The organism is Vibrio caribbeanicus ATCC BAA-2122, from assembly GCF_000165125.1.
Lineage (GTDB): Bacteria > Pseudomonadota > Gammaproteobacteria > Enterobacterales > Vibrionaceae > Vibrio > Vibrio caribbeanicus.
The window spans coordinates 115,343-173,013 of sequence record NZ_AEIU01000075.1 but is presented as its reverse complement, the minus strand read 5'-3'; the positions used below and the strand labels follow the sequence as shown (position 1 = coordinate 173,013).

Annotated in this window: 50 protein-coding genes (1 of these 50 cut by a window edge); 29 read left to right on the top strand and 21 right to left on the bottom strand. The window is 41.4% G+C overall.

All coding sequences use genetic code 11. The features are described 5' to 3' along the window. Positions 1 to 38: 38 nt before the first annotated feature. The 3 genes from rluB to rnm form a co-directional block, all read right to left on the bottom strand. A complete protein-coding gene (gene rluB, locus RH40_RS11745) occupies positions 39 to 974 on the bottom strand; it encodes a 23S rRNA pseudouridine(2605) synthase RluB (RefSeq protein ID WP_009601730.1) in 936 nt (311 codons plus the stop codon). A gap of 107 nt (positions 975 to 1,081) precedes the next feature. Beyond that, on the bottom strand, positions 1,082 to 1,702 hold the full coding sequence (locus tag RH40_RS11740) for an L-threonylcarbamoyladenylate synthase (RefSeq protein ID WP_009601729.1): 621 nt from the start codon (positions 1,700 to 1,702) through the stop codon (positions 1,082 to 1,084). Positions 1,703 to 1,738: 36 nt separating this feature from the next. Further along, entirely contained in the window at positions 1,739 to 2,590 is an 852-nt protein-coding gene (rnm, locus tag RH40_RS11735; RefSeq protein WP_009601728.1) for an RNase RNM, read from the bottom strand. Positions 2,591 to 2,958: 368 nt separating this feature from the next. On the opposite strand from rnm, the gene RH40_RS11730 reads away from it, so the two are divergent. The 6 genes from RH40_RS11730 to trpA are packed head-to-tail and all read left to right on the top strand — an operon-like array spanning position 2,959 to position 9,638. Continuing rightward, positions 2,959 to 4,524, top strand: a complete 1,566-nt coding sequence (locus tag RH40_RS11730; RefSeq protein ID WP_009601727.1) for an anthranilate synthase component 1 — start codon at positions 2,959 to 2,961, stop codon at positions 4,522 to 4,524. Positions 4,525 to 4,531: 7 nt separating this feature from the next. Then, on the top strand, positions 4,532 to 5,119 hold the full coding sequence (locus RH40_RS11725) for an aminodeoxychorismate/anthranilate synthase component II (protein WP_009601726.1): 588 nt from the start codon (positions 4,532 to 4,534) through the stop codon (positions 5,117 to 5,119). 16 nt (positions 5,120 to 5,135) lie between these two features. Further along, positions 5,136 to 6,134 (top strand): anthranilate phosphoribosyltransferase, encoded by a 999-nt coding sequence (gene trpD, locus RH40_RS11720; RefSeq protein WP_009601725.1) that lies wholly within the window; start codon positions 5,136 to 5,138, stop codon positions 6,132 to 6,134. Positions 6,135 to 6,160: 26 nt separating this feature from the next. Then, positions 6,161 to 7,579, top strand: a complete 1,419-nt coding sequence (gene trpCF / locus RH40_RS11715; RefSeq protein WP_009601724.1) for a bifunctional indole-3-glycerol-phosphate synthase TrpC/phosphoribosylanthranilate isomerase TrpF — start codon at positions 6,161 to 6,163, stop codon at positions 7,577 to 7,579. A 50-nt stretch (positions 7,580 to 7,629) separates the two neighbouring features. Continuing rightward, positions 7,630 to 8,820 (top strand): tryptophan synthase subunit beta, encoded by a 1,191-nt coding sequence (gene trpB / locus RH40_RS11710; RefSeq protein ID WP_009601723.1) that lies wholly within the window; start codon positions 7,630 to 7,632, stop codon positions 8,818 to 8,820. Next, positions 8,820 to 9,638, top strand: coding sequence for a tryptophan synthase subunit alpha (trpA, locus tag RH40_RS11705; RefSeq protein WP_009601722.1), 819 nt, complete (start codon positions 8,820 to 8,822; stop codon positions 9,636 to 9,638). The genes trpB and trpA overlap by 1 nt, the downstream gene beginning before the upstream one ends. An 81-nt stretch (positions 9,639 to 9,719) precedes the next feature. Here trpA and RH40_RS11700 read toward each other — a convergent pair whose 3' ends face one another. From RH40_RS11700 to hrpA, 6 genes are all read right to left on the bottom strand, one after another. Beyond that, entirely contained in the window at positions 9,720 to 10,394 is a 675-nt protein-coding gene (locus tag RH40_RS11700) for a hypothetical protein (RefSeq protein ID WP_009601721.1), read from the bottom strand. Further along, the gene (locus tag RH40_RS11695; RefSeq protein WP_039954633.1) at positions 10,394 to 11,242 is read right to left on the bottom strand and encodes a hypothetical protein; all 849 of its coding nucleotides are present in this window, start codon (positions 11,240 to 11,242) and stop codon (positions 10,394 to 10,396) included. Before RH40_RS11695 ends, RH40_RS11700 begins: the two co-directional genes overlap by 1 nt. A gap of 20 nt (positions 11,243 to 11,262) precedes the next feature. After that, the gene (locus RH40_RS11690) at positions 11,263 to 12,000 is read right to left on the bottom strand and encodes a hypothetical protein (RefSeq protein WP_009601719.1); all 738 of its coding nucleotides are present in this window, start codon (positions 11,998 to 12,000) and stop codon (positions 11,263 to 11,265) included. Positions 12,001 to 12,201: 201 nt separating this feature from the next. Beyond that, complete coding sequence (locus RH40_RS11685; protein WP_009601718.1) at positions 12,202 to 13,995, bottom strand: ABC transporter transmembrane domain-containing protein; 1,794 nt, start codon at positions 13,993 to 13,995, stop codon at positions 12,202 to 12,204. 192 nt (positions 13,996 to 14,187) lie between these two features. Then, positions 14,188 to 14,685 (bottom strand): outer membrane beta-barrel protein, encoded by a 498-nt coding sequence (locus tag RH40_RS11680; protein ID WP_009601717.1) that lies wholly within the window; start codon positions 14,683 to 14,685, stop codon positions 14,188 to 14,190. A 107-nt stretch (positions 14,686 to 14,792) separates the two neighbouring features. Then, entirely contained in the window at positions 14,793 to 18,746 is a 3,954-nt protein-coding gene (gene hrpA, locus RH40_RS11675) for an ATP-dependent RNA helicase HrpA (RefSeq protein ID WP_039954632.1), read from the bottom strand. Between the two features lie 341 nt (positions 18,747 to 19,087). On the opposite strand from hrpA, the gene RH40_RS11670 reads away from it, so the two are divergent. From RH40_RS11670 to RH40_RS11660, 3 genes are all read left to right on the top strand, one after another. Further along, a complete protein-coding gene (locus tag RH40_RS11670; protein ID WP_009601715.1) occupies positions 19,088 to 19,435 on the top strand; it encodes a VC1380 family protein in 348 nt (115 codons plus the stop codon). Between the two features lie 20 nt (positions 19,436 to 19,455). Continuing rightward, the gene (locus RH40_RS11665) at positions 19,456 to 21,336 is read left to right on the top strand and encodes a metallophosphoesterase family protein (RefSeq protein WP_009601714.1); all 1,881 of its coding nucleotides are present in this window, start codon (positions 19,456 to 19,458) and stop codon (positions 21,334 to 21,336) included. A 329-nt stretch (positions 21,337 to 21,665) separates the two neighbouring features. Beyond that, on the top strand, positions 21,666 to 22,112 hold the full coding sequence (locus RH40_RS11660) for a tellurite resistance TerB family protein (protein ID WP_009601713.1): 447 nt from the start codon (positions 21,666 to 21,668) through the stop codon (positions 22,110 to 22,112). Positions 22,113 to 22,128: 16 nt separating this feature from the next. On the opposite strand, the gene RH40_RS11655 is transcribed toward RH40_RS11660, so the two are convergent. Then, complete coding sequence (locus tag RH40_RS11655) at positions 22,129 to 22,659, bottom strand: 3'-5' exonuclease (RefSeq protein WP_009601712.1); 531 nt, start codon at positions 22,657 to 22,659, stop codon at positions 22,129 to 22,131. An 88-nt stretch (positions 22,660 to 22,747) separates the two neighbouring features. Further along, positions 22,748 to 24,277: a sensor domain-containing diguanylate cyclase gene (locus RH40_RS11650; protein WP_009601711.1), complete on the bottom strand. Its 1,530-nt coding sequence runs from the start codon at positions 24,275 to 24,277 to the stop codon at positions 22,748 to 22,750. 309 nt (positions 24,278 to 24,586) lie between these two features. On the opposite strand from RH40_RS11650, the gene RH40_RS11645 reads away from it, so the two are divergent. The 8 genes from RH40_RS11645 (at position 24,587) to RH40_RS11605 (ending at position 34,282) form a co-directional block, all read left to right on the top strand. Continuing rightward, the gene (locus RH40_RS11645; protein ID WP_009601710.1) at positions 24,587 to 25,207 is read left to right on the top strand and encodes a DUF2760 domain-containing protein; all 621 of its coding nucleotides are present in this window, start codon (positions 24,587 to 24,589) and stop codon (positions 25,205 to 25,207) included. Continuing rightward, entirely contained in the window at positions 25,207 to 27,108 is a 1,902-nt protein-coding gene (locus RH40_RS11640; protein WP_009601709.1) for an Hsp70 family protein, read from the top strand. Before RH40_RS11645 ends, RH40_RS11640 begins: the two co-directional genes overlap by 1 nt. Positions 27,109 to 27,294: 186 nt before the next feature. Beyond that, positions 27,295 to 30,099, top strand: a complete 2,805-nt coding sequence (locus RH40_RS11635) for an Hsp70 family protein (RefSeq protein ID WP_009601708.1) — start codon at positions 27,295 to 27,297, stop codon at positions 30,097 to 30,099. A 274-nt stretch (positions 30,100 to 30,373) separates the two neighbouring features. Next, positions 30,374 to 30,688: a hypothetical protein gene (locus RH40_RS20080; protein WP_009601707.1), complete on the top strand. Its 315-nt coding sequence runs from the start codon at positions 30,374 to 30,376 to the stop codon at positions 30,686 to 30,688. Between the two features lie 229 nt (positions 30,689 to 30,917). Further along, the gene (trhO, locus tag RH40_RS11625; protein WP_009601706.1) at positions 30,918 to 31,898 is read left to right on the top strand and encodes an oxygen-dependent tRNA uridine(34) hydroxylase TrhO; all 981 of its coding nucleotides are present in this window, start codon (positions 30,918 to 30,920) and stop codon (positions 31,896 to 31,898) included. Between the two features lie 351 nt (positions 31,899 to 32,249). Next, positions 32,250 to 32,777 (top strand): lipocalin family protein, encoded by a 528-nt coding sequence (locus RH40_RS11620; protein ID WP_009601705.1) that lies wholly within the window; start codon positions 32,250 to 32,252, stop codon positions 32,775 to 32,777. Between the two features lies 1 nt (position 32,778). Next, the gene (locus tag RH40_RS11615; protein ID WP_039954660.1) at positions 32,779 to 33,153 is read left to right on the top strand and encodes a nuclear transport factor 2 family protein; all 375 of its coding nucleotides are present in this window, start codon (positions 32,779 to 32,781) and stop codon (positions 33,151 to 33,153) included. A 529-nt stretch (positions 33,154 to 33,682) separates the two neighbouring features. Next, positions 33,683 to 34,282, top strand: a complete 600-nt coding sequence (locus RH40_RS11605; protein WP_009601703.1) for a thiol:disulfide interchange protein DsbA/DsbL — start codon at positions 33,683 to 33,685, stop codon at positions 34,280 to 34,282. Between the two features lie 66 nt (positions 34,283 to 34,348). On the opposite strand, the gene RH40_RS11600 is transcribed toward RH40_RS11605, so the two are convergent. Next, entirely contained in the window at positions 34,349 to 35,092 is a 744-nt protein-coding gene (locus RH40_RS11600; RefSeq protein ID WP_009601702.1) for a GlcG/HbpS family heme-binding protein, read from the bottom strand. Between the two features lie 279 nt (positions 35,093 to 35,371). Between RH40_RS11600 and RH40_RS11595 the strand changes: the two genes are divergently transcribed. Continuing rightward, a complete protein-coding gene (locus RH40_RS11595; RefSeq protein ID WP_009601701.1) occupies positions 35,372 to 36,283 on the top strand; it encodes a LysR substrate-binding domain-containing protein in 912 nt (303 codons plus the stop codon). Between the two features lie 5 nt (positions 36,284 to 36,288). On the opposite strand, the gene RH40_RS11590 is transcribed toward RH40_RS11595, so the two are convergent. After that, positions 36,289 to 36,483 (bottom strand): DUF4250 domain-containing protein, encoded by a 195-nt coding sequence (locus RH40_RS11590; protein ID WP_009601700.1) that lies wholly within the window; start codon positions 36,481 to 36,483, stop codon positions 36,289 to 36,291. Positions 36,484 to 36,561: 78 nt separating this feature from the next. After that, entirely contained in the window at positions 36,562 to 37,245 is a 684-nt protein-coding gene (locus RH40_RS11585) for an HI_1241 family integral membrane domain (protein ID WP_039954629.1), read from the bottom strand. A gap of 320 nt (positions 37,246 to 37,565) precedes the next feature. On the opposite strand from RH40_RS11585, the gene RH40_RS11580 reads away from it, so the two are divergent. Continuing rightward, the gene (locus RH40_RS11580; protein ID WP_009601698.1) at positions 37,566 to 39,791 is read left to right on the top strand and encodes a YgiQ family radical SAM protein; all 2,226 of its coding nucleotides are present in this window, start codon (positions 37,566 to 37,568) and stop codon (positions 39,789 to 39,791) included. Positions 39,792 to 39,865: 74 nt separating this feature from the next. Here RH40_RS11580 and serC read toward each other — a convergent pair whose 3' ends face one another. Continuing rightward, the gene (gene serC / locus RH40_RS11575; protein WP_009601697.1) at positions 39,866 to 40,948 is read right to left on the bottom strand and encodes a 3-phosphoserine/phosphohydroxythreonine transaminase; all 1,083 of its coding nucleotides are present in this window, start codon (positions 40,946 to 40,948) and stop codon (positions 39,866 to 39,868) included. A gap of 117 nt (positions 40,949 to 41,065) precedes the next feature. Continuing rightward, positions 41,066 to 42,325 carry a DUF945 family protein gene (locus RH40_RS11570; RefSeq protein ID WP_009601696.1) on the bottom strand — a complete coding sequence of 420 codons (1,260 nt, stop codon included), beginning with the start codon at positions 42,323 to 42,325 and terminating at the stop codon, positions 41,066 to 41,068. A 279-nt stretch (positions 42,326 to 42,604) separates the two neighbouring features. On the opposite strand from RH40_RS11570, the gene RH40_RS11565 reads away from it, so the two are divergent. After that, on the top strand, positions 42,605 to 43,171 hold the full coding sequence (locus RH40_RS11565; RefSeq protein ID WP_009601695.1) for a hypothetical protein: 567 nt from the start codon (positions 42,605 to 42,607) through the stop codon (positions 43,169 to 43,171). 50 nt (positions 43,172 to 43,221) lie between these two features. On the opposite strand, the gene RH40_RS11560 is transcribed toward RH40_RS11565, so the two are convergent. After that, positions 43,222 to 43,809: a TfoX/Sxy family DNA transformation protein gene (locus RH40_RS11560; RefSeq protein WP_009601694.1), complete on the bottom strand. Its 588-nt coding sequence runs from the start codon at positions 43,807 to 43,809 to the stop codon at positions 43,222 to 43,224. A 333-nt stretch (positions 43,810 to 44,142) separates the two neighbouring features. On the opposite strand from RH40_RS11560, the gene RH40_RS11555 reads away from it, so the two are divergent. From RH40_RS11555 to RH40_RS11520, 8 genes are all read left to right on the top strand, one after another. Beyond that, a complete protein-coding gene (locus RH40_RS11555; RefSeq protein ID WP_009601693.1) occupies positions 44,143 to 45,063 on the top strand; it encodes an HDOD domain-containing protein in 921 nt (306 codons plus the stop codon). Positions 45,064 to 45,082: 19 nt separating this feature from the next. Then, positions 45,083 to 45,988, top strand: coding sequence for a LysO family transporter (locus RH40_RS11550; protein WP_039954628.1), 906 nt, complete (start codon positions 45,083 to 45,085; stop codon positions 45,986 to 45,988). A 371-nt stretch (positions 45,989 to 46,359) separates the two neighbouring features. Further along, positions 46,360 to 46,875: a hypothetical protein gene (locus tag RH40_RS11545; RefSeq protein ID WP_009601691.1), complete on the top strand. Its 516-nt coding sequence runs from the start codon at positions 46,360 to 46,362 to the stop codon at positions 46,873 to 46,875. 112 nt (positions 46,876 to 46,987) lie between these two features. After that, a complete protein-coding gene (gene panP, locus RH40_RS11540; protein ID WP_009601690.1) occupies positions 46,988 to 48,634 on the top strand; it encodes a pyridoxal-dependent aspartate 1-decarboxylase PanP in 1,647 nt (548 codons plus the stop codon). A gap of 484 nt (positions 48,635 to 49,118) precedes the next feature. Further along, positions 49,119 to 49,733, top strand: a complete 615-nt coding sequence (locus RH40_RS11535; RefSeq protein WP_009601689.1) for a CIA30 family protein — start codon at positions 49,119 to 49,121, stop codon at positions 49,731 to 49,733. Between the two features lie 303 nt (positions 49,734 to 50,036). Beyond that, complete coding sequence (locus RH40_RS11530) at positions 50,037 to 50,891, top strand: MurR/RpiR family transcriptional regulator (protein WP_009601688.1); 855 nt, start codon at positions 50,037 to 50,039, stop codon at positions 50,889 to 50,891. A gap of 178 nt (positions 50,892 to 51,069) precedes the next feature. Further along, positions 51,070 to 51,333 carry a GrxA family glutaredoxin gene (locus RH40_RS11525; protein WP_009601687.1) on the top strand — a complete coding sequence of 88 codons (264 nt, stop codon included), beginning with the start codon at positions 51,070 to 51,072 and terminating at the stop codon, positions 51,331 to 51,333. Positions 51,334 to 51,523: 190 nt separating this feature from the next. After that, positions 51,524 to 53,206: an aspartate:alanine antiporter gene (locus RH40_RS11520; protein WP_009601686.1), complete on the top strand. Its 1,683-nt coding sequence runs from the start codon at positions 51,524 to 51,526 to the stop codon at positions 53,204 to 53,206. Positions 53,207 to 53,248: 42 nt separating this feature from the next. On the opposite strand, the gene RH40_RS11515 is transcribed toward RH40_RS11520, so the two are convergent. The 4 genes from RH40_RS11515 to RH40_RS11500 all read right to left on the bottom strand — a co-directional run bounded on the left by RH40_RS11515 (position 53,249) and on the right by RH40_RS11500 (position 56,367). Further along, on the bottom strand, positions 53,249 to 53,926 hold the full coding sequence (locus RH40_RS11515; RefSeq protein ID WP_009601685.1) for an ABC transporter permease: 678 nt from the start codon (positions 53,924 to 53,926) through the stop codon (positions 53,249 to 53,251). A 2-nt stretch (positions 53,927 to 53,928) separates the two neighbouring features. Continuing rightward, complete coding sequence (locus RH40_RS11510; protein WP_009601683.1) at positions 53,929 to 54,669, bottom strand: ABC transporter permease; 741 nt, start codon at positions 54,667 to 54,669, stop codon at positions 53,929 to 53,931. Positions 54,670 to 54,761: 92 nt separating this feature from the next. Then, on the bottom strand, positions 54,762 to 55,532 hold the full coding sequence (locus tag RH40_RS11505) for an ABC transporter substrate-binding protein (RefSeq protein WP_009601682.1): 771 nt from the start codon (positions 55,530 to 55,532) through the stop codon (positions 54,762 to 54,764). 61 nt (positions 55,533 to 55,593) lie between these two features. Then, positions 55,594 to 56,367: an ABC transporter ATP-binding protein gene (locus RH40_RS11500; RefSeq protein ID WP_009601681.1), complete on the bottom strand. Its 774-nt coding sequence runs from the start codon at positions 56,365 to 56,367 to the stop codon at positions 55,594 to 55,596. A 470-nt stretch (positions 56,368 to 56,837) separates the two neighbouring features. Between RH40_RS11500 and RH40_RS11495 the strand changes: the two genes are divergently transcribed. Continuing rightward, positions 56,838 to 57,671 carry the 5' portion of a lipid A deacylase LpxR family protein gene (locus RH40_RS11495; protein WP_009601680.1) on the top strand. The gene runs 174 nt beyond the window's last position, so 834 of the gene's 1,008 nt are visible here — the first part of the coding sequence; it begins with the start codon at positions 56,838 to 56,840; its stop codon lies off the right edge, out of view.

The following is a 57,671-nucleotide window of genomic DNA, read 5'->3' as shown; positions in this document are numbered from 1 at the left end:
AGCCTGCGGGCTGCTCTTTTCGTACTATGCTGTTTTTACTAGCGCTGTTTACTGCGAGTGTTAGCCTTACCTGCTCCCTTTTTGGGGTTTCTACGTGCTGGGTTATTGCTTCTCCCACCACTATTTACTCTTTCTTCGTGACGCTTCACTGCTCGTCGTATTTTTTGGCTACGAGAGCGCTCGCGCTTACGAGAACTATTTGCCTTATTTTCATCGAGTAGTGTTTGCTTCTCAGGACGAAGCTCTACTAACTCTCTTAAGTAGTTTACCTCTTTGAGGTCAAGCTCCATCCAACCACCGCGTGGTAGTTTTTTGTCGAGATAGATATCCCCATAACGAACTCGCTTTAGGCGGCTGACCGTCGTGTCTTGTGATTCCCATAGACGACGCACTTCGCGATTCCTACCTTCGTTTATTGCAACATAGAAGGTATGGTTCATACCATCCCCGCCAGCATAAACGACATCTTCAAACCGCGCCAGACCATCTTCAAGTTCAACACCACGTACTAAGTTCTTCACTTTTTGCTCGGTGACTTCACCAAATACTCGTACTAAGTACTCACGTTCAACTTGACGGCTAGGGTGCATTAGGCGATTCGCCAATTCACCATCGGTTGTAAACAATAACAATCCTGAAGTGTTAGCGTCGAGACGACCAACGGAAATCCAACGAGAACCACGGATCTTAGGTAAACGGTCAAAAACGGTGCGACGCCCCTCGGGATCATGCCTAGTACATAGTTCACCTTCAGGTTTATAGTATGCTAAAACGCGACAAATAACTTCCTCTTGCGCTTTAGCAGAAACAATATGACCATCAATACGTACTACTGCATTTTCATCTTCAAGTCGTTCACCAAGTCTAGCTACAACGCCGTTAACGCTGACACGACCTGCTTTTATCAAAGCCTCAAGTTCGCGTCGAGAGCCGTGACCAGCTCGAGCTAGTACTTTTTGTAATTTTTCGTTCATTTATTTACCTGTGTGTCGTCTTCTCAGACGTCGAATAAACTGTTGCGAGTAATACTCGCGGCCTTGTATTATCGCAAAAAGTGTGCTGAAAATCACGTACTTTCGTTTTATTCAAAAGCTGATGGATCACCAGAGCCCATACGCACAATAACGGGTTCATCTTCGCTAAAGTCTACCACTGTGGTAGGTTGCTCTCCTAAATAGCCCCCGTTGAGAATACAATCAACGGCATGCTCAAGCTTGTCACGAATATCCTCAGGATCAGATTCTGTTACATCTTGACCCGGTAAAATGAGAGACGTAGACATCAAAGGTTCGCCCAATGCTTCAAGAAGATCGAGAGCGATTCGGTTATCAGGCACACGAATACCGATCGTTTTACGTTTAGAATTCATCAGTCTGCGTGGTACCTCTTTTGTCCCCTTAAATATAAAGGTGTAAGGTCCAGGGGTATTATTTTTTAGCAAACGGAAAGCCGTATTATCCACCCGTGCATACAACGAAAGCTCCGAAAGATCTCGGCAAAGCAGAGTAAAATTATGTTTATCGTCCAAGCGACGGATTTGACAAATTCTCTCTAGTGCTTGTTTATTCTCAAGCTGGCACCCGAGCGCATAACCAGAATCAGTTGGGTATACCACGACCCCACCGTTACGAATGATAGCTACAGCCTGATTAATCAAGCGAGCCTGCGGGTTTTCTGGATGAACATAAAAAAACTGGCTCATTGTAAATCCTCATTATTGAGTCTCTCGACTCTATAGTTAATCAATATTGGAAGGCTCAATATTCCAATTCTTCCAAACAGGTTCAACACCTGATGGAAGCCACAAATTCCTTCCTAGTTCCATCCATGGTGACGGGTAATGGAAGTCACTACCTTGCGACACAAGTAGATTGTATTGTATCGCATAATCGGCTAGCGTCCGTCGCTCATGTTGCGCTTGCTGCGGTTGTGCAATCTCCATCGCGTCTCCTCCAGCTTCGACAAAAGCTCCAATTAAACGTTTTATCCATTTAGTTGTAAGCTTATACCGCCCTGGATGTGCCAGTACTGCTTGTCCCCCAGCGGCATGTATCGCCTCTATCGCCTCTTTCATTGAACACCAGCTTGGAGGTACATAACCGGGCTTATCACGAGTCAAGTACCTTTTAAACACTTGCTGCATTGTCTTGGCATAGCCATTATCAACTAGCCACTTGGCAAAATGTGCTCGAGTAATTGACGCTTCACCAGCCAACTCCAATACCTGTTCATACACACCTTCTTTAGTCACTTTTTCTAGACGATTAGCAATTAACTGCGCACGAGATAAACGGTGTTCTTTCTGTGCAGCGATGAGGTTGAGTAGTTCGCGACACCCAACATCAATATTTAAGCCAACGATGTGAATATCTTTATTTTGCCAAACCGTTGATACTTCGATGCCATTTACCAATTTGAGGGAAAGCTGGCGCTCATTGATATAACGATGAGCTTGATCTAAACCCTCGATTGTATCGTGGTCAGTGATGGCTAACACATCAAGCTCAAAGTCTATAGCTCTATCAACAAGAGCCTGTGGTGACAGCCTTCCATCAGAAGCAGTTGTATGGCTATGTAAATCAATTCTCATAATTTTATTTTTTTGTTGACTTTTCACTCTCGCACTAGTTAACTAGTACGCAGATACTTCATTAGAAAAAGTTGAGACACTATGTTACAAGAGATTACGCAAAATCATAAAGTAAAAGTTTGTCAAACCACTACTGTATTTAGATTTCTAGCGAATCAGATATGTTGGCGTCTCAACCAAACATTTGCCTCGGGCTGAATAGAACATCTATTCCTACGTGTTTTCTAGCCCGCGATAATAGCGGGCTTATTTTTTGGTCAAGGGTTTATTTATCCCTTGCCAGTATAACAATAAATTGACGCTTGATTGGAGATATACATTGCTCAAGAGAGTACCATCAGGTCAATTAAGTTAAAAAAGGAGGTCTTGTGAATAAGGCCATTACAATAAATAACTTAGCTGGAGTAGAATGTCTTACTTCTGTTGCTCCTTACACCTCAGATCCTACAGAGCTGTTTCATGCTTTATGCAACAAAAAATCGGACAGCTTGCTACTCGAATCTGCTGAAATCGACTCGAAAGAAAACTTGCAAAGTCTATTGGTCATTGATGCAGCGCTTCGTATAGTGTGTAATGGAAACTCGGTTACATTTACTGCATTATCACAAAACGGAGTGAATGTTAAAAACCATATTGTCCAAAATATACCGAGCAACATTAGTTTCTCTAATGGCGAAACCGCGCTTACTATTAACTTTCCCGAAACTAGCGATGATTTAGACGAAGACTCTAGGGTGAAAGAGCCGTCTGTGTTCGATGCACTACGCCTTGTCCAGCACAGTTTTGACACTTCAGATCAACACAAACATGCGCTGTTTCTCGGTGGGCTCTTCGCTTATGACCTCGTCGCCAACTTCGAACCCCTTGGAAACACCTCTCAAATAGATTCCTGTCCAGACTATGTCTTCTATTTGGCCGAGACACTCGTAACAGTCGACCATCAGGCGAATACTTGTGACGTTCAAGCAAGCCTATTTATCAATGATACCAACGAGAGAGAGCGACTAGAGCAACGCGTAGCAGACATAGTAAAACATTGCGAAAAAACCATGCCACTGCCCACTGCGACAAGTGTTACCAATCTGGAACTTAAATACAGTTTATCAGACGTTGAATTCAGTGAACTTGTATCTGAACTAAAACAATATGTCGTCCAAGGTGATGTTTTTCAGGTAGTGCCCTCCAGAAGGTTTTCTTTACCTTGCCCATCTCCCCTCGTTGCGTACAAAGAATTAAAACAGAGTAATCCAAGCCCGTATATGTTCTTCATGCAAGACGAACATTTTACGCTTTTTGGTGCATCGCCTGAAAGCGCTCTTAAATATGATGTGATGAGCAACCAGGTAGAAATTTACCCTATTGCTGGTACTCGCCATCGTGGAAAGCAGGAAGATGGTCAGATTGACTTAGACCTTGATTGTCGCATTGAACTCGAGCTCAGAACTGACAAAAAAGAAAACGCAGAACACATGATGTTGGTTGATCTAGCACGCAATGATATTGCACGCATTTCTCAACCGGGCACCAGACATGTCGCCGATTTACTGAAAGTCGACAGATACAGCCATGTCATGCACCTAGTATCTCGCGTCGTTGGACAATTACGGCATGATCTCGATGCCCTACATGCGTACCAAGCTTGCATGAATATGGGAACATTAACAGGTGCACCAAAGGTCCGAGCTATGCAGCTCATTCGCCAGGTTGAAAAGGCGCGGAGAGGGAGTTATGGCGGTGCGGTAGGATATCTGACCGGAGAAGGAAACTTTGATACTTGTATCGTAATCCGATCAGCCTACATAGAAAATGGGATTGCACATGTTCAGGCTGGTGCAGGCGTTGTATTCGATTCCGACCCGCAAGCTGAAACTGACGAAACTCGCGGTAAAGCACAGGCTGTTATCTCTGCAATTCAAGCAGCACACAAGGAGTAGAACACCTATGGCTAGCATCATTTTTATCGATAACTTCGATTCTTTTTCCTATAATCTCGTCGATCAATTTAGGTCACTGGGTCATAAAGTTACTATCTATCGCAATACGATTTCTATTGAAACTCTCAAACGCACAGCCATAGAACTCGAAAGCGCAGTATTTGTTCTTTCACCTGGGCCAGGAGTCCCCTCAGACGCCGGTGTAATGCCAGAGCTGATCAATACCTTCAAAGGCCAAGTCCCTATCATCGGTATTTGCCTAGGTCATCAGGCTATCGTTGAAGCCTATGGAGGAAAAGTCATCGGTGCAGACAATATTGTCCATGGTAAAGTATCTATGATGCATCATAACAATCACGCTTGTTATCACTCGCTACCCTCTCCTTTTGCCATTGCTCGTTACCATTCATTAGTAGCAACAGATATCCCAGAGCAACTGAATGTTACCGCAGAAGTTGAAGGTTTGGTTATGTCTGTTGCTAACGACAGAGACAAAGTGTGTGGTTTTCAATTTCACCCTGAGTCCATAATGACAACACATGGAGCAAAACTCCTTGCCAATGTCATTGACTGGGCGCAGAGTACTAATCGATAAGGAGGGTCCGGTCCATATGGAAGCGATATTAACCAAGCTCTACAACAAAATGTCACTCACTCAGGCAGAAAGTAAGCAACTCTTCGAAGCCATTATCCGTGGAGATGTCGACCCTATTATCATGGCCTCAGCATTGACCGCATTAAAACTCAAAGGAGAAACACCTGATGAGATTGCTGGAGCAGCTAGTGCATTAGTATCAAATGCGAAAAGATTTCCAAAAATTGAATACGATGTTGCAGACATTGTTGGGACTGGAGGGGATGGCCATGACACTATCAATATATCTACAACGGCCGCCTTTGTTGCCGCTGCCTGTGGGCTAAAAATAGCAAAACATGGAAATCGTAGTGTTTCGAGCAAATCTGGCAGCTCAGATTTACTTGACTCATTTGGAATAAACTTAGCCATGACTCCCGAGGATACAAAACTTGCAATCGATAATATTGGCGTTGCATTTCTATTTGCACCTCAATATCACCAAGGTGTTAAACATGCTATGCCTGTCAGACAGGCTATGAAAACACGCACTATTTTTAATATTCTGGGTCCATTGATTAACCCTGCTCAACCAAACATACAACTAATGGGTGTATATTCTGCAGACTTAGTGAAGCCCATCGCGCAAACCATGCTTAAAATGGGAATGAAGCGCGCAGCTGTCGTTCATGGTAGCGGTCTTGATGAGGTTGCGATTCATGGCTCAACCAAAGTCGCTGAGATCAGCGATGGAGTAATAAAAGAATATACTCTTGAACCCAAAGATTTCGGTGTTGACGTTCACCCAATTGAAGCCATTAAAGGCGGGCTTCCAGAGGAAAACCGTACAATTATCACCAATATTCTTACTGGTAAAGGAACACAAGCACAATTAAGTGCTATCGCTGTAAACGTTGCTCTTCTCATGCGTCTTTTTGGGCACGAAGATCTGAAAATAAATACGCAGCAGGCGATTGACGTGATGAATTCTGGAAAAGCATATGAGCTAGTCAAACAACTAGCATCACATGCATAACCAAATGGATAGACAAGGTAACCAAAATGACTGACAAATTATCTGAGCATATCTCAGTGCGAGAGGCCAACATGGCAGAAGTCCTTCAAAAAATTGTCAATGATAAAGAGTTATGGGTTGCAGAGCGAAAATCCCATCAGCCACTCGAGGGCTTTGAGAAAGATCTTAAACCCTCAGATCGAGACTTCTATGCAGCATTAGAGCAAAACAAGACTGTCTTTATCACCGAATGCAAAAAAGCATCGCCTTCCAAGGGACTAATACGGGAACACTTTGACCTCGAAGAGATCGCATCTGTTTATTCTAGACATGCTGATGCTATCTCAATCTTGACTGACGAGAAGTATTTTCAAGGTAGTTTTGATTTTATCCCTCAAATAAAGAAACAAACAAGTCAGCCGCTACTATGTAAAGATTTTTTTATTGATAGCTATCAAGTTTACCTAGCTAGGCACTATCAAGCAGACGCTATATTACTGATGCTATCTGTTTTAAATGACGACGAATATCGACATTTATCTCAGGTTGCCGATTCACTCGATATGGGCATATTAACTGAGATAAGTAACCAAGATGAATTAGAACGAGCTGTTAAACTTGGTGCCCGCGTAATCGGGATCAACAATAGAAATCTTCGTGACCTAACGACGGATCTCAATCGCACAAAAGAGCTCGCTCCTATAGTTCGCCAGCGTTTATCAGAGGTGACCATCATCTCTGAATCAGGTATTTATACCCACCAGCAAATCAGAGATCTGGTTCCCTATGCCAATGGATTTCTTATCGGCAGTTCTCTAATGGCAGAACCAGACCTTGAGCTGGCGGTAAGAAAAGTTATTTATGGTGAGAACAAAGTGTGTGGATTGACTCGTGCCGAGGATGCAGCGAGTGTCTACCAATCTGGTGCAGTGTTTGGGGGGCTTATATTTGCTGAACGCTCTCCTCGCTATGTTGATATTGAGCAGGCAAAAGAAGTTATCCTCGGAGCCCCGCTTCAATATGTCGGCGTTTTCCAAAATCATACCATTGAAGCAATCTTAGAAGTCGTTGGCGTTCTCGGCCTCAAAGCGGTCCAACTACACGGAAAAGAGGATGAATCGTTTATTGCCGACTTGAGGAAGCAACTTGGTGAAGATGTAGAAATTTGGAAAGCATATGGTGTCAGTGATCAAGTGCCAAACTTTATGGAAAACCACATAGATCGTCACTTATTGGACACACAAGTTGGTGCTAAAGTTGGCGGAACAGGCTTAGTTTTCGACTGGTCTCTCATCCCTGACCCTAGTAGAGTTATGTTGGCGGGCGGCATTACTCCTTTCAACGCGCAAAAAGCAGCAGAACAAGGCTGTTTAGGATTGGACATTAACTCTGGTGTTGAGACATCCGCGGGTAAAAAAGACTCGGATAAACTGGCTCAGACTTTTCAAGCAATCAGAAGTTATTAAAAATATCACGGCATGAGTTTTCGTGCTGCATGACAGTTAAGGAAAAAGATATGGCAAAACTTGATGCCTATTTTGGTGAGTATGGTGGCCAGTACGTGCCACAGATTCTCGTACCAGCACTCGACCAGTTGGAGCAGGCTTTTATTGATGCCCAAGATGATCCCAGCTTTCGTAGTGAGTTTATGTCTCTACTCCAAGAGTACGCCGGCCGGCCAACTGCACTAACGCTCACTCGCAACCTCACGAAAGGTACAAAAACCAAGCTCTATCTAAAACGAGAAGACCTTCTTCATGGTGGCGCTCACAAAACCAATCAAGTCTTGGGACAAGCATTACTCGCAAAAAGAATGGGAAAGAATGAGATCATTGCCGAGACTGGCGCAGGTCAACACGGTGTTGCAACCGCGCTAGCATGTGCACTACTCGGCCTAAAGTGCCGCGTGTATATGGGCGCTAAGGATGTTGAACGTCAAAGCCCAAATGTGTTTCGAATGAAGTTGATGGGCGCAGAGGTTATCCCCGTACATTCAGGTTCAGCAACATTAAAGGATGCTTGCAATGAGGCGTTGAGGGATTGGTCGGCCACATATCAAGAAGCACATTATTTACTTGGTACCGCAGCGGGTCCTCATCCATTCCCCACCATAGTGAGAGATTTTCAGAGAATGATTGGTGAGGAAACCAAGAATCAGATCTTAGCTCGAGAGGGACGATTACCTGATGCGGTCATAGCCTGTGTAGGGGGTGGTTCGAATGCTATCGGTATGTTTGCAGACTTTATCGAAGAAGAGTCCGTCCGACTTATTGGCGTAGAACCAGCCGGCAAAGGCATTGACACAGACCAGCATGGTGCTCCACTCAAGCATGGAAAAACCGGAATATTTTTCGGAATGAAAGCTCCGCTAATGCAGGACACATATGGTCAAGTAGAAGAGTCTTATTCTGTTTCCGCTGGATTAGATTTTCCATCTGTTGGCCCCCAACACGCCCACTTAAATGCGACAGGTCGAGCGGAGTACGATAATGTAACGGATGATGAAGCATTAGAAGCATTCCAAGAGATAGCAAGTCACGAGGGAATTATCCCTGCCCTGGAATCTGCTCATGCAGTCGCACACGCACTAAAAATGGCTCGGAGCAATCCAGATCAAGAACAGTTGTTAGTCGTGAATTTATCTGGTCGAGGGGATAAGGATATTTTTACTGTAAGTGCCATCCTAGAAGAAAAAGGAGTTATCTAATGAGTCGCTATGTAAAAATGTTTGAAAGTCTGACAACAAAAAACCAAGGTGCATTTGTTCCTTTCGTGACCGTAGGTGATCCCAACCTCGAACAGTCCTACCAAATTATGAAGACATTAGCCGAATCAGGAGCAGATGCCTTAGAGCTTGGTATACCATTTTCAGATCCGCTCGCCGATGGTCCAACAATTCAAGGGGCAAATATTCGAGCACTCGACTCTGGAGCAACACCAGACAATTGCTTTACACAAATACAAAGAATACGCGACGAATTTCCTGACCTACCCATTGGTCTCCTCATGTATGCTAATTTGGTCTATTCGCGAGGAATAGATAACTTTTATCAGCGCTGTAAAGAAGCTGGAATAGATTCAGTCTTAATTGCCGATGTTCCAACCAATGAAAGCAGAGAATTTGTTGCTGCTGCAAAAAAATACGATATTCATCCTATCTTTATCGCTCCTCCTACTGCTGATGAATCAACAATAAAACAGGTTGCTGAGTTAGGTGAAGGATACACTTATCTACTCTCTCGCACAGGAGTAACTGGTGCAGAAAATGAAGCGAATATGCCCGTAGACAAAGTTCTTAGTTCGCTGCGTGATTTCAACGCACCTCCCGCGTTGCTTGGCTTTGGTATCTCACAGCCTGAGCAAGTCAAACAGGCTCTCAAAGCAGGTGCATCTGGTGCCATTTCTGGCTCTGCTGTTGTAAAAATTATTGAAAGTTCTCTGGATGAGCCCAACAAAATGTTGGATGATTTGGCACAATTTGTGAAAGGCATGAAAGCGGCAACGCATACTTCCAACTCCCTTTGAACGGTATTTGACGTTCAAAAATAACCAGTTCACTCCAAACTGAATAGTAAGCCACTCGAAACATTCTGAGTGGCTCTTTGATTAAAAGCGCTTACGTGACGACTTTAGTATTCGATAATCAAGCGCTGCGAAGTATTCTTCTTTGAAGCGCTTATCTTTTAGCATACCCTCAGGCACGGTTAGGCGCACGATAGAGCCAGCAAGTGCTACTGTCTTGCTAGTATCCGAAACAACATATGAAATGGTCCCTTTCTTAAGAGAGACCCCGCGATGAAAGATAGGTTCGTGGTTACGCTTTATTCCTTTTACTAACTCGAAGCCAAATAAAGACAAAGATTTATTCGGCATAGAGATAGTTTCTTTAAATGTTACTTCTAATATTTTTCTTGGTGAATGTATAATTTGCCGCAATTGATCCACTTTATCGGATACCGAGGCTGAAAACACCCATTCATTAAGTATCGGTTCCCATTTGCCTCCGAGCTTAAGGCAAGAACGATAGGTAAATTGATTTCTCGGACCAGCATTTAGTGTGCAGATAGCAATTGAATCCTGCTCTTCAAGAGGCAGAGTCAATCTAAAAATACCATCTTTCGAATGGTGAACATACCTGTCTGACACTTCTTCAACATGTAGTCTGTGTTCACCTATAGTCAGAGCAGAGCTAAACTCATCAATGACAATACGGCAATGCATACCATCCACTTGACAAACAAAGTAGTCATTTCCTCTCTCTAAAACCTCAAAGTTGCGCACTATTTCCCCTTAGTTGCTTGACGTATTTTCTGTACAAGCTCTTCTTGCTCACTTGATAGTGCCTCCCAACTACTGCTTTTAGAATCGATCAAATCTTTAATCCTTTCTCCCAGTGGATGGTCGAAAGCTTCACCATTCGTCACCTGCTCTTCTCTACGTCGGTCATGTTCAGTCGACGTAAAAGTATTTATGTTGTCAGAGAGAGTTTTTTGCCTAGCTTCAACTTGTGTGTCAAGGTCATCAAGCATCACTTCTCTAAACCATTGAGTGAAACGACGATTAAATTCAGCTTCAAAGAACCTGTCTGAAAAATTTCTTACTTCGCTCATTTTATATCTGCGAATGTAAAGCTCAACTCGATTTAACTCACAACTCGGGACAGGATTGTGGAATAGCTTTTGTCTGGCTTGATACATCATCTCCTTTGTCGGAGAGTCGGCCAACTGGCTTAACCTTACCAATGATGGTGGCCATTCTTGATTTTCATCCAAACGCTCGTATAAATTGGCCTCCAAGCGTTTGTAACCATCATGTGAGAGTGAAGCGGCGAATGACATAAACCGGCTATCAGGCTCATCACCAAAAAAGTAAGTAAATTTTGAACCGAATGCCTGCATTAACATAGACCATACCTGGAAAATCTGAGCTTTCTGCTGCTTGTCCTGATAACGCTCAAGGTTTTGCTCAACCTGTGGACTTAACTCAGAGCCCGACTCACGCTGTTTTGTTACGCCGTGAGTCGTATTGCTAACCTTCTTGGCAACTTTCGACTTACGAGCAAGAAGTTCCTCGAAAGTTTCACCCATATCCTTAACATTCTTAGGCTTATTAAATTCTTTATTCATCATAGATACTCAGTTCGTGAAACTTAGTCTTCGTAACGTGAGAGGTAATTCGACGCTTTCTCCTCAAACTCACTCAAAGCAGATTGCCTAACAGTGCGCTGCGAGCCGCTTGATTTTGAACTTTTAAATGATAGATCTTTGAAATAATCAATTTTCTGATGAAGGCGATTGGTCAGTTGCTTCAAAGAAAACAGCCTTTCACCGGACTGGTGCACATCAACGACAAGAGAGTCCCAAATTTCTTTACGACCTAGTACTCCCTTCTGAAACATAATCGCCTCCGCCCAGTCTGGAACTTGCTCCATATGTATCTCCAGCACGTTATATTGCTTTTGTTGTGCACTTGGGTCTAAAGGCGCAACCTGTGCCCGTTGAGCACGATTGAGTTTACCTCGATTGTTTCGTTTATTGGACTCAATTCGATTGTGTTGCTCTTGAACCTGCGCAAGCAAATTGATTTGTTCTATGTCGTTAAGAGAGTGACTGGTTTGTTGCTGTAACATTAGCTTTCCACAAAAGAGTTCTTTCGATTTATCCTCTCTAGGTGTTAGGTTGATCAGAGCAACCATTGGACTTAGAAAATGGCGTAGAACAGAACTTATAATACCTGAATCCAGTCCAGTTAGTTGATGGAGCTCTTCAATAGACGTCTCAAAGTTGCCTTTGTTATCGGCAATCTCTGCCAACGCGAGAATCAAAAGTTTGTCTTCTGGTTTAGTGGCTTTAAACGCCCATGCGATCGAGCTCAAGGATGATGACATAGTAACTCACAATGAATGGCTAACACTTAATTATCCAAGAGACCACAAGATTAATCAATGAGATTGGGATAAAGAAACTCAATATCTCTGAGGTAAACTTAAGCCTACATCATAAAGACCAAATCTCATCTCGCTATTTAAAGTTTTTGAGAAAATCCAAGGTGACTAGAACTTTCACCATCATAACGCTAAGTTGCTTGTTTAGGCAGAGTCTTTAAATTGCAGCTTAACTAAGCGTTTGTAAATCGGGCATGTATTCAACAGTTGTTGATGAGTTCCTGTATCAACCAATTCGCCTGCGTCGAATACCGCTATTTTATCTGCATGCTGAATCGTAGAGAGCCTATGGGCAATGATGATCGTTGTACGCCCTTCCATAAGTTCTTCCAGAGCTTTCTGCACATAATGCTCACTCTCACTGTCCAAAGCACTAGTTGCTTCGTCCAATAGAAGTATCTTTGGATTTTTAAGGATTGCGCGTGCAATAGCGATTCTTTGCCTTTGTCCACCAGACAACCGAACACCTTTATCACCTAAGAAGCTCATGTATCCATCGGGAAGCCCTAAAATAAATTCATGAGCGTGCGCTTTTTTGGCTGCGGCTACCACCTCTTCATCCGTTGCAGACGGATTACCGTAGCGAATATTATGATACACGTTGTTACTGAAAAGCGCTGGCTGTTGTGGAACTATTGCCATCTCATCGCGCAAATAAAATGTTGCCATTTGGCGAATGCTCACCCCCCCGATACATATATTTCCAGCTTGAGGATCATAAAACCTTTGTAGTAACTCAAACAAAGTGCTTTTACCTGCTCCAGAAGGACCAACAAGAGCGAGGACTTTTCCGGACTCAGCAGTTAATGACAAGTTATTTAAAGCGGGCGTCTCAGGTCTCGAGGGATATCTGAAGGTGACACCTTCAAAAGTTACATCATTTTTTTCTTCTGGGAGCAAAATTTCAGTAGATTCAGGAACAGCGATCAAACTCCTTACTTGTATAATTTCAATTAAACGTTCAGTCGCACCCGCCGCCCTCTGCAACTCTCCCATTACCTCAGAGAGATTAGCAAATGACGAAGCCACAACGATAGCGTAGAAAACAAATGCGCCAAGGTCTCCAGCAGACATTTGACCTTCAATGACATCATTACCCCCAACCCACAGCATTCCTGATATCGCGCCGAACACAATGACTATGACGCCAGATATGAGTATAGCGCGCTGTTTTACTCGTTCTTTACCAACCTCGAATGCTCGCTCCACTCCGATGGCAAACGATTGTTTTTCTTGCTGTTCTCTGTTGAAGCTTTGTACCGTTTTAATATGTTCTATCGCTTCTCCAGCATAGCTACCAACCTCTGCCATAGAATCCTGACTCCGCCTAGATAGGGCACGTACCTTTCGGCCATAAAAAAGAATAGGTAATAAAGCAAGTGGAACTGATGCCAAAACAATAATTGTCAGCTTAATATTAGTAGCAAACAGCATTATGATTGCCCCGCTACCCAAGAGTGCACTTCGCATCGCCATGGAAAATGACGAACCAATAATACTTTGTAACAAGGTAGTATCAGTAGTGATGCGCGACATAATATCGCCGCTCCCCTTCTCTTCGAAATAGCTAGGATGTAGATCAATAACATGATTAAAAACGGCTAATCGAATATCGGCACTGACCCTTTCTCCAACTGATGAAACAAGATAAAAGCGGAAAAAGGTTCCGATGGCAATGAGTATAGTGATTGTAAGAATAAAACTGATTGCTGTAGTGAGATCACTCTGAGATTGCCGAGAAAACCCATTGTCAATTAACATCCGGACACCCTGTCCGACAGCAAGGGTCAAACCTGCTGTAACTATCAAAGCCAATAGTGCTGCGAAAACTTTGTATTTATGAGGCTGGATAAATTGGTGTAACTCTCTCAAAATCGACAAATTTTTGCGCTTATCTTCCGCGTGGCTTTGTTGATCATGACTTGCTGTTTGTGTCATTAGAAACCGCCTAAGGATATCTTGAAGTATTTATTCATGTCGTATACCGCATAGAAACTGTTACGAAAACTCAGAACAAGAGGACATATTCTACCAAAACTTCTACACCAAAAACAAAAGGCCTGACAAACGTCAGGCCTACATATCTCTGGAAACTCCAGAAGCTTGTCACACTTGAAGCTGTGCTAAAAATTACAAGAAATGGAATGTGGCATTTAGGGCAAAGTTTTCAACATTTTCTTTCTTCATCGAAAATACATTGTAGCTTGCCCCGAGCGAAAATGGTCCCATAACAAAATATTCTGCACCCACACCGTACATCATATCAATTTCGTCTTCTTTAAAGTCGCTATTTTTCCCTTTTAATTCATAGGAGTGTAGCCCTGCCCTAGCATAGACATGTAAAGGTCCAAAATCCATGCTAGGTTTAACGGCAAAATAAACAGCAGAAGCCTGAAGGTCGCGTTTAACATTGTCATATGTGGCATTTTTAAATTCGCCAAAATCTTGGAACCCCGCCTCAAGAGCAATGAATGGTAAAATGCCAGTACCCACATGAACATTGTATGAAGTGGAAGATTCCCCCCCTAAATCAGACTGTCCCGCGCTTGCACCACCGTAAACCAATGCATCTGCAGAAGCCGTTGCAGAAACTCCGATAAGAGCGAGTGCTAGTAGTGTCTTCTTCATAATTTACCTTCTTTCTATTTTGATTTAGACAGGTCTTGTGTATGGCAAACACCTGCCGATATTGACTTAATCATCATCTGTTGAAAAATCTTATGCAATTTATATACCTAGCAAGCATCTATCGCCATTTGGATCCGTTTATCAGAGATGGGATAAGGCGTACCTAGCTGCTGAGCGTAATAACTCACTCTCAACTCTTCAAGCATCCATCTTATTTCCTTCACAGATTCTGGTATAGAGGCACCGTGAGGTATTTTGTGCAACAGCTCTTTGTAAGAAGAAGTCGCTGCCTCAATTTTTAACATATGAAGTCGATCTTTATTAGGATCGATCGGTAATTTTTCCATCCGCCTCTCAATTGCTTGCATATAACGCAAAATATCAGGCAGTTTTTGCCAGCCAGACTCCGTCGCGAAACCTTTGAAAATAAGACCTTCAATCTGAGCTTTTATGTCAGAAAGTGCGAATGCCATCGACAAATCCACTTTGCCCTTTAGCTTCTTATTGATGTTAAAAGCAGTGGTAAGGATCGCCTCAACCTGGGTTGCGATATCAACAACGGTATCACCCAACTCTGCTCTTACCACCTCTTTGAGTGTTTCAAAATTAGTTGGCTCCCAAACCAACCCACCATGTTGCTCCACAAGCTTGTCTACACCACACGCAATACAGTCATCAATAAGATCCATTACTTTTCCGTATGGATTAAAATACAGACCAAGTTTGGACTTGTTGGGTAGATTATTGTGTAGATATTTAATAGGAGAAGGCACATTGAGTAAAATTAAACGTCGCTGCCCTTTGCGCATCGCAAAATTTTGCTCCACTTCAGTCTCATAGAGCTTAATCTCGACGCTGTCTTTTGCGTCAACAATCGCTGGATAAGCTTTGACTTCAAACCCGCCACGTTTCTGTTGGTAAACTCTTGGCAAAGCGCCAAAACTCCATGTTTTCAGGCCGTTTTGCTCAATATCATCATCAGCTACCTTAGAGAGTGTTTTTTGTACCTGATCTTTTAAACCCTCTTTGAGCTCATGTAAGCTCTGGCTCTCTTTTAACTTTCGATTACGATGATCAATCGCTCTAAAAGTGACCTTTAAATGGTCTGGTATCTGCGCGATATTCCAATCATCGCGCAAAACCTCAACCCCAGTCATTTTTTTGAGTTCTTTTTCCAATGCGTCAAGCAAAGGAAGTTCCATTGGCTTGGCTCTCGCAAGAAAAGCATCCGCATAATTAGGAGCCGGAACAAAATTTTTGCGCACAGTTTTCGGTAAAGATTTGATAAGACTAACAACTAGTTCATTACGTAAGCCCGGAATCTGCCAATCAAATCCGTGCGGCTCAACCTGGTTAAGTATTGGTAATGGCAGATGCACCGTTACACCGTCACTATCTTCACCTGGTTCAAACTGATAACTCAATTTTAATTTTAAATTGTTCTGATGCCAGAAGTTAGGGTAGTCAAGCTCAGTAACGTGGCTAGCATCAGCCCTCAACAACATTTCCTTCTCAAAATTGAGTAACTCTGGTTGTCCTTTAACTTTGCTACTCCACCAAGTATCGAAGTGTTTGCCAGATACAACACCCATATCGATACGTTGATCATAGAAGTCGAACAGCTCATCATCATCAACCAAGATATCTCTACGACGAGATTTATGTTCGAGCTCTTCTACCTCTTGCAACAATCTACGGTTTTGTTTAAAGAACCTGTGCTTTGTCTCCCATTCACCTTCAACTAGAGCACTGCGAATAAATATTTCACGACTTAACGTAGCATCGATGTTGCTGTAGTTGACGAGCCTTTTCGCCACAACAGGTAATCCGTACAGCATAACCTTTTCATAGGCCATCACTGCAGATCGCTTTTTGGACCAATGGGGCTCACTGTAGCTACGTTTTATCAAATGCTTTGCGAGGGGCTCTATCCACTCCGGTTGAATTTTTGCAATGATTCTACCCCATAATTTGGAGGTTTCGACCAACTCAGCAGACATAATCCATTTAGGCTGTTTTTTAAATAACCCCGAAGCAGGGAATATATGAAAGCGAGCGTTTCTAGAACCTTGATAGTCGTTTTTCTCAGGATCTTTAACACCAATATGTGATAACAAACCGACTAGGATTGCACTATGTACTCCTTGATAGTTTGCAGGTTCATCATTGATATTAAAACCCATCTCTCTCATTGATTGATGAACTTGAAAATAAACATCTTGCCATTCCCGAACCCGAAGATAATTAAGATAATCTTGCTTACACTGCTTGCGAAACTGATTGCTTGAGAGCTGTTTCTGTTGCTTCTGTAAGTAATCCCATAAATTAACCAAGGTCAAAAAATCAGATTCTTCATGAAAAAATCTACGATGTTTATCATCAGACGATTGCTGTTTATCAGAGGGACGTTCTCTAGGATCTTGAATAGACAGAGCTGAAGCAATAACCATTAGCTCTTTCAACGCAGAAAACTTTGGTGCTTCAAGAACCATTCTTGCCAGCCTAGGGTCGATAGGTAATCTTGCAAGCTGCCGCCCCATCTTGGTTAACCGTTTTTTAGGCTCTTTGGCTTGACTATCGATGGCTCCCAATTCTTCCAAGAGGCGCATACCATCTTGTATATTCCTTTTGTCCGGGGACTCAACGAACGGAAAAGCCTCGATTTCTCCAAGGCCAAGTGCTGTCATCTGAAGAATAACAGAAGCTAGGTTAGTGCGAAGAATCTCTGGGTCTGTAAATTCAGGTCGTTGATTAAAGTCATCCTCAGAAAAAAGTCTAATGCATATTCCTTCCTCCACACGGCCACAACGTCCTTTACGCTGGTTAGCACTCGCCTGAGAGATAGGCTCAATAGGTAATCGCTGAACTTTAGTACGGTAACTATAACGACTAATACGTGCTGTACCAGGGTCAATGACATACTTTATACCGGGAACGGTAAGTGAAGTTTCGGCGACATTAGTTGCAAGTACAATTCTTCGTCCCGCATGAGGTTGGAATATCCTATTCTGCTCACTTGCTGATAATCTAGCATAAAGAGGAACTATCTCGGTAGACTTAAGGTTTCGCTTGGAAAGAGCATCAGCTGTGTCACGAATTTCTCGCTCTCCATTCATGAAGATGAGGATATCACCAAGCCCTTCATCACAGAGTTCATCAACCGCCTCAAAAATTCCGTCTAACTGGTCTTTATCACCTTCAGTCTCATCAGAGAGAGGACGATAACGAGTTTCGACTGGATAAGTACGTCCAGATACTTCAATAATGGGTGCCTGATTAAAATGGTCAGAAAAGCGCTCAGGATCGATAGTAGCTGAGGTGATAATTATCTTTAAGTCCGGTCTTTTCGGCAGCAGTTCCTTTAAATAACCCAAAATAAAATCGATATTAAGGCTTCGCTCATGAGCCTCATCAATAATGATCGTATCATATTGATTCAAATACCTATCGTGCTGTATTTCAGCCAGTAGAATACCATCTGTCATCAATTTGATCTTTGTACTGTCGGATATTTGGTCGTTAAAACGAACCTTATACCCCACTACAGATCCCAGAGGTGTTTCCATTTCTTCCGCAATTCGATTTGCCACTGAGCGAGCAGCCAGTCTACGTGGTTGAGTATGCCCTATTAGGCCAAACTTACCTCTACCTAATTCCGCACATATCTTAGGTAATTGGGTCGTTTTCCCTGAGCCAGTTTCTCCGGCGACAATGACCACTTGATTTTCTTCAATCGCTTTTGCGATATCCGCTTTTTTCTGGCTTACGGGTAAAATATCTGGATAGTCAATTTTAACATTAGCATGACTACGTAACTCAACATCCATCATAGATTGAGCAATATCGCTTGCAATCTCATCAAAGACTTTATTTTTAGCTGAAATATCTTTGATTTTTTCTGCACCAGCTATTCGCTTCCCGAGTCGAAAGCGATCTTTTAACATACAATCTGATAAGGCCTGACGAAGAGACTGCTGACTATTCGCTTGGGAAGCTTGATTAACTTCACTATTTTTTATGGGCTGTGACGGGGCCAAAGCGTTTCCTATTTCACTTAACATCTATACTCTCGCCATAGTATCATAAATAGGTCAACAAGACTCCTTACACGTGGCTGATAAAAATTTTTTATCCTCACACTTGTCACATGTTCGAAGTTAATCGTTGGGCGTGGCCCTCAGCACCACAGGCGACCTTACTATTTAAATCAGATACTTCAATTAATAACGATAAAAAGATACACTGGAAAATGGCTGACATCATTGGAACCTAGTACGAAGATTATTAACAATTTTTTTTAAGTGGCAAGAGACACATAAACGCTTAACAACTACACTGATCTTTAGTCGGCTCTTAAGCTGTTAACTCACTTTGACATTACCATCATTATATAAGAGATACTGTGAAAGCCTCTGAATTAAAACGACTGCTTGATGCAATCCCCAAAGAGTACGATCCAGACATTGTGACAGGTGAAATTTGGTTACCCGAACGCCTGCTAGAAGCAAATATGGTTGAAGATCTCGTCTTCTTGAACTTCGATACCGCCCCAGAGGAAATACAGGGGGAAGAAGAAGGCCGAGGATTTGTGGATCATGAAATAGAATTGATCCGCGATAGATTTGAACAAATTCTTAATGAAAATGGTGATACGACATCAAAAGCTGATGCAATGTTGGCACTTTTTCTGATGGGGCATGAACTTTCCAGTTCAGAAATCATAGAACTTTTAGAAAGTCCCCAAGATTAAACCTTGTTGTAGAGAAAACCATGGATTTAAATGTACCCTTTTTAATAGCGGGGCCAATTCTTCGTAAAGCCACCAGAGACGAACTCGTATTGTGGTTAGTCACAAGTGAAAAAATTGAAGGTTTCTTTGAACTCTCAGGTAATAATGGTTTCGTTTATCGCGATAATTTGCTTCAAAGTCATCAAATACAGGTTGGGGAACGCTGCTTCATTACACTCGGCCATTTTAAAGGCGATTTTCCTACAGATACACCCTTATATTATGATTTAACTACCCAATATGGCACCTTATCCAGCTTGTGCCCCGAACTTCTCTTTCCCAATGAAACTCAGTTCACCATAAAAATATCAACACAAGCGGATTACATTCTTCATGGATCATGTCGAAATCCGCACCACACTAGCGGCGACGCTCTAGTACAAGCAAACAAAAAAGTCGCACTGCAACCAGTCAATGAACGACCAGATATGCTGATTATGGGTGGCGACCAAATATATGCAGATCATGTCTCAGGTCCAATGCTGCATGCCATTTTCCATGTTATCGAGATGCTTGGATTACCCGAAGAGACGTTCCATGGTGCTCCTGTCCATACGAGCCAAGAACTAAGAACTCACCCAAACTGCTACTATGCCCGCCATAAACTACTACCAAGTCACACTCTAAATTCGGGTGCCATTAAAAAACTGTTAGGGCTGCATGAATCGCCGATATTTAGCTCGCGGGAAGCAGAAAATCACCTCGTCAGTTTCTCTGAACATATTGCCATGTATTTGTTAACCTGGTCCCCTTCTCTGTGGCACTGTGTTGAGTCAAAAGAAGACCTTTTGTCTGATAAAGAGTACTCAAGTGCCATCCAACAAAAATGGAAACTGGAAAAAGCGAATATTAACCAATTTGTCTCAGGTCTTATTGACGTACAGAGTCTTCTTGCCCATATTCCAACCTACATGATTTTTGATGACCACGACGTTACAGACGATTGGAATCTGACCGTCGGTTGGGAAAAAGCTGCATACAACAACCCGTTCGCAAAGAGAATTATAGGCAATGCTCTAATTGCTTACTGGCTCTGCCAGGGTTGGGGCAATGAGCCTAACAGTTTCAATACTGATTTTATGCAATTTAGCCGCAAGTTTCTGTCCGATTTTCAGCCCGACGCCCAAGATAAATTCATAAATTATCTACTCAGGTTTGAGAGATGGCACTATGTTGTGCCCACAACACCAAAGGTGGTCGTCCTAGACACTCGGACTAGAAGGTGGCGGTCGGAGTCGAAACTGAATAAGCCCTCTGGATTAATGGATTGGGAGGCTTTAACTGAGTTTCAACAAGAGCTTCTCGAGCAAGATAAGATCATTGTTGTTTCTCCAGCGCCGATGTTTGGCGTTAAGTTTATTGAAACTTTGCAGCGCGTGGCAACCAAATTAGGACAGCCACTACTCATTGATGCTGAAAACTGGATGGCACATCCAGGTAGTGCCAACTCATTAATCAGTATTTTTACCCATACCAAAACACCAAGTAATTTCGTCATCTTATCTGGTGATGTTCATTACTCCTTTGCCTATGATATTAAAGTCCGCTCTGAGAAAAACAGCCCAAACATTTATCAGATAACCTGTAGTGGGATTAAAAATCAGTTCCCAGAACCACTTCTGTCTTTTTGCGATCACTTGGATAGCTTTCTATATTCACCTCGCTCTCCACTTAACTACTTCACCAAACGGAAGCGGCTAAAGGTATATAAACGACAACCTAACTGGAGCGGCAAGAGAAAATTGATCAACATGAGCTGTATCGGTGAAGTCCGGTTAGATAATGAAGGAAAACCGAAAAAGATCTCAATTCTTGCCAGTTCTGGAGATGAATGGGATTTTCCACCCATAGATAAAAAATGAGTATACCGAAATGACTTCAAAATACCGGATTCAAAGCAATGCAACAGTGTTGAGCTCATGAAAGATAACGCAGCAGAATAGTTTGTTGCTACCAAACTACTTGGTGATGAAAACGGCACAGATACACGCTAACAAAGGCTGGTTTGTCTATAAATCAATACCGATGTTGAATTTAGATGACAAGATCTTAAAATCATTGTCCTGTCTGTTTAGTAGACCGTCCTCGCTGAAACTAGCATTTTGAGGTTACTTGGATATATTCCGGAAGAAACCTTGAGTTATACCTAAATTACCACTATCACTAGATAAAAACACTTTTGGAGAAAGCCATGTTTAATTCACTGACCAATTTATTTAAACAAATGCTCGATATCGAAGAGGTTCCAAACAGTGCTAAAGGCGATATAAACTTAGCTATCGCTTGCCTTCTCTATGAAGTTGCCAATGCCGATCATCAACTCGACGACACTGAGTTAGAGGCAAACCGTAAACTCCTTTCACGTTTACTAGGTATTGAAAAAATAGTTGCTGATGAACTTATGAACAAAGCAGCAGAATGTGCGAAAGCCTCGGTATCATTGTATGATTTCACTTCCCAACTACGGAGTCTGAGTGAACATACTCGTTATGAGCTTATCAAAGCAATGTGGGAAGTGGCCAACGCAGATGGTCACATTGATCCATTAGAGGACATGGTAATAAGAAAAACCGCCGACTTACTTTATGTTGATCACAGTGAATTTATTCGAGCAAAACTTAACGCCAAGGGTCAATAAAAGAGTTACATAAACTTTAAAGCATAACGAGGGCAAGTTTAGCTAGGTTGTATGCATCGACATACCCTGAATGTTGCCTTCCTTCCCATGTAATTCCTTTCATTTCTTGTGCGACCTTGTGACCCACTCTTTTGTCTTTGAGACGATTTTGAATACGGAATAAAGTTGCCAAGTTGATAAACTCACGGAAAGGCATTTCTAGACCTTTTTTTGCACATTCATTTTGCAAAATAACATCATCTCTACCCCAAGATGCGTAAATCTTATTTGAGCCACCAAAGTTTTTTTTCATAGAGTTCAAAACTTCGCCCAAACTACGACCCTGCTTCTCTATTTTACGTGGAGAAATACCGGTCAATTCAGTACAAAATTGGGAAACTTCATCCGCTTCAGGCTTTACATAATACTGTGCCCGCTTAACAATTTCACCAGAGGTAAGATCGATCTCAGCAAGACCAATTTCGATTATCTCTCCTGTTCTACCAATACCATTTTCATTCCAACAACACATTTCCAAATCGAAACAAACTACGCGATTATGATTCATGACCACCCATTAGGTAACGTTCTCTATTCGAGTAAAATTCTACCTGAGATTAAAAAAAAACTCGACTATCGTATTGCCAACTGATGGGTTATTGGGCAATTGAAACACAATTTCTCCCCGCCTTCTTACTATGATAAAGCTGTGCATCGGATGACTGAATAAGATCTTCCAAACTCTCGTTATCCCGAATCGTCGCACCAATACTCAGCGTACAACGGATGATATTATTTTTAGATTTGTAATTGGATGACGCCACTTGATGACAAACATGACTAAGATGTTTTTTCAGCAAAGGGTATGAAGAGATGGAGGATATGATACAAAACTCGTCACCACCGGTCCTTACCAAGACATCGTCTTTCAATAAAACTTTTTGTATAACCTGCACTACGTGAATTAAAACTTCGTCTCCAACAATATGCCCATACCTATCATTGATAGATTTGAATTTATCGATATCAAAAACAATCAATGCAAATTTTTTATTCAGCATGATCATATCACTTAAAACGCGGGTGAAAACACGGCGATTATACACTCCTGTAAGCACATCATGATCGACTAAAAATTGAAGTTCTTCTGTTCTCTCCGAGAGTAGGACTTCTAGGTGCTGTTTGTCTCTGATCATAAGCCAAACTATGTAGCTTGACATAACCGAAATAATAATTCCTGCTAGGTAAATACCCCAGAGCGTCATATGATTATTGCTTGAAAGACTCTTCTGCAGCCTAAAGTCAATTCGCCAATTGCGATTAGGCAAATGCACAATTTTTGATATCTCAATACCAATATTATCCTGCCAACCTTTACTTTGGTATAAAATCGGATCGTCCTCCGCATCGAAGCCTTGATCAGTTACTCTCACCAATAATTCATGCTCTGAGGCAGTTCTTGAGACAATAGACTGAAAGTAGCGAGTCGACCTTATTACTCCGATAACGACACCAATTAGCCGCTTAGGTTCTTCGACGTTAAACACTGGGTGATAAACAAGTAGGCCGGTCTTTGCGATACTTTTATCTAAACCATCCTGCAGCAATCTTATCTTATCCGACACACTCGGCATCCCTGTACGGCTAATTTCATCAACTATTAACTGAAAGCGTTCCCTAGAGGAATAATAACCAAGTGCGTTGAAATTGGAGGGAGTTCTGGGGTAAACATCTGAGGCAGGAAAAATGGGACTGCTACTTTCTAAAATATATCCCAATGTTTTAGCACCATCTTTTGGTACGGTGAAAATGTTGTAAAAAGGGAATGTTTTACGCACTTTTGCTATGTGCTGAGGTAAATTACTTTTTTCAATTCGTGGCATCCACTGTAGTGCGATCAAGGTGTCAGATGACGAAACTATTTGCTCAGCAAAGATAGGGAAACGAATCCAATCTTCTGGCTGAGTTGAATGGAAGAAGTTAGCTCCTGCCCCAATAAAATGTAAATCACTCTCTACTACTCGCTGTAAATTCTCTGCTTGCTGTTCAGCAAGTTTACCGACTAATGATATTGAATACTGATATTGTGATTGATAGTAAAAGTAGGCTGTATAAGTGGTGACCAACATTAGAAAGATGAGAGTCGCAAGTGGATAAGCTCGCTGTATTTTGAATATATTTCGCATATTACTGCTAAATTTCAACACCACATCGGGAAAAAACACACTTATGATATCTATATGTAAAGAGACTCACAAAGAAATAATCAATATCACCTATAAATCGATTCATTTTTCGTGGTGATCAGCACCTTTTGGGGCCATTTTTGTTTAAAAAAAAATCAGTTGTTTTTTTTAAGCTCGATAATCTCTGTTTTTTAGCGGTGAAGAGCGTTCAATATGATATTATCTTCGCTCATTTGAAAAATAAAACTTCAACAGTTAATGAGAATGCGCAGGTACTTATCTGCCATTTCACCAAGAAAGAGAATTGTCATGACATTCGATTTACAAATGGTTCCTCAGACATTTGATATGCTCCATGCAGGTCTGGTGGCTTCCAGTATATTACTTCTTCTAGTCACAGTTTTTCGAAAAGCCAAAATCGTCGAAAAAACTGTAGAAAAGTTGGTCGAGGTAGAAAAGCCCGTTGAAACAATTGTCGAAGTAGAAAGAATTGTCGAGGTGGAAAAAGTTGTCGAGAAAGTGGTTGAAGTTGAATCAAAACTGAAAACAGCAGATACAGATTCGGCTTTACAATTACTCTCCATTATTCAGCAAGAATCTCGCTTAATTGATTTTCTCAGTGAGGACATTACTGGATTTTCCGATGAAGAAGTCGGCGCTGCTGCACGAGTCATTCATAATGGTGGAAGAAAAGTACTATCAGACTATCTATCCCTGAAACCCATTCGCGATGAGAATGAAGAAACCCAAATAACAATAGAAAACGGGTTTAACCCACAAGAAATTAGGTTAACTGGAAATATTTCAGGAGAAGCGCCGTTTAGTGGCACTCTAATACACAAAGGTTGGAGAGTAGATTCCATATCTTTACCCAAGCTCAGCGAAAACTTCGATGCAAATATTCTGGCTCCTGCAGAGGTTGAATTATAATGATAGATTCTACTAGCCAAAGCACAGAAACATCTTTCAGTGTCGGGATCGATCTGGGTACAACTCACTGTGTTCTATCTTACACCGATCTAACCCAAGAAGGAGCACAAGCACAGGTAATGTTGGTTCCACAATTAACATCACCTGGCACTGTTGAGAATAGAACTCAGTTGGGCTCGTTTCTATATCAGCCACACGAACACGAAATGAATCCTTCTTCTCGCGTTTTACCATGGACTTCAGAACCAACTGCTCTTGTTGGTGCTATAGCAAGAAATCTAGGAGCGAAGACTCCGCTTAGACTGGTCTCCAGTGCAAAATCTTGGCTGTGTCATGCTGGCGTTAATAGAAGAGAACAATTCTTGCCAGCCGGGAGTCCAGATGATATTGAGAAGATTTCACCTCTTAGAGCAACTGAGCTATATCTAGAACACCTAAAATTTGCGTGGAATCACCTCCATCCCGAAAACCTGTTACAAAATCAGGATGTGACCATAACCGTGCCCGCATCATTTGACCCTGCCGCTAGAGATTTGACGGCTGAAGCTGCGAATAATGTTGGTTTTAAAAACTTAACCCTGCTGGAAGAACCTCAAGCTGCGCTCTACCACTGGATAGACAAGAGTAATGATAGCTGGCGAGATAAGGTTTCCGTCGGTGATATTGTTCTCGTTGTCGATATTGGAGGAGGCACCACGGATTTATCGTTAGTTGAAGTCGAAGAACAAGATGGAAACTTAACACTAAACCGAATTGCTGTTGGTGAACATATTCTCCTTGGTGGCGATAATATGGACCTCGCTTTAGCTTATCGCTTAAAGCTCAAACTTTCCCAACAAGGCACAGAGCTTCAAAACTGGCAAATTCAAGCGATTACTCACGCTTGTCGTGATGCGAAAGAAACCTTATTGAATGACACTAGCATTGGTTCGGTTCCTATTGTGGTACCCAGCCGAGGCTCAAAGCTACTGGGCTCAACGCTCAAAACAGAACTGACACAGGAAGAAGTTCAACAAACCCTCATAGATGGCTTTTTCCCACAGGTTGAAATTTCAGAGCAGCCTACCCAACGTAGTAGAGGAGCCCTTACTCAAATGGGACTACCTTACGCTCAAGACCCCGCAATTACCCGTCATATTGCTGCTTTTTTAACAAAACAAGCTAATGCAACTAGCGATTCTGCCAATAAAGATGAGGGATTCAATCCATTTGCAAACATACCCGGAATGGGAGCAGAGGAAAAAGTCGATTTTATTAAGCCCTCTGTGCTCTTGTTTAACGGTGGGGTTTTAAAATCTGAATTACTTGCCGATAGACTAGAAAAGACCATTAATATCTGGTTATCAGACGCTAAAAGTCCATCAGCGACATGCTTAGATGGTGTTGACCTCGACCTCTCTGTTGCTTGCGGAGCTGCCTACTACGGTTCAGTCAGACGTGGGAAAGGCGTACGTATACGTGGTGGCCTTGCTTCGAGCTATTATGTCGGCATAGAGAGCTCTATGCCCGCAATTCCCGGAATCACGCCCCCTCTAGAAGCGCTATGTGTTGCTCCTTTTGGAATGGAAGAAGGAACACAAGCTGAGGTCACAAATCGAGAGTTTGGTCTTATTATTGGCCAGCCTGTCTCGTTTCAATTTTACGGTTCAAAGACACGTCGTGATGATCTTGCAGGTACGCACCTTGAGCACTGGCAGTCCGACGAGTTGGAAGAGTTGCCGGAGATTGAGGTCACTCTACCTATTTCAGATGGTCGAAAAATAGGGGATGTTGTACCCGTCACATTATCTTCCAAAGTGACTGAACTAGGCACACTCCAGCTTGAGGCTATTGCGCTAGACAGCCAACAAAAATGGCATGTCGAGTTCGACGTAAGAAAACAAAAAGAAACTGAGAGATAAAATGAACACTCGCGGTGTCAAAAGGCGCCGCGTTTCCTATATCAGACTCAACGAAATACCAACTCTAGGATCTGTTAACCTATCAAGATGATTTTCGCAGCAATTTGTGAACCCTTTACACAAATAGGCATTAATTAATTTGGGTACGTTCACTCAATCAATGGAAAATGAAGACACAGTATCGATATGACATCTCCTCATTATTTAGTGGGTATCGACCTCGGCACAACTAATACCGTCGTCGCTTTTTGTCCACTCAGCGGCAATCTTTTAGATTCACCGATATCCATTTTTGAGATCGATCAGTTGGTCGGTCCCGGAGAGGTAGCTCGAAGACCCGTCTTACCCTCTTTTCGCTACCACCCTGCTGAGAAGCAAGTTACCTCTGGTGATCTCACTTTGCCTTGGGGAGACAAGGTACTTTCCGGGGACATTCCACAGGTAATTATTGGAGAATGGGCGAAAACTCTCAGCACTCAAACCGAAGGAAGGCACGTTTCTAGCGCAAAAAGCTGGTTGTCGCATAATAAGGTTGATCGACATGCAGAGATACTTCCATGGAACAGCAACCAAGACGTAGATAAAGTATCACCAGTTGTCGCTAGCGCCAGTTATCTCAATCACATAAGGCAAGCTTGGAACTATTACCATCCAAGCCAAAAGCTTGAAGATCAAGAGTTAGTCGTTACTGTCCCTGCTTCTTTTGATGAATCTGCAAGAAAGCTAACTATCGAAGCGGCAAAGCTTGCTGGCTTAGATAACCTATTGTTATTGGAGGAACCTCAGGCGGTATGCTACGACTGGTATTTTAGGCACCAGCATACGGCAAAAGAACAGCTTCAAAACATACCGCTCGTTTTAGTTTGTGACATTGGTGGGGGCACTACAGATCTTAGTCTTGTAGAAGCGCAGCATATCGAGGACGAACTCTATCTAAACCGAATTGGTGTCGGAGAACATCTGATGCTCGGAGGAGATAACATCGACCTGACCTTGGCCATGTTATCTGAACAAAGACTCAATAAGTCTGAAAAGCTCAACGCTGCAAGTATGAGCAAGTTAATTCAACAGACTCGTGAGGCTAAAGAAAGCTTACTACAAGTGGATGCAAAAGAGTCTGCGCAAGTAACAATGTTAGGCAGCGGATCAAAATTAGTTGGCGGAACTAAAAGCGTCAAGTTCAGCCGAGAGGAAGTACAACAAATTGTTCTTGAGGGCTTTTTCCCTTTATCATCCCCAGAAGAGTTCCCACATAAAAAACGTGGTGCTGTGGTAGAGTTCGGTTTACCTTATGCTAGTGATGCAGCAATCAGTCGGCACTTAGCAGAGTTTCTAGATAACCAAGAGTACTTTACAAAACTTAAACAATTGAATGAAGGGGCAAGAGAACAGATTCGGGCCGGAGTTTTAATCAATGGTGGCGTATTTAACAGTCCTTTGATACAGCAACGTACTTTAGAACTTCTCAATAGCTGGAGCCCCTTCCCTATTACCCTTTTAAATAACCCAGATCCAAACAATGCCGTTGCTCTAGGAGCTGTGGCGTTTGCTAAGTCCCGCCGAGGAGCGAATATCAAAATCGGTGGTGGTGCGGCTCGCTCTTATTTTCTGCACTTGGGTGATAAAAGTGATTTAGGTAAAGCTGTTTGTATTCTGGCCAAAGGTACAAAAGAAAACCAGCAAATTCGCCTTTCCAGCCGGCGCTTTTCACTGACAATAGGCGAACCAGTGAGGTTTAACATTCTCTCGACAACCTCAGATAAAAAATTTGAAGGTCAAAAGATTCAAAATGGAATGCTCATTGATGTCGACCCAGAGAGCCTGACTCCTCTACCTCCCTATATATTGAGCTTGGAAGGTAGCGACGCTGTTCTTAAAGCCAATCAGAAAGAGAGGGTGGAGGTACAACTATCTTGCAAACTCACCGAATTAGGTACACTCAAACTATTGTGTACTGATGTCAACAACAAGCAGAAAAGTTGGCAACTAGAGTTCGAGATCCGTAGCAAAGGCCGAATCAACAACCATGGATTAAAGTTACACCCTAAGCTCGAACAAAGCAAAGAGCTTATCTCCAGAGTGTACAGCGGCAATAAAAAGAGTGCCTCATCTCAAGAAATAAAAACGCTGAGCCGTTCGTTGGAAAAAAGCCTAGGAGAGAGAGAAGGTTGGGATTTTGCTGTACTCCGCTCATTATTTGACAGTCTTTCCTTAGGAAAGAAAAGGCGAAGACGTTCAGAGCAGCATGAAAAATCTTGGCTTCGCTTAGCAGGTTATACGCTAAGGCCTGGGTTTGGGGACGAAACGGATCCATGGCGAATTCAGCAAATGTGGGCGCTCTACCCTCAAGGTATTCAATTTAAAAGTCATCAAAGTTGGACAGATTGGTGGACTTTCTGGCGCAGAGTATCTGGGGGCCTAAATCAAGAACAACAAGAAGTAATCCTCGCAGATATAGCGAAGTATCTCCATCCTGGCGCGACGAAAAATCCTCAGGTTAAAAAGCAATCTCATGATATGGGCTATGAATCAATGGTTAGATTAGCTGCATCTTTGGAACAACTCGAAACAGAAGATAAAACTCTACTGTCCAGTTGGTTTTTAGGTAAGGCGATCAATACCACGTTGTACTCACAAGCACATTGGTGGGCAATCGGACGACTAGCATCAAGGGTCCCTCTCGACGGTAAGCGAAATCGAGTCATCGCCAAAGAGCAAGTGGAGCAATGGCTGCCAAAGCTCCTAGAGCAAGATTGGCTAGATCAACCTATCATAGGTTTTGCATGCGTCATGATGTGCCGTAAAACTGGAGACAGACTACTAGATATAACCGAGGTAACTAGAACTAAAGTCATAGAAAAACTCAAGGCGAGTAAGAGTCCACTGCAATGGATAGAGCTGGTGGCAGAGGTTAGTGAACTGACTGAAAATGAAACTCGGAGAGCTTATGGAGACACTCTACCGAGTGGCCTAATTATTATTAATGACTAGGGTTTACGAACCCTATGCAATAAAGAATTGCCGCCATAAATACAAGATATGGAAATCGGAAAAATTAACCCACCGGTCGTCGACTTGACTCCAAGATTCGATGAGCAAATAAAGTGCCCTCATTCTTGGTGAGGGCACTTTATTTCTATCACCAAAACCAATAACAATTGATTGATTTATAAAATATACAGGTTTATATTATCGACAATTGTCAACTTTGAAACATAAAAAGTTACACTTAAAAATCAATAATTACAATAAATAAGACTGCTATATGATTATTATCAATTCTGACTCCCTACATATTGGGCTCGACCTATTAAAGTCTACCGACTTCAATACCAATATCGTTTTCTATAATGACGGAATGCACAACCATCAAATTCAATCTTTTAAGGAGCTAAAAGAAGACTTCGAAGTCAATGGCGTACTAAAATCTTCTATAACGTCATATTGCCTCACTTTTATGAATTCAGACAAAGTCGAATTCTATTTTGAATCAAAGATAGCTAAGTTTTGCTCTCACAAACTTTCTTTACCCAAGAACGATATTGGTACACCAAAATCTATTTCAAAATTTACCTTTTGAGCTAAGGTGATGGCAAGACCGAATCGCCTTACTGCTCCACTTTAACTGACTCAGCCGTAATTAAATCATCCAACAATCTTGACGACAAAACCTCACCATCGTCAGCTAGGTAAAATTATTGATAACCCCTTCAAAATTTGTGTTTAAATTAGCCCAGTTTATGTATAATCCCGCCGTCAATACGTACAGCTCTGAATTTACGATTCAGCCCGCTAACTTAGGATAAAAAATGAAAGATTATGTTGTATGCGCACTGTACAAGTTTGTGCGCTTGGACGATTACACCGACCTTCGTTCTCCACTCACTCGTTTGATGGATGAGCATCAAATTCGCGGTACATTATTACTTGCAAATGAAGGTGTAAATGGCACTGTTGCTGCAAAAAGAGCAGGTATCGATGCATTACTCGCTTGGTTTAAAACCGATCCACGACTTGCTGATATCGTCTACAAAGAATCTTACGATTCCAATCAGCCCTTCAACAGAAGTAAAGTTAAACTCAAAAAAGAAATTGTGACTCTTGGCGTAGAAGGCATTGATCCTAGACACGTTGTTGGTACCTACGTCAAACCACAAGATTGGAACGAACTTATTTCTGATCCAGAAGTTTTCGTTGTCGATACTCGAAACGATTATGAAGTTGAAATCGGTACATTCAAGAATGCTGTAAACCCTAAGACCGAGACATTTCGGGACTTCCCCGAATATGTCGCCCAAAATATGGACCCAGAAAAACATAAAAAAGTGGCAATGTTTTGTACCGGGGGCATTAGATGCGAAAAATCTACTGCTTATATGAAAGAACAAGGTTTTGACGAAGTTTACCACCTTGAAGGCGGAATTCTCAAATACCTCGAGGAAGTGCCGGAAGAAAATAGTCTTTGGCAAGGTGATTGCTACGTCTTTGATGGAAGAGTCGCTGTCAATCACCAGCTAGAGAAAAGTAGTTATGATATGTGCAACGCATGTCGTCTACCTATAACTCAACAAGATATGGAATCTGAACTGTTCGAAAAAGGAGTGAGTTGCCCTAAATGTGCCAATAAACACACTAACGAACAAAAAGCTCGCTTCCGCGAAAGAGAAAAACAAGTACAACTTGCAGATGAACGCGGAGAGACTCACGTAGGCGGAGAGGCAGACCGAGTTATCGCACAACGACGCCAAGAGAAGTTAGCACGCAAAGAGCAACAGCGTAAAAACAAGTAGAACCTAAAGGTACTAGGTTTGGGAAAGAGCCCTTTTGGCGCCACAAAAAGCTAATTTCATCGTAGAAAAATTCAGAAATTATCTAATATGCAGTTATATCATTTTTCGTGAATTTTAGGCTCTGATCCCTATATCTTGATGTCACTTGGAAATATGAGTGACTCCTAAGCTTGGGAGTCACCTATCTCGATTATGTTTCTCTATTCGATAAAACAACCGCTTGAACCCCCACAAAAAAATTAATACTATCGTTTTAGATACTTTTTCCACGCTTTCTTTTCCTATTCAAGACATATAGAAAGCACCGACCTATCCTTACTGCAACCATTTATCGTGGAAGAGGAACTTAAAATGAAAAAGATATTTATCAGTTTTTGTATGTTCATCCTCAATGGATGCCTTGGTATGCCAGAAAATGTCGAGCCCGTTGATGAGTTTGAAGTAGATAGATACCTCGGTAGGTGGTACGAAATTGCAAGACTAGACCACTCTTTCGAAAAAGGCCTCTCTCAAGTTACTGCAACATACTCACCACGAAAAGATGGTGGGATAAAAGTAATCAATCGCGGATACTCTGCAGAAAAGCAACAATGGAAAGAAGCTGAGGGCAAGGCTTATTTTGTAGGTTCCAATGATGAAGCCTACCTAAAGGTATCATTCTTTGGGCCTTTCTATGGCTCTTATGTTGTATTTGAATTGGACAAAAAAGATTATCAATATGCGTTTATCTCTGGACCAGATAATGATTACTTGTGGCTGTTAGCGAGAACCCCGAACGTTGATTCGACTTTGATAGCTCATTTTAAGTCTGAAGCAAGCAAACGTGGCTTCAATGCTGAAGACTTGATCCTCGTAGAGCATGGATATAGCGATGAGTAAAATGCCTCCAAAAGAAATCGTGACCAGTTTTTGGCAAGCGATGAACACCAACGATTTTGTTCACGCCAGTCAATGGTTAAGCCCTGACTTTTGTGGTATTTGGCCACAGTCATCAGAAGTCATTTGTGGTAGAGAAAACTTCGCCGCGCTAAATACACACTACCCAACCGAAGGGAGCTGGTCATTCCATATTAACTCTATTATGTGTGATGAAGACATTGTCGTAACCGATGTTTCCATTACCGATGGTATACAAAATGCCCGAGCTATCAGCTTTCATACGGTATCAGACGGCCTTATATCAAAACAAATTGAGTACTGGCCAGAAGACTACTCGGCGCCAAGTTGGCGCTCTCAATGGGTAGAACTCTTTTGATGACAATATAATAAGTGCTAGACTTCGCATCTTTAAGTCACTTGGGTATAAATTGGATCTAGGTTATTTTTTTTTAAATAGAGATAAGTTATCCTCTTTGCTAATTAATAACTTTGAGCCATCGCCTTGTTCAATAAAGTAACTAAACTATTTTTGTTATCTCTTGCGTTCTTTTGGATGCACACGGCGCTAGCCTATGAGGCCAGTTGGCAAACTTCACAGGTGACTCAAAGTTCCGATATAATGGCGTTCACTCAAAGCCTTCATCATATCCATTGCGAGGGTTCTGTTCCGCAAGGTCAAGTCAAAAAGCAGCACTGTTGCCCTTCGCCCTGTTTGGTCAAAGTCCTAAATACACTCCCTAATCTCGTGATTCCAGCTCTTTTGGAGAGCTCACAGTCTTTATCTCGCAAAAGTATTGGCAAAGCCATAACTCGATCTAAAACGCTATTCCGTCCTCCAATTTTGTTCTAGTAAGTCATCTTATCCAAACAAAATTTATGATTTACAGAAACAAAGGAATATTTTAATGAAAAAATTTATCTCATGTATCGCTTTAGCGTTTTTTTCGTTTTACATTCAGGCAGCTGATTTTGAAGAAGGTACACATTACACAGTACTAAAGGCACCACATTCTAAATCACAGACTGTTACTGAATATTTTTCGTTTTATTGCCCACATTGTTTTCAGTTTGAATCGATTGTAAAAGGGCTAAAAGCGAAGCTACCGAAATCGGCTAAGTTTGAAAAAGTTCATGTGGCTTTTATGGGGAGAAACATGGCGGTCCCAATGGCGAAAGCATACGCAACTATGGTCGCTTTAGATATTGAAGATAAAATGGTACCGGTTATGTTCAAACAACTGCACCAACTAAGAAATCCACCGAAGACCGAACAAGATCTTCGTCAAATCTTTATCGATAACGGGGTAAAAGCCGAAAAATATGATGCAATGTACAACAGTTTTATTGTTAATTCGATGCAAAGAAAGTTTGATAAGCAATTCAACAACAGTACGCTGACTGGGGTACCTGGAGTCATAGTTAACAACAAATATATTGTAAAGTCTGAGTCAGTAAAGACCCCTGAGCAATACAGTGATTTGGTAAACTATTTACTAACACTATAAAAAATTAAAAGCCAGAGTATACTCTGGCTTTTTACTTTTTACTTTTTACTTTTTACTTTTTACTTTTTACTTTTTAGAGATAGGATGAGATTTAGGTAACTCTTTTGCTATTTCAGCCTCGCCATTACCACAATTAACATGAGCAAATCCATTACCTTCTGAGTAGATGATATTATCATCTTTCGTTTCAGAAACGCCACCAGGTACATAGTCTAGTTTAAGCGCCTTACGAGTCTTCCATGCAATATTATGGTCTGCACATGAAGTATCGCCACTAACACCAAGAGCACCAACAACTTCACCCTTAGCATTGTATAAAGCGAGACCACCACCAAAGACATTAACACCGCCAATTCTTTCACCAATCATTGGGTCATTTTTATGGCCAAAGTATTTAGCTTTACCACTGTAAGCAACGCTTGTATCAACTGGGTTGCTGAATTGAAGTCCAAAAAGACTACCGCCCGGCTGGGTCGCTGTCCATAGGTTAGCCGTTGACAATGCTAGATTAGGTAAACTGAAGGCATTAGCCGTATTAGCCTTTTGTGCCGATATAACGCGACTTCCTAGCCACTGTTCGCCATAGTTTTCTCCTGTATAGGTCACAGCACAAACTGTACCATCTCTGCCGACCAAGGTTCCCCACATATTGAGCTCGAGACCACCATTCTTTTCATCACTTGTTGTCGCTACTGAGCTCTTAAGAGCAGACGTCAATTGCTGATGGTTAGGCAACAAATCACACGTGTTCGCGAAAGAGAAAGTAGAGAATGCACTGATTGAAATAGCGATGAGTGTTTGTTTGAACATGATTAATTACTCCTTATTGATAGTTCGAACACATAATAATAATTACTTTATATAAGATAAATAGTATAAATTGATAATCACTATTACATATGAGAAATAATCTAAAATAAATCAGATTGGCTCTAGGATCAGAACGAGTCAGTTCATAAGCCGAGAGAGTATTCAAATATCGACTCCCCTACATCACCAACAAATAGACGTCTAGATGTTTACATGTCTGAAAAAAGAGGGTAGATTGATATTCAATGAAGATTTATATCAATGCTGGGAGCTGAGAGAATGATTGAAGTCAAACACCTAAAAACAATCACAACGTTAAGAGAAACGGGTTCTCTCACTGCGACTGCAACTGCCCTTCACCTCACTCAATCTGCACTTTCTCATCAAATTAAAGATCTTGAAGCAAGAATAGGAAGCCAACTATTTCTGCGTAAAACAAGACCAGTAAGGTTTACTGCTGAAGGAAAATTATTTTTAGATCTCGCGGACGACATACTGCCAAAGATTTATAAAGCGGAGAGTGATGTCGCAAGTCTAAAAAAAGATGTACATGGTAGGCTTCATATGGCAATAGAGTGCCATTCTTGTTTTCAGTGGCTAATGCCTGCACTCAAAGAATTTCAAAGTGCCTGGCCTAGTGTCTCGCTTGATTTTTCATCGGGCTTTGGATTCGACCCGCTTCCAGCTCTGCTTTCTGGCCAATTAGATCTAGTCATCACATCTGATATTCAAGCAAAAGGTAAAATACATTATGAGCCCCTTTTTGACTTTGAGGTCAGGCTAATTACATCGATTAGTCATCCGTTAACAAAAAAACAAACGATCCAACCGCTAGATATAGAGGATCAGGTAATGCTTACATACCCGGTACAAAAAAATAGGTTAGATGTTGTAAAGCATTTCCTTCAACCTCAGAAGGTTGAACCATTGCGCTGGAAACAAGCGGATAATACACTGATGCTGATTCAGATGGTTTCGGCTGGACTTGGCGTTGCAGCTTTACCTAACTGGGCTATCGATGAATTTGCTCGTCAAGGACTGATTCATAGCTCACCTTTAGGTAAGGGGTTACAACGTAGGCTCTATGCGGCAACGAGACTAGATGACAAAGATAAACAGGATCTACAAGCTTTTTTCAACATTGCTCGTTATAGCTGTGACAAACATTTAGAAGGAATTCGTCTACCGTGAGATATTTATTTGGGCTTAAATTGATTTGTCAAAGGGTCATACTGGTAACCCACTACGCTCAATTTGTCGATAACATGGCTGACATCCATTTCGTAAGTTTGAATAAGCTCCTCAAGGGAGTCACATTCTATCCTTAACTTCTCATTTAATATGCTCAAAAGAATGAAGCTATCTATAGCTTCGGCATTACTAAGATCCATCGCTACAACCCTTTCTTTTTTTGCTTAGTAATAGACTAGGCCAAGATCGAGAAGCATCAAGTGAGTTAGATCTTATAATCAGTAAGTCAGGTTGTCGAGGTTTAATAGCACCGCTAGATTGAGCATTACACCTGTGACTAAGAGTTGGGCTAGGCTGACTTTTCTACTGGTCATTAAATGCAGGCACCATACTAATACCCCAGCTATTAGCAGTAAAAAGCTCACTAGGAATTGCTTTACTACTGTCTCATCATCAAGCTCAAACGCGATACTATTTATCTCAAACAAAATAACCAAACTGAATGCGATTGCAGAAATGACACCAGCTACTGGCAATAGACGATGAAAAGCTTGCAATCGAGTTTTTGCTTGAGTCAAGAAACAATGACCAAGTATGCCACCAAGCAAGAATAGACTCACAAATAACACAGGTTTATTTACAGCAACACCGCTGCCAAAAACCTGAAACATCAAAATCAGAAAAGAGAATAAGTTAGCTAGATGAAAAAGCCACAGAGGGCCTTGCTCTCTTGTCTTTTTCGTTTGCACCTGAGAAAAAAAGTATCCCAAGAAAATGGGAATGATCAGAGCGTAAGGATATAGCAAACATATTGCTAACCATAAAACACATAACGCTGGTAGCGTTTTATGAAGTCGGCCTCGTTGCCCCGGACAAATATCACCTTTCACTAAGACAAGTGAGATAGTCATTTGTGCGCCTAACAAGGATGCTGTGAGTAATACCAAAAATTGCTCGATCATAACAAAAGTAAAGCGATTATAATTTTGTGTTGGATGATATCAGATTACTCTGAAGTAAGCATCGTTGAATAAAATAGTAAATAAACCTCATGACCATCAGTCTACAAGCATCTAAAAATCATGTATACCCAAGTAACCTCAAGATGCTAGGTTCAGCGAGAATGGCTTGCTTTACAGGCAAGGCAACGATTTGAAAATCTAGTCATCTAAATTGAAAATCGGTAACGAGACATACTCGTGATGTAAATCCATAAATAAGTTGGTAGATCAGGGCAACACAAGCCGCTATAATTCGCGCTCCCTGAATTAGAGAGCAAGCTATGCAAAGCAATATCACACCTATCCACGATTACAAGAAATATTGGGCGGAGTGCTTTGGCACCGCACCATTTTTACCAACGAGTCGTCAAGAAATGGAGGCACTTGGGTGGGATAGCTGTGACATCATCATTGTCACTGGAGATGCTTATGTGGACCATCCGAGTTTTGGCATGGCTATTATTGGACGCTTACTCGAATCTCAGGGCTTTAGAGTGGGCATTATCGCTCAACCTAAATGGAACAACAAAGACGCATTCATGGAGTTGGGCCGCCCCAATCTTTTCTTCGGTATCACCGCAGGCAATATGGATTCAATGATAAATCGATATACTGCAGACAAAAAGCTGCGTCATGATGATGCCTATACTCCCAACAACGAGGGCGGTAAAAGACCCGATCGTGCTAGCCTCGTTTACTCTCAACGTTGTAAAGAAGCTTACAAAGAAGTACCCATTGTGCTTGGTGGGATTGAAGCAAGCTTGAGAAGACTTGCTCACTACGACTATTGGTCAGATAAAGTTCGTCGCTCAATACTCTTTGATGCAAAAGCGGATATTCTCTTATTCGGAAATGCGGAACGTGCACTTGTTGAAGTTGCACACCGTCTTGCCAAGGGCGAGAATATTGCCTCAATGACGCAGATACGTGGTACAGCCGTTAACTTACCTTCAGCCCCTGAAGGTTATAAAATCATTGACTCTTCTCGGATTGAAAAACCAAGGAAAGAGGCGTTCATACCACAAAATCCTTATGTGGTAGAAGAACAGTGTGAAACCAAGAGTAAGAATCAGGAGGCCGAGGCCAAACCCATTACAATTCGTCCATCCCGTCATGATGCGAACACAACAGCGGTCAGGATTCCATCATTTGAGAAGCTGAAAAATGATCGTATTTTATATGCGCACGCCAGTCGAATCATGCACCTTGAAACCAATCCTTACTCCGGCAGAGCCCTAATTCAAAAACACGGAGATAGAGAGTTATGGGTCAATCAGGCACCTATTCCACTATCAACTGAGGAGATGGACTTTGTCTTTGGCCTTCCTTATGCTCGGGTTCCCCACCCTATGTATGGAAAAGCAAAAATACCTGCCTACGACATGATCAAGACATCGGTGAACATTATGCGAGGATGTTTTGGAGGATGTTCGTTTTGTTCAATTACAGAACATGAAGGGCGCATTATCCAAAACCGTTCAAAAGAGTCGATACTCAATGAGCTTGAGGAGATTCGAGATAAAGTCCCCGGTTTCACTGGTACAATATCAGATCTCGGTGGACCTACAGCTAATATGTATCGGTTAGGCTGCAGCGATCCCAAAGCTGAAGCAAATTGTCGCCGCCCTTCCTGTATCTTTCCTGGAATCTGCAGCAAGCTCAATACTGATCATAAACACACAATCGATCTTTACCGAGATGCAAGAAAGGTAGAAGGCATTAAAAAGATAATGATCGCTTCTGGTGTCCGATACGACCTTGCGATTGAGTCACCTGAATATGTAAAAGAGTTGGTCACTCACCACGTCGGTGGATACCTAAAAATTGCACCAGAACACACAGAGAAAGGTCCTCTTGATCTTATGATGAAGCCTGGAATGGGTACCTATGAACGTTTCAAAGAAATGTTTGAAAAATACAGTGCTGAAGCAGGGAAAAAGCAGTACCTCATTCCCTACTTCATCTCTGCTCATCCCGGAACAGAAGATGAAGACATGCTCAACCTTGCTCTTTGGCTTAAGCGCAATAACTTTGAGTGCGATCAGGTACAGAATTTTTATCCTTCTCCTATGTGCAACGCGACCTCTATGTACTATTCGGAAACGAATCCTTTAAAGCGCGTCAAATATAAAAAACGTGAGGAATTACCTGTTCCAAAAGGAGAGCGTCAGCGTAGATTACACAAAGCCTTACTGCGTTACCACGACCCCGAAAATTGGCCAATAATTCGAGAGGCTCTCATTGGAATGGGCAAGAAGCACCTCATTGGTGACAAAGCCAGTTGTTTAGTTCCATTAGAGGATATGGAATCCAAGACGCCAGCACAGCGCAGAAAATCTGGAAGACATGGTTCTCAAAGATTCGCAACAAAGCATACTAAGAGCCAACCAGGATTCGAGAAGCTGGCATTGAAAGATAAAAAGAACCGAAACAGCAACGATTCCAATCAGCGAAAAGGAAAAGTTAGTGCGGGCCAATCGAAAAAGAAAAAAAGTCCCGTAAATTAAAGTAGCTACAACAAGACAAATACAAAGCACAATGGCAGACCTAACCCTTTGTAGGCCTGCCATATACTACTTACTCAAGCATTCTCTCTTTCAAACTGAACCATAAAGTCTACAAGAGCCTGAACTCCCTCTAATGGCATTGCATTATATATGGAAGCACGCATCCCTCCGGCTGCTCTATGACCTTTTAAGGCCAGAAGACCCTGGGCCTTAGCCTGCTCAAGGAACAGTTCATCCAGTTCGGGCTTTGCCAATTGAAAAGGAACATTCATACGTGAACGGTTCGTTGAATGAACCTTGTTAATGTAGAAGTTTGAACTATCGATTTTTTGGTAAAGTAACGCTGCTTTTTTAGCGTTAATCGTTTCTATCTCGTCAACACCGCCGGATTTTTTTAACCATTTAAATACGAGGCCCGCTAGATACCAAGCATAAGTCGGAGGTGTGTTATACATGGACTCCTTGTCTGACAGAACTTTATAATTTAGAAAACTCGGGATTAATTGATTTGCTAAACCCAGTAGATCATCCCTAACGATCACAATACACAGCCCAGCTGGTCCAATATTCTTTTGTGCTCCTGCGTAAATCACCCCATATCTAGCAACATCAATTCGGCGGGAGAGTATCGTTGATGATAAGTCTGCAACAATTGGCTTGTCGGTAAGTGGAAGCTCCGTGATTTCAATGCCGTCAATGGTTTCATTGGGACAAAAATGGACATAAGAAGCGTCATGATCAATCTCCCAATCCGCAGCGGGTATTACTCCAATCTGTCCATCAATTTCTGTCTTAGCTCTGAATTCATTTACCTTGGCATATTTTCTGGCTTCTTCAGCAGCACTTTCGGCCCAATATCCCGCGGTAATGTATGAAGCCACCTCGGACTGCCCCAAAAGGTTAAGAGGAACAGCAGAAAATTGCGCTCTAGCTCCACCATGACAAAACAAAACCTTATAGTTGTCCGGAATAGTCAGTAAGTCTCGTAGGTCTTGCTCGGCTTCTTTGGCAACCTGAATAAACTCTTTACTACGATGGCTGACCTCCATGACGGAGGTTTTGTTATTGCCCCAATTAATAAACTCTGCCTGTGCATCCTCCATTACCTCTTTTGGCAATGCCGCTGGCCCAGCGCTAAAATTATAAACGACGCTCATCAATTATCCCTGTAGAAATACAAATCTCACGATTAATAGCACGTTTTGATAAGGATAAAAAGTGGCAATGGCGGCTAATCACCGCCAGCCAAGCTTGGTGTAGCCCTTTTAGCTTATCTACTGTGTGATTAAGGGGATTAAAAGACTCATTAAAGGTAGCTTTTGACCCGTCGAAAAATCTAAGTTACCGTTATTAATCTCTGCATCAATTATATAGCTATCATCAACCTCAGAAACTAAACCATTTTGTTTAGCTTGATTAACACCTTGCTGAATTAATGGAAATTGTTTACTAAAGCCTTGTGTTAATTGACTGCTTGCTGTTCCAGTCAATTTAGGAATAAAAACTGTGGGGTTATCGGAAACACCGTCTGTTCCTTCTGGTATCGATAATTTTATGCTCGCATTGACCTTACTATTATCGGAAATATCGACAACGAGTGAGTTGAGTGACATGTAGAAGCCGCGAGAAAAGAGTTGCTCAATGTACGGCTTAATCTTTTCTACTGCAGAAGCTGTCTTCGACTGTTCTCCATCACGATAGAAGTTTATGAGTTGGTCGAAAGCGGTGCTGTCCATATCACCCAATTCAAAATCAAATAAAATATGTTCAACTCTACCCTCCTCGGTTTCGATATTATTCAACTCAACAACATGCCGAGTTATTACCCTGCTGTTCTCATCGTCCAACTTACTTGAAAATTCATATCGACTGTCATTCCATTTGAAGTGAGCAGAATCGGAATCGCGGCTGAAGTTTATTTTGCCGGTTTTTAGGATATGATCTCCTATCCAAACACTGTTGAGCTTCTTACCATTTCCTTCGAAGTCAATATCACTAAAGCTCGCACTTTGGTCAGACAAGGACTCAATATTTAAATAAGGTATCCTCAATTTATATTTGATTCCCCCATCAATATTGACCCTACCCTTGAGCTCAGAACTTGCAATGGTGAAACTGGCTTTATCATTTAGCTCGCTAGATTTCCACTCATTTACCATCAAATCAAAGTCAGTATTTCCACTCAAATATGTATCCGTTTTTAACATCAAAAGCTCAGGCAACTCCTCGATTTTAGATGTTCCCTGAATACTGACAAAACCGTGTTTTAAAAGGGTATCAAACGTGAATTCAGTAGGAAATCCACCAGCAATAAATTCGTCTTTTAAATCTTTTTTAATTACACTCAACCGAATTTTCACTTTCGAGGATAAGTAACCCCGATCATATTTAATGACCTCGGCACGCGTATTTTCGTTGATAAGCTGTGCAATGCTTCTTTCGATCGACAGTTGAGCCATGTGCCCAACGACAAAAGGCCAGCACAAAATTAGCGCAATCGCGCCACCTATAGCACCTATCTGTTTAATATTCATAATTTGACATTTAAAGGGGTTAATATTGAGCAGTTTACACGAAAAATTTTTATGGTACACCGAACAAGATGACAAGCTTGAGCAAGAGACAAATGACACAAAAGTTAGCCTCTCAAACTGTCGGTACCTAATGCTGAACAGGATAAGGTGATTTCTTCGTCAAAAAAAAAGACATTTTCCTTGTATTTATTGATTTACATGACAATCCTAGCGTATTCTACTCGTTAAAACCAACCTTGCTTAAGATTCGCAAATTAACAATACAGGTTCACCTTTACTATGCGTAAAACGATTTTAACGACAGCACTTTTAATAGCCTCCAGCCCCTCATTTGCTGAAGTTGACCCTGATAGCCCCTCAGTAATGAGTAACTTTAGTTACGACTATCTTGAAGCTCGAATTGGCGCTAGTCCGGTAACTTTCGGTGCCGCAATGAGTAGGTCTATCCACCCAAATGCTCATGCTTTACTTAGAGCAGACTCTGAATTTGAAGGAGACTACGACACAGCGGCAGGTTTCGGCTTCCATGCCCCAATTAACAACTGGGCTGATTTTACTGGAGAAATGCTTCTCAGGCTCGTTGATACAGGTAATGAGACGCGTCATAGCTACAAACGCGGTTCAAGTACAGGAATGGAATTGAATATTGGTCTGAGACAGTGGATTGGCCCGCAATTAGAGGTCGGTGGAAAAGGTGGATACACCTCGATCGATAGTAAAGATGAATGGATCGGCTCTGCGTATGCTCGCTTCCACTCCACAGAACTATTCTCAGTCGGTGCAGAAGCACGCATAAATGACTTCTACGGTGACCAACTAATGTTCACCACTCGATTTAAGTTCTAGAGCAATGAAAAGAGTCTGGTCAACTCTGGTGGCCAGACTCTTCTCTACTGTCAATTACAATTATCTAGCAATTGTCGCTTTTTAGGCTCTTGTATAAGTTTCCAATGCACACCATCCACTGCTCCCGCAAACTTCCATAACAACTTCACATCAATATCGTTTCCGTAAGCTTGCTTTACCTTTGAGTAAACAGCAGGAGCTCCTAATTCTAGAAAGGTCTCAACGTCTCCCACGCCTGCTTTTTTGACCATCCGCTCTAGCGTCAATTGCATGTTGGGCAAGTCTCGTAAGCGTCGATTTGCAGTCGAACGCTTCATTGCCCTATGAGAGACAGATAGCCGACGACAATTTAGAAGTAAATCATCCAGCTCACTACTGTTTTTAACAAGCAATTCGGTAACGTCATAATAGTTTACTGTCGCTGTCGTTTGCTTTTTTACATGGCGAAACTTTTTACATTTTAACCTCAATAGTTGTTGGTCTAGCTTACCACCACCACGGATAAATATACCTTCACCATTAATAAGCGCAAACATAGCATCTCTTTCAAAAAGCCCTGTCCCACCGAACATTGAACGAGTATAAAAGTCACCAAATTTGGCAACATATTCCAAGAAGTCTTGCTGTTTCATATCCACTGACCCTAAATCAAAATGATTGATTATTTATGATCACCAGAAGCAGCTTTAAGCGAATTATCTAATAAATGACGAACAATTATTTTAGTGATTTAATGAAGCAATAAAAATCATAGTTAACCAAATTAAATAAGTCTGTGCACACATCACACAGATAAACACATTTAAGTTTATTTTTGCGAAAAAAGTCACAAATTATACAAAACCACCCCAATGAATTATATTGAAAACAGGATATAAAATAAAAAAACCATAAGTTTAAACCATCTATCATTTGCCAATTCACACAAGAAAACGTTACACTGTAAAAGTTAACCTAATCTCTCTAATCTTATGAATCACCTTAGTTTTTATTGGCTACCAGATAGCAAAGACCTTGTACTCAAAGGTATCGAATCCGACTTTTATAAACGTGTTGAGCACTCTATAAGCTCTGGAAAAATATCACTTCCTCCCATAGCATTTGTGGTTTTAAAAATACAGCAGATGTGTACGAGAGAAAGTACCACTGTTACCGATGTTGCGGACAGTCTCCTCGAAGACCCTGGCCTAGCTGCTGTCGTAATAAGAGTGGCAAACTCCGTGATATTCAATCGCAGAAACATTACTTGTACCGACCTTATTACTGCGGTCTCGAGACTGGGCATATTACGTGTCAGAGACATAGTAACGGCACAAGCGATAGAGCAACTAAAGCACTCAGTTAATTTAAGCGAATCATGTAATCAAATCCTAATCCAAAGCGCCGCTAGTTCCAGAGAGCTCGCTGCCACTATGGTATTAGTGACAAAAGGCTTTAAAGAAACACAGTCAGAAAATTACAGTCACCTCGAAACTGACAAAGCACTCCTAACGGGTTTACTCGCAGATATCGGATTATTTTGTATCGTCAATGAATATCATCACTACCTTGAACAAGGAAATTACTTGGAAGAATCTATCGCTTTCCAGATTTTTGACCGCCAATGCTCTAATGCAAGTAAACTTGTGCTAGAAAACTGGGGCTTCGATACTGACTTCGTCGAGGTATGTTCTAATCAAACTCATACTGATTCTCAACTACTCGTAAGTTACCTAGATATTGCCAGACTCGCGAACCATATTTTAATGTATCGACGTCAGGATGATAGAATAGATAATCATACAATAGAGTTTGATGTAACAGGTGCCGATATACTTTATAAACTTAGTAATTTAAGTGATAATGACTTCAATCAACAAATTGACGAACTTATGAGTAATAGTGGTTTTTAGATCAGGTTGGCGATAATTAATGTATTCGGGAATGTTTGTAATACTGGTTTTATTATTCATAGGCTGCACTGTAAAAGTGCACAATAAATCATTCCTCAAATATGTTAATATTGCGGTAGCTAAACTTATATATACAGTCATATTTCTTATGGGCTTCAGCATTGCCTCTTTGGAAAACTTGCTACAAAACCTCGGCCTAATTATTAAAACGACGTCTACGTTCTTTTTCTTCATCAGTATAGTTACACTATCTGCTCTCTTATTGGTTGATAAAAAGCTACCAGTAAATGTCATTGCGACAAAAAAGAGCCCCCCGATATCAAGTATGATATCTGAGTCACTTAAGCTTGTTTTAATCGTCGTTTTTGGCTTCCTTGCCGGGACATTATTTCATCTCGACATAACGTATGTCGAGATGGTAAGCGAATATGTACTCTACATTTTGCTGTTCCTAATTGGTATTCAGTTGGGTAATAGTGGTTTAAGTTTGAGACAGATTCTTTTAAATAGACATGGAATCCTAATTGCCTTAGCAGTTATTACTGCCTCTCTAACCAGTGGCATTATTTCTGCAAAAGTACTTGGGATAAGTGTTTTTCAAGGACTTGCAATAGCTTCTGGTTTTGGGTGGTATTCTTTATCAGGAATTTTGATTGGTGAAGCTTACGGTCCTGTTTACGGTAGCGCCTCTTTTCTCCTCGAACTTATCCGTGAACTCACAGCTTTAACTCTTATCCCACTCTTTATCCGCTCGTACCCTTGTATGAGTATCGGTTACGCTGGTGCAACAGCCATGGATTGTACTTTACCTATCATTCAAGCTACTGGGGGAATACGATGTGTCCCTGTCGCTATCGTAAGTGGGTTTATCCTTAGCTTTATGGTTCCTATTCTTATTATGTCCTTTGTTTCAGTTGTCGGATAGATCGCAGGAAATTCTGGTTAAACAATATATGATATACCCAAGTGACTTCAAAATGCAGGATTCAGAGCGATGCCACCGTGTTGAATTCAAGGAAAATAACGCAGCGTAATAGTGAACTCTTACCAAGTTGTTTGACGATGAAGTCGGCACTGTGGCACGCTCCCAAAGGGCGAGTTGTCTTGCTTTACATGCCTCGTTACCGATTTTCAATTTAGATGGCTAGATTTTCAAATCGTTGCCTTGCCTGTAAAGCAAGCCATTCTCGCTGAACCTAGCATCTTGAGGTTACTTGGGTATACGACTATGTCCGATCAGGAAATTTGCCACTATCTTTTTATATGTGAAAGCTTCTATATTGCAGGGAATAGACAATGAAACTTATAGCCGCGACAACCATCATATGTTGTTTTTCTTCCTTTGCCATTGCAGCAGACGAGTCATGTTTGTCGAAAAAATATGATGCATATGTTGACACCTCGATCATTTGGTATCAAGACCTCGCTAAGATTACTTCCTCTGAATATCCTGAACTTACAGAGGTTAGCAACTGGTTTTTGGAGGGAAGAAAGCATCACTTCGAGCTCAACAGAGAGGCTGTTCATCATTACTTAGACAAGGACCCCTCTAAAATTGCTATTGATCGTCCCGTAGAAAGGTGGTTGAGTCTAGAACAACGTGATATCAAAGTGCTATCTGCGAGAAATGATAAACTAGGCGAGTTAGCAAAAATTACATATCGTGACAGGCAGTCAGTACCCCATGAAAAAAATTATGAGCTGCGCTCAGCCTTAGCTGATTTACTAAGCCATCCAACAAAAATTCAGCCCGCTCTTGAAAGGTACAATAACGCTATCAAGAAAGTGGAAAAAATAATATGCAAACAATGAATCCTAAGTTTAAGTCGCGCGTAGGAATCAAAAGACATTAATTAGGGAGAGACTTTAGATTCGATTTAGTTTAGATTCACACACAGAAAATGACTAGAGCAATATAGTTTTTATGATATCAGAACACAAAACTGCAGAAGTGAGCTTGGAGCACTTAATACGTATTTTCACTGTGCCCGAAGGCCCTGATTCTACACTTACTGAAATTGAAGAAAAGTTATCACAAAATCTGAACCGATTTTTACGCGAACATATTGCTGCTGAAGAGAAGCCTCTAATAGATATCGAAAAAGATTTTGCCAAAGCCACTATCCCAGAATCCCCTGAGTTTGTGTCTCAACATACCCAACATTTATTGGATAAGCTCGTTGCCCATTCGGTTCATACTTCATCACCGAGCTTTGTTGGGCATATGACGTCCGCGCTCCCTTATTTTTTGATGCCGCTTTCTAAGATTATGATCGCGCTAAACCAAAATTTGGTAAAAATCGAAACATCAAAAGCATTCACACCGTTGGAAAGACAAGTGTTGGGTATGCTGCATCGCCTAATATATTCACAGGAAGATAGCTTCTACGCTCGATGGATGCATAGTGCAAATCACTCGCTAGGGGCTTTCTGTTCAGGCGGAACGATTGCAAATATCACAGCACTGTGGGTTGCTAGAAATAATGCACTTAGAGCCAAAAATGAGTTTACTGGGGTTGAAAAAGAAGGCCTTTACAAAGCAATGAAGTATTATGGCTATGAAGGTTTGGCAATACTTGTCTCAGAGCGTGGGCACTACTCTTTAAAGAAAGCCGCTGACGTTCTCGGTATTGGGCAAGAAGGCCTAGTGTCAGTGGCAACAGACACTAATAACCGTATTTGCCCAATAGCATTACAAGAGAAAATTGCGCAGCTCAAGAATAACAATATCATGCCATTTGCGGTAGTTGGGGTTGCAGGTACGACAGAAACAGGAAACATTGATCCTCTTGATGAAGTCGCAAAAATTTGCCTTCAAGAGGGCTGCCACTTCCATGTTGACGCTGCTTGGGGTGGAGCAACTCTTATGTCAAACAATTATCGAGGATTGCTCAAAGGTATTGAACTCGCAGACTCTGTTACCATAGACGCACATAAACAGCTTTATATTCCAATGGGTGCAGGCATGGTGCTGTTCAAAAATCCAAACGCGATGAAATCTATCGAGCATCACGCTCAATACATACTGCGCAAGGGCTCAAAGGATTTGGGTAGCCACACACTAGAGGGATCACGCTCAGGAATGGCAATGCTTGTTTATGCGGCAATGCATATTATTAGCCGTCCAGGTTACGAGCTATTGATAGATCAAAGCATTGAAAAAGCGCAATACTTTGCCAGTATGATAGAAAACCAGCCCGACTTCGAACTTATCTCTCATCCCGAATTGTGTTTGCTTACATATCGATACATACCTGAAAGTGTATGCAACGCTCTTTTGGTCGCCAGTAACGAAAGAAAGGCAGAGCTTAACGATCATCTCAACCAACTCACCATGTTTATCCAGAAAAAACAACGTGAAGCTGGCAAATCATTCGTTTCTCGTACTCGCTTGAATCCCGAAAAATGGAATAAACTAGATACCATCGTATTCCGAGTGGTACTAGCCAACCCTCTCACGAACCATGAGGTGCTACATCTAGTACTTGAAGAGCAACGACGTATTGCGCAACAAGCCCCAAGACTAATGAATAGTATAGAGCAATTGTGTAACGACATCTTAGCTTCCTAATTGCCCTACTTTCATCTATGCGCCAGTCATAAAAGTTGATGAGTTTCTGGATGAAGCTGATCGCAGTTTCTTAACTGCTTCAAAAAACTTTTTTCTTCACTGCACTAATGCTGAAACCATTAAGTGCGGTGAAAACTTTGGCAAAACAATGTGTTTAATTTTTTCCCGTATCACTAACGTTTTTTACCCAACGAAAAAGACCGATCCTCAAAGTTTTGGGCTTCCCGCACATCAGATCTACCAAAAATTTTCTTGCGTACTAGCCAATATCTCGGCATGTCGGCTGGAATATCTATTTATGCCAAAATTAAGCATTGATGATATGAATTAATATTTCGGTTTGATTGGGTTTCGTTTCGCTTTAACGACAGACGACTGAATTTAGATTTAGGCGAGCTGTATCATTGAGTGAATTATGGTCAGATGAAAATTTCAACGGCAAGGCGAGTAATCTCAAATAAAAAGTCAATTTTAAGGAGCTAAGATGAAAACATTACTCAACGTCAGTTTATTTGCCTCAGCAATTGTTTATTACCCTGCCTATGCTGAACACACTCCACTTGTAGACTTCACAAAGCCGATAAATAGAATTCAGGTGCTCACCGATGCAACAGAACGATCGGCGGGGTTATCTCATGCCTATGCTGGATATCAAAACAGTCAAAATAATAAAAGCCACTTTTTCTTCGCACATCTTCAACCACAACCTAACGGTGCGGCTTTTGCAACCTTTAGAGTGGCGGACAACTTTAATCTTCAATATCCTTACTCTATCTGTCTCAATGGTAAATCTCTCAATGATAAAGGCGCTTACTATCAGGTCGTAATAGAGACCCCGAAAAGCCAATCACTTGGATTCACATACAAGCAAGACTTCCAAGTGCAGTCTCAAGAGAATTTTTCAATGCCATTTTATTTCAGTGAATTTGACGCTACTCGCCGTGGAAAAAACTTCCCTAATGCTCCATCTTTAAACCCCAGTGATATCAAGAGCGTTGCAATTAGGATCATAGGTAGGGCTGGTCAAGAGGCAGATATTTATCAAAAAGGCTTATTTGGACTACAACTGTTCAATTTTACGTTAGACTGCGAAAATTAAAGTAACCTTTGCACATAGCCAAACAAGAAAGCTCATTGTCTATCTCAACCTTTATTGTGATCCAAGTCATATTAAAAGGCCGTGAATATTACAAGACCATGATAATTCTTTAAATCAAGTGTTTATATGTTAGATTCGCGATAATAAGCAATATAATTTAGGTCGCGAAAACCCAGTGAACTGTGCGACAATAAAGAGTGTGTAAACCTAATATACGATGGGCAAATACCTAATTCGTTGGTTTACACACATAATTTTTGTAACAAGAAAAATCGTTCAGCCAACTCAAGCCACATAAATACTATGAATACATTAGAAAAAATTCAAAAAAATCTGGAAAACTTTAGTAAGTCTGAGCGTAAAGTGGCCGAAGTGATTATGGCTTCCCCTCAGACAGCCATTCACTCAAGCATCGCTACATTAGCCAAAATGGCAGACGTCAGCGAACCTACCGTCAACAGATTTTGCCGAAGGCTTGATACTAAAGGGTTTCCAGATTTCAAACTGCACCTTGCACAGAGCTTGGCTAATGGGACTCCATATGTAAATCGAAATGTCGAAGAAAGTGATGGCCCAGACGCCTATACGCACAAGATATTCGAATCAACGATGGCGTGCCTCGATGTTGCAAAAAATAGTTTAGACCCAATGCAAATTAACCGGGCTGTTGATTTACTAACTCAAGCAAAACGAATATCATTCTTTGGCCTTGGTGCGTCTTCAGCTGTTGCAAAAGATGCGCAAAACAAGTTTATTCGTTTCAATATACCCATTACATGTTTTGAAGATATTGTAATGCAACGCATGAGTTGTATTAACTGTACTGATAACGATGTAATTGTTTTGATTTCTCATACAGGTCGGACTAAAAGCCAAGTTGAAATCGCCAATTTAGCTCGTGAGAACGGTGCTACGGTTATTGCTATCACGGCTAAAGATACCCCTCTCGATAAAGCATGTTCTTTGTCAATCACGTTAGACGTACCCGAAGATACTGACGTATACATGCCAATGGCCAGCAGAGTCGTTCAAATGACGGTTATTGATGTGCTTGCAACGGGTTTTACCCTTAGACGCGGAACAGGGTTTAGAGAAAACTTAAAGCGTGTAAAGGATGTGTTGAAAGACTCAAGGTACGATAAACTTTCACAGTTTTAAGTTATAGACTTCATTGAACTAACTCATGCCTACTAAGAAGAGATCTTAGGGGGTTTAGGTTATTTGTAGGTTTATTGACCAATAGGTTTTATCTATTAATTCAACAGTTAAAAGCCCCTTTATTTCCTTGAATGAATCGGGCATAGTTGACAGCATAAGTACATAGGAGAATTAAAACATGTTCGTAGTAATCTTCGGTCGCCCAGCTTGTCCTTTTTGTGTTCGAGCTAAAGAACACGCAGAAACTTTAAAAGCAAAACGTGATGACTTTAACTATCGTTACGTTGATATTCATGCAGAGGGTATCTCGAAAGCTGATCTTGAGAAGACCGTTGGTAAACCAGTCGAGACTGTGCCACAAATATTTGTTGACCAAGACCACATCGGTGGTTGTGATGACTTTGAAGCATACGCAAAAGAACATCTAGGATTGTTCGAATAATCCCAACTGAATACTATTTTAGAGCCGCATTTAATGCGGCTTTTTTTTATGTATAAATAAATCAAATGTTCCATAATTTTACATTAGGTCAGTAATTGGTAAAATTTTTAAAAATTTTCTTAATTTTTAACAATATTAAGATACAATTCTCTCATTAGAATTTCCTACCAATTTTAGCAAAACCGGATTCGTGAATATAAACGTTGTAGCTTTACTCGAACAAAACCCTATCTTATTGATATTCGTAGTTTTATCCATCGGCCTCAGTATAAGTAAAATCCGCCTTGGTAAATTTCAATTAGGCAACTCTATCGGGGTGTTAATTACCTCATTAATAATGGGTCACATTGGTTTCGCCTTCAATGCTGATGCATTAACGATAGGCTTTATGCTATTTATCTATTGTGTCGGTATTGAAGCTGGTCCAAACTTTTTCGGTATATTTTTCCGTGATGGAAAACACTACTTCATACTCAGCATGACGGTGTTGTCTACTGCACTTTGTATTGCCTACCTCTCTAGTAGTTATATGGGGTTAGACTTCGGCCTTACCGCTGGAATGATGGCAGGCGCTCTTACATCGACACCCGTATTGGTCGGCGCTCAAGATGCGATAAATTCTGGTCTGGGTGATACTCCTGCAGGGATGAGCTTTTCTAGCATCGCAGAGAACTTATCGGTGGGCTATGCGATGGCTTATCTGATTGGCCTTATCAGCATGATTGCATTTGCTAAACTACTTCCAAAAATCCAGAAACAAAACCTATCGGACTCTGCGCAACAAATAGCACAAGAGCGAGGGTTAGGAAGTTCTTCACAACGTAAAGTCTATCTTCCCATCATCAGAGCATACCGAGTTGGTCAAGAACTTACAGATTGGATCGACGGAAAAAATCTAAGAGAGCTCGGTATCTATAGGCAGACGGGTTGCTACATTGAAAGGATAAGACGAAATGGCATCTTAGCGCACCCAGATGGTGATGCAATTTTACAACAAGGGGATGAAATTGCCTTAGTCGGTTTCCCCGATAGTCACGCAAGACTAGACCCGAGCTTTAGAAATGGTAAAGAAGTATTTGATCGTAATCTATTAGACTTAAGAATTGTCGAAGAAGAGATTGTGGTCAAAAGTGACGCTATTGCAGGAAAGAGGTTATCTGACCTCAACCTATCTGAGTATGGCTGTTTTCTGAATAGGGTTGTGCGTGCACAGGTTGAAATGCCCATGGACTTAGATATTGTTCTAACTAAGGGTGATGTCCTTCAAATTAGTGGCGAGAAAAGTCGAGTCCATGGATTAGCTGAAAAAATCGGTTTTATTTCAGTTCACAGTCAAATGGCTGACCTATTAGCATTCTGTAGCTTCTTCATTTTGGGCATACTTTTCGGTCTTATAACGATGACATTTGGTCAGGTGTCGTTTGGTTTGGGTAATGCTGTGGGGTTATTATTATCAGGTATCACCCTCGGCTTCCTTCGAGCTAACCACCCAACGTTCGGCTACGTTCCGCAGGGCGCATTAAACCTCGTGAAAGATTTAGGTCTAATGATATTCATGGTTGGTATTGGTCTAAGCGCAGGAGGGAAAATGTTAGAGCACTTAAATCAAGTAGGCTTAAAGGTAATCGGTCTATCTTTTTTAATCAGTGTTGTACCCGTTGCCGTCGCATACCTAGTTGGTGCTTATATTCTCAAAATGAATAGAGCTTTATTATTTGGCGCAATCATAGGAGCAAGAACATGCGCACCAGCAATGGACATTGTTAATGACTATGCGAAGTCAACCATTCCAGCACTTGGTTACGCAGGTACCTATGCAATAGCCAACATACTTATGACGTTGGCTGGCACCGTATTTATTATCCTTAATTAGTGTTCCAGATATTAAAAAGGCTTCCTAAAGGAAGCCTTTTTGTTAACTTAAAGGTCTTAAATAAGCTAATAAGCGCTTTTCAGCTAGCTTGAAGCAACCGAGGATAATAAATGTTAAAGCCATGTAAAACAGGCCTGCGGTCAAAAATGATTCAAAGGGAGCATAGTAGCGAGAATTTACCAAACGAGCGGCCCCTGTTAAATCCATAATAGTCACAATACCAGCGACGGCACTCCCATGAAGCATAAAGATTACCTCATTACTATAGGCAGGAAGGGCCCGACGCAGAGCACTTGGCAGTATAATTCTCTTGTAGGTCATAAAAGACCCCATTCCATATGCTTTTGCTGCTTCTACCTCACCTTGAGGTAAACCATTAATTGCACCTCTGATGATTTCTGCTGTATAAGCAGAGGTATTCAAAATAAACGCAACCAAAGCACAAAACCAAGCGTTCTCCCACAACGTGTCTTTTACGGGGAAGAATTGATCCATGCCATAGTAGATAAGATAAAGCTGAACGAGCAGCGGTGTTCCACGGAAAAAGTAAATGAACGCCCAACTCGGTCCAAAAAGAAAATAATGTTCGCTATTGCGCGCAACCGCCAGAGGAATTGCTACTCCTAATCCGACCACAAGAGCCAGACCAACCAACCAAACTGTAGTCCAAAGTCCATCAAGATAGATAGGCATACTTTCAATAATCAAGGAAAAGTCCATATCTACCTCGCGTGAATGCTAAATTTACGTTCAACCAACTTTAACAAACCCGTTGAAACGCTTGTAAAGAAGAGAAAGATAATGGCAACTGCCATGTAGAAGGTGAACGGCATTTTAGTTGAACCCGCAGCCAAAGAACTCATTCGAACCATGTCCTCAAGCCCGATAATCGATACTAATGCCGTGGTCTTTAGCAACACTAACCAATTATTACCAAAACCAGGAAGTGCATGGCGTATCATTTGTGGTAATAGTACTCTTCGGAAAGTCATTAAAGAACTCATTCCATAGGCTTTGGCGGCTTCGAGCTCTCCTTTATCGACAGCCATTATAGCACCTCGAAATGTCTCAGCCATATAGGCACCAAATATAAAACCGATCGTCAGAACACCTGCGATAAAGGGACTAACATCAATATAATCTGGCAAATACGCTACCCATTCATGTTCTGGATTGTTGGAGGAGAACCATTCATTTATGCTCTCATTAATCGCGTACAAACTATTGTTGAGGAGCATTTGTCCACCAAAAAAGATAAGCATCATCAGAACGAGGTCAGGTATACCACGTATTATGGTGGTGTAAGTTGTCGCGATTGCCCTCGCCCAGCCCATAGAGGAGAGTTTTGCTAAGGCACCAAGCATTCCCAAAAGCATAGCCAATAATAGTGATAGCAATGCGACTTCTATTGTAATGAGCGCCCCTTTTAAGATTGAGGCTTCATATCCCTGTAGATCCAGCATAGGTAAGTTCCTGTTCCCTAGACTTAAGTTTTTTGCGGCATAGGCTTCTACTCCAAGGAACAAGAAGCCAAATGCCACTTCTCTATTTTTAGTTATTTTCCGTAAACATCATAGTTGAAGTATTTTGCTGCAATAGCTTGATACTCTCCTTTGGCACGCAATGATTTTATTGCCGCATTGAGCTTTTCTGTTAGCGCTTTATCCTGTTTTCTAACAGCAATACCAAACCCTTCCCCGAACCATTTAGGATCAGTTAAAGACGGTCCAACAAATTCATACGCATCACCACCAGCTTTGTTAAGCACACCTTCTTCTAGTGCAGATGCATCACCCAGTACAGCAACAACTCGACCATTAGCCAAATCAAGATAAGCTTCATCGAATGAACCGTAGCGGACTATCTCAACCTTATCTCCATAATTATCCGTTAGATACTTATCGTGTGTTGTCGCGCGCTGAACCGCAATCTTTTGACCATCAAGGTTATTAAAATCTATACCTGCACCCTTTTTAGCGATAAATTTATTAGGTATTAATGCATATTTACCCGTGAAATCTACTTTCTTTTTACGCTCTTCAGTAATGGACATTGCTGCAATGATCGCATCATATTTTCTGGCAAGGAGTGACGGAATAATGCCGTCCCAGTCCTGAGCAACAATCTTACATTTCACTTGCATCTCATTACATAAAGCGTTCGCCATATCGACATCGAACCCTTTTAGCGAACCATCTGCTTCAGTCCAGCTAAAAGGAGGATAGGCACCCTCTATACCAAAGCGAACTGTTTTCCAATTCTTGGCTTGCGTAACGCCCGAAACTGCCGTAGCAGTCAATACTGCAGCTAATAACCACTTTTTCATTTCCATACTCCTGTGATTTATCTCATTGTAATTATGATGTTAGATTGCCAAAAATTAGCAATTAGTAGATTGACGATATAAATTGCTGTAAACGCTCAGACTCAGGTTCTGTAAACAACTTTGCCGGATTACCCTGCTCTTCTACAAGCCCTTGGTGGAGAAACATAACATGATTCGATACATCTCTAGCAAAGGCCATTTCGTGTGTTACAACAAGCATTGTTCGGCCTTCTTCTGCCAAATCTCTCATAACTCCAAGAACCTCACCAACCAACTCTGGGTCAAGTGCAGATGTAGGCTCATCAAATAACATAACTTCTGGGTCAACGGCTAGAGCCCGCGCAATAGCAGCACGCTGTTGCTGCCCCCCAGAGAGGTGGCCTGGGTAGTAATCTTTCCGCTCATACAAACCAACCTTTTTAAGCAATAGTTCTGCATTTTCTATCGCCTGTGCTTTAGGAATACCAAGAACATGAACTGGTGCTTCAATCACATTCTCTAAAACTGTCATATGAGACCACAAATTAAACCCCTGAAAGACCATGGCGAGTCTCGAGCGAATTCGTTGTACTTGTTTTTCACTGGCAGCAACAGATTCACCCTTGCGGTTTTTTTTCATTTCTATTAACTCACCGTTTACCCAAATTTCTCCTTCTGTTGGAGTTTCGAGAAGGTTTACACACCTTAGAAATGTACTTTTACCAGAGCCCGAAGAGCCTATTATCGATACAACATCTCCCTTATGAGCTTCAAGAGAGATTCCTTTGAGTACTTCATTCTGACCAAATGTTTTATGCAGTTCTTTTATATCTAGCGCGGGTACAACATTATTCATGCGCCTATGCTCCCTGTATTTTCAGCGTCAGATTGAGGTATCCTGACGTTTAGGTGTTCCCTTAATGCCGTACAAACTAGCATTCCACCGATCAACATGCAACAAACCATTAACCTAAAAAATAAACATATAAAAACAAAATATATGCTTAAAGATGCGAAAATTAGATTAAAATCTCTGGATTGACGCATAAAATAATGAAATCAAGAAATCTATCACTGAATTACACAATTAACAAATTTGTAAAAAACAAGATCTATCTCAATGATCATATTCTACTGCTCGAATAGCTTAAAACACCCTTTAGTTATTAAACTTCATTTGTAAACTTTGCACATGTTCAGCTTAATCTTAGAGTTAAATTAATGAGAGACCTGGTGCACAAATACCAAAAATAGTCGAATTTTCATACGCTTTACAAAGAGATTCTACGATATCATTGACCGATATCATTTTGTGAGGAAGTGCACATGAAGTACTGTAGAGCTATGGGTTTGTCCACATTATTCCTCGCGGTATTTGCTACCGCAGCAGAAAAGTCCACTATAAGTCTCTCCGTCGATAACGATGGCATTCTAGGTGTTGACAAGGATTATACCAGTGGTCTGTTTTTGAGTTATACGTCGGGTGAGATCTCACCCTATCCAATTTTTTCTATCCTTAGCCTATCAAATTGGTATCCAGATTCCCTCGATAAAATTGAATTTCTAATCGGCCATAAGATGTTCACACCCTCGGAAATCAACCAACAAGAGCCTGCTAAGAACGATAGGCCATACGCAGGTTTCTTTCATACCGAATTCAACTATTTGAGTCTTACCTCACATCAAGCGCATCGTTTCAACCTAACTCTGGGGACAACAGGTGAGCGATCGATGGCGGAAGATGCTCAAAATATTGTACATGGTATTACTGGTTCCGATGAACCGCGAGGTTGGTCATATCAAATCGACAATAAAGTTATCGCCAATATTGGCTATCGCTTACATTCTGAACTATTTCATCAACGTTCCCTTGTTAATACAGATCTTGAGTTATCCAATATTTCGGAGATTAACCTTGGAAATTTTCGTAGTGACGTATCGACTGGTATTATGATTCGCTGGGGTACGGACTTAAACGCCAATCTTGGCGCAGCAAATATCGATACCGAGAGGCCATTTGAAGCCGGAATGATAGCAAACTCTCAGCATGGATGGTACCTCTTCTCAGGTATCAAAGCCCGCTATCGTGCCAATGATATTACGATTGAGGGAGAGCGTTCAAAAGTTAAAAACTATATCAAAACCAACGAGTTAAGCCCA

Bases quoted from the DNA above. Each gene is read 5' to 3' on its own strand.
- rluB (WP_009601730.1), bottom strand. From the start codon at position 974: ATGAACGAAAAATTACAAAAAGTACTAGCTCGAGCTGGTCACGGCTCT.
- RH40_RS11740 (WP_009601729.1), bottom strand. From the start codon at position 1,702: ATGAGCCAGTTTTTTTATGTTCATCCAGAAAACCCGCAGGCTCGCTTG.
- rnm (WP_009601728.1), bottom strand. From the start codon at position 2,590: ATGAGAATTGATTTACATAGCCATACAACTGCTTCTGATGGAAGGCTG.
- RH40_RS11725 (WP_009601726.1), top strand. From the start codon at position 4,532: ATGGCTAGCATCATTTTTATCGATAACTTCGATTCTTTTTCCTATAAT.
- trpD (WP_009601725.1), top strand. From the start codon at position 5,136: ATGGAAGCGATATTAACCAAGCTCTACAACAAAATGTCACTCACTCAG.
- trpCF (WP_009601724.1), top strand. From the start codon at position 6,161: ATGACTGACAAATTATCTGAGCATATCTCAGTGCGAGAGGCCAACATG.
- trpB (WP_009601723.1), top strand. From the start codon at position 7,630: ATGGCAAAACTTGATGCCTATTTTGGTGAGTATGGTGGCCAGTACGTG.
- trpA (WP_009601722.1), top strand. From the start codon at position 8,820: ATGAGTCGCTATGTAAAAATGTTTGAAAGTCTGACAACAAAAAACCAA.
- RH40_RS11695 (WP_039954633.1), bottom strand. From the start codon at position 11,242: ATGATGAATAAAGAATTTAATAAGCCTAAGAATGTTAAGGATATGGGT.
- RH40_RS11690 (WP_009601719.1), bottom strand. From the start codon at position 12,000: ATGTCATCATCCTTGAGCTCGATCGCATGGGCGTTTAAAGCCACTAAA.
- RH40_RS11685 (WP_009601718.1), bottom strand. From the start codon at position 13,995: ATGACACAAACAGCAAGTCATGATCAACAAAGCCACGCGGAAGATAAG.
- RH40_RS11680 (WP_009601717.1), bottom strand. From the start codon at position 14,685: ATGAAGAAGACACTACTAGCACTCGCTCTTATCGGAGTTTCTGCAACG.
- hrpA (WP_039954632.1), bottom strand. From the start codon at position 18,746: ATGTTAAGTGAAATAGGAAACGCTTTGGCCCCGTCACAGCCCATAAAA.
- RH40_RS11665 (WP_009601714.1), top strand. From the start codon at position 19,456: ATGGATTTAAATGTACCCTTTTTAATAGCGGGGCCAATTCTTCGTAAA.
- RH40_RS11660 (WP_009601713.1), top strand. From the start codon at position 21,666: ATGTTTAATTCACTGACCAATTTATTTAAACAAATGCTCGATATCGAA.
- RH40_RS11655 (WP_009601712.1), bottom strand. From the start codon at position 22,659: ATGAATCATAATCGCGTAGTTTGTTTCGATTTGGAAATGTGTTGTTGG.
- RH40_RS11650 (WP_009601711.1), bottom strand. From the start codon at position 24,277: ATGCGAAATATATTCAAAATACAGCGAGCTTATCCACTTGCGACTCTC.
- RH40_RS11645 (WP_009601710.1), top strand. From the start codon at position 24,587: ATGACATTCGATTTACAAATGGTTCCTCAGACATTTGATATGCTCCAT.
- RH40_RS11640 (WP_009601709.1), top strand. From the start codon at position 25,207: ATGATAGATTCTACTAGCCAAAGCACAGAAACATCTTTCAGTGTCGGG.
- RH40_RS11635 (WP_009601708.1), top strand. From the start codon at position 27,295: ATGACATCTCCTCATTATTTAGTGGGTATCGACCTCGGCACAACTAAT.
- RH40_RS20080 (WP_009601707.1), top strand. From the start codon at position 30,374: ATGATTATTATCAATTCTGACTCCCTACATATTGGGCTCGACCTATTA.
- trhO (WP_009601706.1), top strand. From the start codon at position 30,918: ATGAAAGATTATGTTGTATGCGCACTGTACAAGTTTGTGCGCTTGGAC.
- RH40_RS11620 (WP_009601705.1), top strand. From the start codon at position 32,250: ATGAAAAAGATATTTATCAGTTTTTGTATGTTCATCCTCAATGGATGC.
- RH40_RS11615 (WP_039954660.1), top strand. From the start codon at position 32,779: ATGCCTCCAAAAGAAATCGTGACCAGTTTTTGGCAAGCGATGAACACC.
- RH40_RS11605 (WP_009601703.1), top strand. From the start codon at position 33,683: ATGAAAAAATTTATCTCATGTATCGCTTTAGCGTTTTTTTCGTTTTAC.
- RH40_RS11600 (WP_009601702.1), bottom strand. From the start codon at position 35,092: ATGTTCAAACAAACACTCATCGCTATTTCAATCAGTGCATTCTCTACT.
- RH40_RS11595 (WP_009601701.1), top strand. From the start codon at position 35,372: ATGATTGAAGTCAAACACCTAAAAACAATCACAACGTTAAGAGAAACG.
- RH40_RS11590 (WP_009601700.1), bottom strand. From the start codon at position 36,483: ATGGATCTTAGTAATGCCGAAGCTATAGATAGCTTCATTCTTTTGAGC.
- RH40_RS11585 (WP_039954629.1), bottom strand. From the start codon at position 37,245: ATGATCGAGCAATTTTTGGTATTACTCACAGCATCCTTGTTAGGCGCA.
- RH40_RS11580 (WP_009601698.1), top strand. From the start codon at position 37,566: ATGCAAAGCAATATCACACCTATCCACGATTACAAGAAATATTGGGCG.
- serC (WP_009601697.1), bottom strand. From the start codon at position 40,948: ATGAGCGTCGTTTATAATTTTAGCGCTGGGCCAGCGGCATTGCCAAAA.
- RH40_RS11570 (WP_009601696.1), bottom strand. From the start codon at position 42,325: ATGAATATTAAACAGATAGGTGCTATAGGTGGCGCGATTGCGCTAATT.
- RH40_RS11565 (WP_009601695.1), top strand. From the start codon at position 42,605: ATGCGTAAAACGATTTTAACGACAGCACTTTTAATAGCCTCCAGCCCC.
- RH40_RS11555 (WP_009601693.1), top strand. From the start codon at position 44,143: ATGAATCACCTTAGTTTTTATTGGCTACCAGATAGCAAAGACCTTGTA.
- RH40_RS11550 (WP_039954628.1), top strand. From the start codon at position 45,083: ATGTATTCGGGAATGTTTGTAATACTGGTTTTATTATTCATAGGCTGC.
- RH40_RS11545 (WP_009601691.1), top strand. From the start codon at position 46,360: ATGAAACTTATAGCCGCGACAACCATCATATGTTGTTTTTCTTCCTTT.
- panP (WP_009601690.1), top strand. From the start codon at position 46,988: ATGATATCAGAACACAAAACTGCAGAAGTGAGCTTGGAGCACTTAATA.
- RH40_RS11535 (WP_009601689.1), top strand. From the start codon at position 49,119: ATGAAAACATTACTCAACGTCAGTTTATTTGCCTCAGCAATTGTTTAT.
- RH40_RS11530 (WP_009601688.1), top strand. From the start codon at position 50,037: ATGAATACATTAGAAAAAATTCAAAAAAATCTGGAAAACTTTAGTAAG.
- RH40_RS11525 (WP_009601687.1), top strand. From the start codon at position 51,070: ATGTTCGTAGTAATCTTCGGTCGCCCAGCTTGTCCTTTTTGTGTTCGA.
- RH40_RS11515 (WP_009601685.1), bottom strand. From the start codon at position 53,926: ATGGACTTTTCCTTGATTATTGAAAGTATGCCTATCTATCTTGATGGA.
- RH40_RS11510 (WP_009601683.1), bottom strand. From the start codon at position 54,669: ATGCTGGATCTACAGGGATATGAAGCCTCAATCTTAAAAGGGGCGCTC.
- RH40_RS11505 (WP_009601682.1), bottom strand. From the start codon at position 55,532: ATGAAAAAGTGGTTATTAGCTGCAGTATTGACTGCTACGGCAGTTTCG.
- RH40_RS11500 (WP_009601681.1), bottom strand. From the start codon at position 56,367: ATGAATAATGTTGTACCCGCGCTAGATATAAAAGAACTGCATAAAACA.